Source organism: Geobacter grbiciae (assembly GCF_018531165.1).
Classification (GTDB): domain Bacteria; phylum Desulfobacterota; class Desulfuromonadia; order Geobacterales; family Geobacteraceae; genus Geobacter; species Geobacter metallireducens.
In genome coordinates, this window is the sequence record NZ_JAHDIW010000002.1 from 342,012 (window position 1) to 399,682 (window position 57,671).

Annotated in this window: 48 protein-coding genes (2 of these 48 cut by a window edge); 17 read left to right on the top strand and 31 right to left on the bottom strand. The window is 57.0% G+C overall.

Annotated features, from left to right (window positions below):
• From KJB29_RS05005 to rlmD, 10 genes are all read left to right on the top strand, one after another.
• On the top strand, positions 1–21 hold the 3' end of the coding sequence (locus KJB29_RS05005; RefSeq protein WP_343213539.1) for a bifunctional glycoside hydrolase/polysaccharide deacetylase family protein. The gene continues 2,652 nt to the left of window position 1, outside the view; 21 of the gene's 2,673 nt are visible here — the last part of the coding sequence; the start codon falls outside the window, past its left edge; its stop codon occupies positions 19–21.
• A gap of 73 nt (positions 22–94) precedes the next feature.
• Positions 95–895, top strand: a complete 801-nt coding sequence (locus tag KJB29_RS05010; RefSeq protein WP_238378900.1) for a hypothetical protein — start codon at positions 95–97, stop codon at positions 893–895.
• 83 nt (positions 896–978) lie between these two features.
• Positions 979–3,726 carry a tetratricopeptide repeat protein gene (locus KJB29_RS05015; RefSeq protein ID WP_246560383.1) on the top strand — a complete coding sequence of 916 codons (2,748 nt, stop codon included), beginning with the start codon at positions 979–981 and terminating at the stop codon, positions 3,724–3,726.
• 9 nt (positions 3,727–3,735) lie between these two features.
• Positions 3,736–5,541 carry a hypothetical protein gene (locus tag KJB29_RS05020; RefSeq protein ID WP_215733634.1) on the top strand — a complete coding sequence of 602 codons (1,806 nt, stop codon included), beginning with the start codon at positions 3,736–3,738 and terminating at the stop codon, positions 5,539–5,541.
• Positions 5,542–5,551: 10 nt separating this feature from the next.
• Positions 5,552–6,091 (top strand): penicillin-binding protein activator LpoB, encoded by a 540-nt coding sequence (locus KJB29_RS05025; RefSeq protein ID WP_215733635.1) that lies wholly within the window; start codon positions 5,552–5,554, stop codon positions 6,089–6,091.
• Between the two features lie 38 nt (positions 6,092–6,129).
• Complete coding sequence (locus KJB29_RS05030) at positions 6,130–7,485, top strand: PelD GGDEF domain-containing protein (RefSeq protein WP_246560384.1); 1,356 nt, start codon at positions 6,130–6,132, stop codon at positions 7,483–7,485.
• Complete coding sequence (locus KJB29_RS05035; protein WP_215733637.1) at positions 7,482–8,474, top strand: hypothetical protein; 993 nt, start codon at positions 7,482–7,484, stop codon at positions 8,472–8,474. The genes KJB29_RS05030 and KJB29_RS05035 overlap by 4 nt, the downstream gene beginning before the upstream one ends.
• A 5-nt stretch (positions 8,475–8,479) precedes the next feature.
• Positions 8,480–9,991 (top strand): GT4 family glycosyltransferase PelF, encoded by a 1,512-nt coding sequence (gene pelF, locus KJB29_RS05040; protein WP_215733638.1) that lies wholly within the window; start codon positions 8,480–8,482, stop codon positions 9,989–9,991.
• Positions 9,991–11,361, top strand: a complete 1,371-nt coding sequence (pelG, locus tag KJB29_RS05045; RefSeq protein ID WP_215733639.1) for an exopolysaccharide Pel transporter PelG — start codon at positions 9,991–9,993, stop codon at positions 11,359–11,361. The genes pelF and pelG overlap by 1 nt, the downstream gene beginning before the upstream one ends.
• Before the next feature lie 104 nt (positions 11,362–11,465).
• On the top strand, positions 11,466–12,947 hold the full coding sequence (gene rlmD / locus KJB29_RS05050) for a 23S rRNA (uracil(1939)-C(5))-methyltransferase RlmD (RefSeq protein WP_215733640.1): 1,482 nt from the start codon (positions 11,466–11,468) through the stop codon (positions 12,945–12,947).
• A gap of 39 nt (positions 12,948–12,986) precedes the next feature.
• On the opposite strand, the gene KJB29_RS05055 is transcribed toward rlmD, so the two are convergent.
• The 3 genes from KJB29_RS05055 to KJB29_RS05065 all read right to left on the bottom strand — a co-directional run bounded on the left by KJB29_RS05055 (position 12,987) and on the right by KJB29_RS05065 (position 14,851).
• The gene (locus tag KJB29_RS05055; protein ID WP_215733641.1) at positions 12,987–13,853 is read right to left on the bottom strand and encodes an NAD(P)-dependent oxidoreductase; all 867 of its coding nucleotides are present in this window, start codon (positions 13,851–13,853) and stop codon (positions 12,987–12,989) included.
• 111 nt (positions 13,854–13,964) lie between these two features.
• Positions 13,965–14,621 (bottom strand): endonuclease III domain-containing protein, encoded by a 657-nt coding sequence (locus KJB29_RS05060; RefSeq protein ID WP_215733642.1) that lies wholly within the window; start codon positions 14,619–14,621, stop codon positions 13,965–13,967.
• Positions 14,618–14,851: a hypothetical protein gene (locus KJB29_RS05065; protein ID WP_425514107.1), complete on the bottom strand. Its 234-nt coding sequence runs from the start codon at positions 14,849–14,851 to the stop codon at positions 14,618–14,620. The genes KJB29_RS05060 and KJB29_RS05065 overlap by 4 nt, the downstream gene beginning before the upstream one ends.
• A gap of 201 nt (positions 14,852–15,052) precedes the next feature.
• On the opposite strand from KJB29_RS05065, the gene KJB29_RS05070 reads away from it, so the two are divergent.
• Positions 15,053–15,934, top strand: coding sequence for a PHP domain-containing protein (locus tag KJB29_RS05070; RefSeq protein WP_215733718.1), 882 nt, complete (start codon positions 15,053–15,055; stop codon positions 15,932–15,934).
• A gap of 11 nt (positions 15,935–15,945) precedes the next feature.
• Positions 15,946–16,152, top strand: coding sequence for a hypothetical protein (locus tag KJB29_RS05075; protein ID WP_215733643.1), 207 nt, complete (start codon positions 15,946–15,948; stop codon positions 16,150–16,152).
• Positions 16,153–16,249: 97 nt separating this feature from the next.
• Here KJB29_RS05075 and KJB29_RS05080 read toward each other — a convergent pair whose 3' ends face one another.
• Positions 16,250–17,071: a cytidylate kinase family protein gene (locus KJB29_RS05080; protein ID WP_215733644.1), complete on the bottom strand. Its 822-nt coding sequence runs from the start codon at positions 17,069–17,071 to the stop codon at positions 16,250–16,252.
• A 127-nt stretch (positions 17,072–17,198) separates the two neighbouring features.
• Between KJB29_RS05080 and KJB29_RS05085 the strand changes: the two genes are divergently transcribed.
• Positions 17,199–17,780, top strand: coding sequence for a methyltransferase family protein (locus KJB29_RS05085; RefSeq protein WP_215733645.1), 582 nt, complete (start codon positions 17,199–17,201; stop codon positions 17,778–17,780).
• A 51-nt stretch (positions 17,781–17,831) separates the two neighbouring features.
• Here the strand turns inward: KJB29_RS05085 and KJB29_RS05090 are convergent, their stop codons facing one another.
• The 8 genes from KJB29_RS05090 to nadC all read right to left on the bottom strand — a co-directional run bounded on the left by KJB29_RS05090 (position 17,832) and on the right by nadC (position 26,302).
• Positions 17,832–18,509: an MgtC/SapB family protein gene (locus tag KJB29_RS05090; RefSeq protein WP_215733646.1), complete on the bottom strand. Its 678-nt coding sequence runs from the start codon at positions 18,507–18,509 to the stop codon at positions 17,832–17,834.
• A gap of 61 nt (positions 18,510–18,570) precedes the next feature.
• A complete protein-coding gene (locus KJB29_RS05095) occupies positions 18,571–19,446 on the bottom strand; it encodes a GTP-binding protein (RefSeq protein WP_215733647.1) in 876 nt (291 codons plus the stop codon).
• A gap of 13 nt (positions 19,447–19,459) precedes the next feature.
• Positions 19,460–20,248, bottom strand: coding sequence for a hypothetical protein (locus KJB29_RS05100; RefSeq protein WP_425514108.1), 789 nt, complete (start codon positions 20,246–20,248; stop codon positions 19,460–19,462).
• Positions 20,249–20,354: 106 nt separating this feature from the next.
• Positions 20,355–21,467 (bottom strand): SPOR domain-containing protein, encoded by a 1,113-nt coding sequence (locus tag KJB29_RS05105; protein WP_215733649.1) that lies wholly within the window; start codon positions 21,465–21,467, stop codon positions 20,355–20,357.
• Positions 21,468–21,496: 29 nt separating this feature from the next.
• Positions 21,497–23,590: an elongation factor G gene (gene fusA / locus KJB29_RS05110; protein WP_215733650.1), complete on the bottom strand. Its 2,094-nt coding sequence runs from the start codon at positions 23,588–23,590 to the stop codon at positions 21,497–21,499.
• Between the two features lie 65 nt (positions 23,591–23,655).
• Entirely contained in the window at positions 23,656–24,423 is a 768-nt protein-coding gene (locus KJB29_RS05115; protein ID WP_215733651.1) for a type III pantothenate kinase, read from the bottom strand.
• A gap of 35 nt (positions 24,424–24,458) precedes the next feature.
• Positions 24,459–25,475, bottom strand: a complete 1,017-nt coding sequence (locus KJB29_RS05120; protein WP_215733652.1) for a biotin--[acetyl-CoA-carboxylase] ligase — start codon at positions 25,473–25,475, stop codon at positions 24,459–24,461.
• The gene (gene nadC / locus KJB29_RS05125) at positions 25,472–26,302 is read right to left on the bottom strand and encodes a carboxylating nicotinate-nucleotide diphosphorylase (protein ID WP_215733653.1); all 831 of its coding nucleotides are present in this window, start codon (positions 26,300–26,302) and stop codon (positions 25,472–25,474) included. The genes KJB29_RS05120 and nadC overlap by 4 nt, the downstream gene beginning before the upstream one ends.
• A gap of 177 nt (positions 26,303–26,479) precedes the next feature.
• On the opposite strand from nadC, the gene KJB29_RS05130 reads away from it, so the two are divergent.
• From KJB29_RS05130 to KJB29_RS05140, 3 genes are all read left to right on the top strand, one after another.
• A complete protein-coding gene (locus tag KJB29_RS05130) occupies positions 26,480–27,808 on the top strand; it encodes a GGDEF domain-containing protein (RefSeq protein WP_215733654.1) in 1,329 nt (442 codons plus the stop codon).
• Positions 27,805–28,332, top strand: coding sequence for an outer membrane protein assembly factor BamD (locus KJB29_RS05135; RefSeq protein ID WP_215733655.1), 528 nt, complete (start codon positions 27,805–27,807; stop codon positions 28,330–28,332). Before KJB29_RS05130 ends, KJB29_RS05135 begins: the two co-directional genes overlap by 4 nt.
• Before the next feature lie 212 nt (positions 28,333–28,544).
• Positions 28,545–30,812, top strand: coding sequence for a GAF domain-containing protein (locus tag KJB29_RS05140; RefSeq protein WP_215733656.1), 2,268 nt, complete (start codon positions 28,545–28,547; stop codon positions 30,810–30,812).
• A gap of 50 nt (positions 30,813–30,862) precedes the next feature.
• Here the strand turns inward: KJB29_RS05140 and prsR are convergent, their stop codons facing one another.
• The 3 genes from prsR to KJB29_RS05155 are packed head-to-tail and all read right to left on the bottom strand — an operon-like array spanning position 30,863 to position 35,636.
• Positions 30,863–32,230: a PEP-CTERM-box response regulator transcription factor gene (prsR, locus tag KJB29_RS05145; protein ID WP_215733657.1), complete on the bottom strand. Its 1,368-nt coding sequence runs from the start codon at positions 32,228–32,230 to the stop codon at positions 30,863–30,865.
• 10 nt (positions 32,231–32,240) lie between these two features.
• A complete protein-coding gene (gene prsK, locus KJB29_RS05150; RefSeq protein WP_215733658.1) occupies positions 32,241–34,331 on the bottom strand; it encodes an XrtA/PEP-CTERM system histidine kinase PrsK in 2,091 nt (696 codons plus the stop codon).
• A gap of 15 nt (positions 34,332–34,346) precedes the next feature.
• Positions 34,347–35,636 (bottom strand): nucleotide sugar dehydrogenase, encoded by a 1,290-nt coding sequence (locus KJB29_RS05155; protein WP_215733659.1) that lies wholly within the window; start codon positions 35,634–35,636, stop codon positions 34,347–34,349.
• A 192-nt stretch (positions 35,637–35,828) separates the two neighbouring features.
• Between KJB29_RS05155 and KJB29_RS05160 the strand changes: the two genes are divergently transcribed.
• A complete protein-coding gene (locus KJB29_RS05160; protein WP_246560389.1) occupies positions 35,829–37,988 on the top strand; it encodes a hypothetical protein in 2,160 nt (719 codons plus the stop codon).
• Here the strand turns inward: KJB29_RS05160 and KJB29_RS05165 are convergent.
• The 16 genes from KJB29_RS05165 to KJB29_RS05240 form a co-directional block, all read right to left on the bottom strand.
• The gene (locus KJB29_RS05165; protein WP_215733660.1) at positions 37,960–40,074 is read right to left on the bottom strand and encodes a glycoside hydrolase domain-containing protein; all 2,115 of its coding nucleotides are present in this window, start codon (positions 40,072–40,074) and stop codon (positions 37,960–37,962) included. The genes KJB29_RS05160 and KJB29_RS05165 overlap by 29 nt on opposite strands.
• Positions 40,071–40,772, bottom strand: coding sequence for an Ig-like domain-containing protein (locus KJB29_RS05170; RefSeq protein WP_215733661.1), 702 nt, complete (start codon positions 40,770–40,772; stop codon positions 40,071–40,073). The genes KJB29_RS05165 and KJB29_RS05170 overlap by 4 nt, the downstream gene beginning before the upstream one ends.
• A 3-nt stretch (positions 40,773–40,775) precedes the next feature.
• On the bottom strand, positions 40,776–42,938 hold the full coding sequence (locus KJB29_RS05175; RefSeq protein ID WP_215733662.1) for a CARDB domain-containing protein: 2,163 nt from the start codon (positions 42,936–42,938) through the stop codon (positions 40,776–40,778).
• Between the two features lie 5 nt (positions 42,939–42,943).
• Positions 42,944–45,790 (bottom strand): hypothetical protein, encoded by a 2,847-nt coding sequence (locus KJB29_RS05180; RefSeq protein WP_215733663.1) that lies wholly within the window; start codon positions 45,788–45,790, stop codon positions 42,944–42,946.
• On the bottom strand, positions 45,790–47,001 hold the full coding sequence (locus tag KJB29_RS05185) for a glycosyltransferase family 4 protein (protein ID WP_215733664.1): 1,212 nt from the start codon (positions 46,999–47,001) through the stop codon (positions 45,790–45,792). The genes KJB29_RS05180 and KJB29_RS05185 overlap by 1 nt, the downstream gene beginning before the upstream one ends.
• A 2-nt stretch (positions 47,002–47,003) precedes the next feature.
• Positions 47,004–48,134 carry a glycosyltransferase gene (locus KJB29_RS05190; RefSeq protein WP_343213540.1) on the bottom strand — a complete coding sequence of 377 codons (1,131 nt, stop codon included), beginning with the start codon at positions 48,132–48,134 and terminating at the stop codon, positions 47,004–47,006.
• Positions 48,135–48,154: 20 nt separating this feature from the next.
• A complete protein-coding gene (locus tag KJB29_RS05195) occupies positions 48,155–48,778 on the bottom strand; it encodes an exosortase C-terminal domain/associated protein EpsI (protein ID WP_215733666.1) in 624 nt (207 codons plus the stop codon).
• Positions 48,775–49,632: an exosortase gene (xrt, locus tag KJB29_RS05200; RefSeq protein WP_215733667.1), complete on the bottom strand. Its 858-nt coding sequence runs from the start codon at positions 49,630–49,632 to the stop codon at positions 48,775–48,777. The genes KJB29_RS05195 and xrt overlap by 4 nt, the downstream gene beginning before the upstream one ends.
• Positions 49,633–49,924: 292 nt before the next feature.
• Positions 49,925–51,112, bottom strand: coding sequence for a glycosyltransferase (locus KJB29_RS05205; protein WP_246560392.1), 1,188 nt, complete (start codon positions 51,110–51,112; stop codon positions 49,925–49,927).
• Complete coding sequence (locus KJB29_RS05210) at positions 51,105–51,965, bottom strand: XrtA system polysaccharide deacetylase (protein ID WP_215733668.1); 861 nt, start codon at positions 51,963–51,965, stop codon at positions 51,105–51,107. Before KJB29_RS05210 ends, KJB29_RS05205 begins: the two co-directional genes overlap by 8 nt.
• Before the next feature lie 262 nt (positions 51,966–52,227).
• Positions 52,228–52,635, bottom strand: coding sequence for a PIN domain-containing protein (locus tag KJB29_RS05215; protein WP_215733669.1), 408 nt, complete (start codon positions 52,633–52,635; stop codon positions 52,228–52,230).
• On the bottom strand, positions 52,632–52,946 hold the full coding sequence (locus tag KJB29_RS05220) for a type II toxin-antitoxin system RelB/DinJ family antitoxin (RefSeq protein WP_215733670.1): 315 nt from the start codon (positions 52,944–52,946) through the stop codon (positions 52,632–52,634). The genes KJB29_RS05215 and KJB29_RS05220 overlap by 4 nt, the downstream gene beginning before the upstream one ends.
• Positions 52,947–53,243: 297 nt before the next feature.
• Positions 53,244–54,437 (bottom strand): aminotransferase class V-fold PLP-dependent enzyme, encoded by a 1,194-nt coding sequence (locus tag KJB29_RS05225; protein ID WP_215733671.1) that lies wholly within the window; start codon positions 54,435–54,437, stop codon positions 53,244–53,246.
• 109 nt (positions 54,438–54,546) lie between these two features.
• On the bottom strand, positions 54,547–56,010 hold the full coding sequence (locus tag KJB29_RS05230) for a phenylacetate--CoA ligase family protein (RefSeq protein ID WP_215733672.1): 1,464 nt from the start codon (positions 56,008–56,010) through the stop codon (positions 54,547–54,549).
• Between the two features lie 157 nt (positions 56,011–56,167).
• Positions 56,168–56,530: a GxxExxY protein gene (locus KJB29_RS05235; RefSeq protein ID WP_246560395.1), complete on the bottom strand. Its 363-nt coding sequence runs from the start codon at positions 56,528–56,530 to the stop codon at positions 56,168–56,170.
• A 165-nt stretch (positions 56,531–56,695) separates the two neighbouring features.
• Positions 56,696–57,671: the 3' portion of a glycosyltransferase family 2 protein gene (locus KJB29_RS05240; protein WP_215733674.1), read on the bottom strand. The gene runs 164 nt beyond the window's last position; 976 of the gene's 1,140 nt are visible here — the last part of the coding sequence; the start codon falls outside the window, past its right edge — the gene reads right to left on this strand; its stop codon occupies positions 56,696–56,698.

Genomic DNA, 57,671 nt, shown 5'->3' on the forward strand with positions numbered 1-57,671 from the left:
CTGGCGATCACGTGTAAATAACCCGCATCCCCTGGAGCGCGCACGTTTTTTAAAGCCGGTGACGGTACTGGGTGTCTTTTGTACCTTTGTGGCCGTGCTAGCGTTGCTTTTTCCTGAGCGCAGTCTGCTGAAGAGCCTAGATGGCAAGGAAGATGCCGCCACTATCCGCTACCGCGAGGAGATTCTGAGGGTACGCCCGAATGACGCCGGCTTGCGCATCAAGGTAGCAGAATCACTGTTCCGGTCCGGCAATTACCCAAAGACTCTGGAAACCCTCAAACAGCTCCCCGCCGGTCTTTCCACGGAGCAGAAGCGCACGGTGGCAGAGCTGCGCTACAACACCTTCCAGAACATGCTCCTCGGTGCAGGGATCGGCACCCCGCAATGGCAGAGCCTGAAACCGCGCGTGCGCTCTGCGGCCATGGAACTGACCGGCCCGAATCCATCGCTATGGCGCCTCCAGCAGCTGGCGTCCGATGCCCGTAAAGCTGGCGACCTTGATGCCTGGGGTAAATACCAGAAAGAGATCGCAGCACGGGAAGCCACTGCCGTAACGGCCGGTCAGCCGCGGCAGGATCCTTTCACCCTCGCCCTTGCCCGGCGCGACTACCGCGCGGCAGCGGCAATCTGCTTCAGCGGCATGCACAAGGCCGCCACAGTGCAACAGCGCCGGGGACTGTTCATGAAAGGCGTGCGCACCCTCCAGGCCGGCAACCTTCCCCTTGAGGCCCTCAGGGCCGGAGAACAGCACCTGGACGGCCTGTCCGGTGACAGATCCACCCTCATATTCCTGACCAGGGTGAGCCTCGCGGCCAACCAACCGCAACGGGCTCAGTACTTTGTCAGAAAGGCGCTTGGAATGGCGCCGGACCACAAACCGGCGGATCCATCATGAAGATACTGATTGTCATAACAGCAGCCATTATGTTGGCAGTCACACAGTCGAGTGCTCCCTCCCTGTGCCACGCCGACCAGGGCATGCCACCGCTAGGCCCCTCCACCCCTTTCAATGCCGAGCTGTACAGCCTTGGCTACGATGTCTTTCTGGCGAACAGCAACCCCCACGAAGCCTTCCTTCTGGCTGAACGGGCCGTAGCCATACACCCCAACGACATCGACTGGCGCCGCAGGGCTGCCCAGAGCGGCGAATGGTCGGGCAACAGTCTTGCAGCCCTCGAACACTGGATGCACCTAAACTCTGTGGGGCAGAAGGATGCAGCCGAGAACGCCCTGCGTCTGGCGAGAGCCACACGGCATAACCGTTATCTCAAGCAGTTGCTTGAACAACGGGGCCCGGGGAAAACCCGGGAGACTCTTGTCGAGTATGCTTCCGTGTGCGAGGCACTGGGACTGCCGGAGAATGCCATAGATCTGCTCGAGCGTCACCGTGGCGGTCCGTACCGCAAAGAGGTCCTGGAGCAGCTTTCCAGGCTGTACGAAGCTGTTGGCCGTCCAAAACAGGCCGTTGACGCGCTGATGGAACAGATGAACACCTTCGGCCTGACCGAAGAAGGAATCCTCAGGGCTTCCGCGCTTACTTTCGGGACCGGCGACGTCAAAGGTGCCTACGCTATTCTTGACCGCGGGAGACAGATTATCCCGGCCTCGGCCACAACCTACTGGCAAAGCTTCGACGATCTTGCCTGGTCGCTTCAGGACATGCAGGCCGTCGAGCTGGCTTCGCGGAAACTATTGGAGAGTGGCAAGGCACGGGAAGAAGACTACCAGCGCCTGATCCTGCTCGGCAGGGACAACGATCCTAAGGCCGCCTACCGACTCTCTATGGATGGCTGGCAACGCTTCAGGCGTTCCGATTTTCTCAAATCAGCCCTGGAGTTGGGCATTGCCATGAAAGACTACCGTACCACGGCCGACATGCTGACCCGGCAGGAGCGTGAAGGTAATCTGAAACCGCAGGAGCAGGATGCCTATTTCTGGAGCCTGGTCTCCCAGGTGCATCGCGGTACAGGTGCGACCGGTGAAAGCATCAGGTGCTATCGCGAAGCCCTCAGGCGTGCACCTGCCGATAGTGAACTGGCAGCCGGATATGTCTGGCTGCTGCTGGACCTCGACCGGAGGGAGGAGTTGCGGGAGCTGCTCATTGCCTGGAAAGGCCGCGAGAATACGATGCCTTCACTCTACGAACCATTCGGAGCAGCGCTTGCTTATCTCGGGGAATATCATAAGGCTCTCCCTTACTTCCAGGCCAGATACAGCCAAAAGCGCAGTGATCCCGCCTGGCTGGCGGCCTATGCCGACACCATGGAGCAGGCCGGTTGGGTGGAGGCTGCTTTCCTTGAACGACTGAATGCACTCGCGCTCAGCCGCAGAAGGATGAAGTCGGCACCGGCCGGCAACGGCGGGGAAAGAGAGACTTTGGTCAGGGATTATGCGCGAGTGGCGATGCTGCTGAAACCGGGAGACGGTGTCGACGGTCTGATGAAGGAGATTACCGCCGGTCGCCAGGACGACGTAAGCCGCGAGTTAGTGGCAGCCTGGGCGTTATCAAGCCAGCGCAACGACCTGGCCAGGCTGTGGTTCTGGCGCGAGTATGCCCGCATGACCAGGCGGCCGCGCTGGGTTGAACTGACACTTGCCCTTGAGAACAATGACCGGCCCGCCATGGCCCGTCTGCTTCAGCAAGATTTGGAGCGGCTCCCCTACCGTGATGCAATCGAGGCAGCGGTACGGAGCGGCCAGACGCCGCTGGCCGAATCCATCGCCTTTGATCGGTTCCAGGGCAATGACCGCGACTACCTACTCGACAATCAGGTTCGGGATCTGTTTGGCGGCCGAGGCGGCGGCTTGCGCTATCGGCTCTCGCTGTTGGACCGGGAGGGTGTGGGCTTCCTGGAGCAGATGCTCTCGGTAACGACCGCCTTGACGCCTAGGTTTTCACTGAAGGTTGAGGCGGGCAACAGCGACATCCGCCACCGGGACATGGATGTGGTCGGCATCTACCCTGCCGGCATCCGGACGGCACGCGTGGGCGCCCTCATGCGTCACCCGGGGGGGAGCGCCGAACTCTACGCCGGTGTGCGCGATGCCCTTTACACCCATCCCCAGGCCGGCTTTTTGGGGGACTGGAAACTGACCGGCAGAGCAACACTGGAAATGGCCCTGCTGAGCGGCGCAGAAAGCGATGGGAGCCTTGGCCTCAAGATTGGCGGGATGAAAGACGAAATCCGCCTGGGACTGCAGCAAGGCCTTACACCTCGCGACACGCTGCTGCTGCGCCTCAGCGGAAGCATCCTGCGTGACCAGCAGTGGCGCCGGCTGGGTGACGGCGGTTCCTTCGAGGCAGAACTGACCCACCGCATCATCTTTACCGGCCCCGATACCACGCTGCGCCTCTTCAGCGGCTACCACAGCTTCAATCGCGGCCCCGATCCCGTCGGCCGAACCCTCCTGCTGATACCGACGCAACAGAGAGCGACCAGCGGTTCGGCCTATTTTGTGCCGGAATCATTCGCCCAGGCCGGGGTGGGAATCCTGTTCGGAGAGGAAGGTCGAGACAACTATACCCGCGACTGGCGCACGTTCGGGGCTCTCGATGTCAGCTGGAACAGCAACAGCGGCACCGGGTTTTACTACAAAGTAGGCGTGGTGGGGCCGTTGTTGGGACTGGATAAGCTGGAAGGGGCCTTTTCCCAGGAAAAAGGCTCATTTGGAACAAGCGATATCAACAGCCGCCTTGACCTGAACTACCGTTACTATTTCAGATAGGATCAACATATGGCAAACCAGTATTCCGACAACAGAAGCGAAGCCGACGGCCACTTGAAAATAGTGGCGCGCCTTGCCCTGGCCTTCGTGCTGGCATTCGCCGCCGGATGCAGCAGTGGGACCAAGGACGGTTCCTCGCCCGCCAACAACGGCAACCAGCCCGGTGGCAGCACCCCGGTCCAGCCTTTTACGGGTCCGGATCCCAACCTGGGCGTGAAGGTGCGAGACAAGGCGGCCAAGGCCGATTCCTACGCCATCACCTACGGCCCCCTCACCAAGGCGGATATCGATACGCTCAAGACCTATCCCCTGGTCATCGTCCATCCGTACAACGGCAACCTCACCAGGGACCATATCATGTGGATCAAGCAAGGGGTTAACCCCAATGACCCCAGCGACAACCCGGTGGTACTCTGCTACGTGTCCATCGGCGAGGACACCCGCACCTTCCAGCTCACCGACGCCCAGATGCGGGCTGATTCTCGTTTCACGGGCGACGGAAGCGGTCCGTCGATCGATCCGCGGGGCCCCGGCGTCCGATCACTGGTCGGCCTCGACCCGAAGGGGACACCGACCAACGGTGGATTCGCATCGTACTATGTCAACGACAACGCCCTGCGCTGTGCCGGGGACCCGAAGAACGTACCCGACCAGAACGGCAACTTCCTGACCCGCTTCGTCAATGCCGGAGACCCGCTCTGGTACAGCACCGTCAGCGATATGCGGATGGATGTGAACAGCCACACCCCTCCCGGCCTGCGCGAGCTTCTGACTGAAGACTACGGCCGCGGGCTGGGTTGCGACGGTGTCTTCCTGGACACCATCGATACGGCCGCGCCCAACAAATACACCGCCTGCTCGGACACCAATCATTCCAGCTCGGAGTGGACTGCAAAGGGATTCTCGGATTTCATTCGAAGACTAAGGGCTGATTTCCCCAACAAAATCATCCTCCAAAACCGTGGCCTCTTCTTCTTCGATCCACGAGAGCCCCATTACCAGGTTTCGGCGCGCGGGGTCATCGATATAGGTTTCTTTGAGAGCTATTATCTCGACAACGATTCACAGACGTCCGTTTCTCGCTATTTCCCGGACAACAAGTACAATTCGATGCCCAAGATCATGGCCGAGGCCAACCGGCCGGACGGCTTCAAGATGCTCTCCCTGGGTTATGCCAACGGATTCGGGGGAGCGAAACCGGGCATGGATGTGCAGACTCTGCTGGGGAATTCAACCACGGGATATGACATTCTGATGCAGGATATTCTGGAGGCCCATTCGGTCGGTTTCAGGCATTACATCACCAATGCCCCCGTCGATCTGGTGAACTCGTTCGTCAAGGACAATGAGAACATGAACGACACAACGGCACCGGCCTGGTCCAGCGTGTTCAATGTCCACTATAACGATTACCCCACCAGTGCGCCCGATGTGCGTCCCGGAATCGGGAAAATCGACCTGAGCGGCGACACCGTCACCCTATCCTGGGACGTGGCCCTGGACATGAACCGCGTCAACTATGCGCTCTACTACCAGACCGTCCCCTTCAACTTCACGCTGCCCCAACCTCTTGCCAATGCCACCAAGGCGGTCCTCACACCTTCGGTCGGATCAGGTTACGATCTGGTCTGGCAAACCCCTGATCCCGGGCTGGCGTTACAGAACGTTTACCCCTACCAGAGTTCCGTAACACTTCCCGGCCTGCAGGGCGGAACCACCTACTATCTTCTCTTGCGGGCCTTCGACAGCAAGGGGAATGAAGAAGTAAACCAAGTCGTATGGACGTGCTCGAACACAACCTGTTCAAAATTGTAAAGGAGGCATTATGAAGAAGATATTCGTGGTTTTGCTGGTCGGCCTGCTGCTGTCCGGCTGTGTGACCCTGAGACAGGGGGGCGGCACCGTTTCCTTCAATGACAGCTGGGCCCTTCTGCCGTTCATCAACAACACCGAAACGCCCTACGCCGCCGAGCGGGCCGAAGCTGTCACTGCCGCGTTGCTCCACACCCACGGGGTGCAAAAGCTTGAGCGCACAGTGACGGAAACAGCCAAGGGTGACGACCACCTCGGGCTTGACCGGGGCGAACTGAAGCAGAAAGCGGCCCTGGAAGCGGCCAAGCAGAAAAAAGTCCGCTACGCCATTGCCGGCACGGTCAATGAGTGGCGTTACAAGGTTGGCCTCGACGGCGAGCCGGTGGCCGGCTTCACCCTGCAGGTGATTGAACTGCCCGAGGAGAAGGTGGTCTGGAGTGGCGTGGCCGGGAAAAGCGGCTGGAGCCGTGATGCGGTCAGTGCCGTTGCCCAGCAGGTTCTCGACAGCCTTATTGGAGATCTTGAAAAGGCGGCTGCAACCAACACCAAGTAGTGACGAGTAATAACATGGCATTCAACAAAGACAGCACCATGATACTTGACAGGTGGCTGGAGACCTTTGCCATCACCGCCATCGCGGTAACGGGAGGGTTTCTCCTCAACAGCAGCGACCCATTATTCGTGCATGCCCGATTCCCATGGGTCTGGTTCGGGCCACTGCTGATTGCCCTGCGCTATGGCATCGCCCCGGGACTCGTCTCGACAGGGGGAATCTGTCTGGCGCTCCTGGTCATGCCCCGCTTCGGTCTTCCGATTGGTGAGTTTCCCACCAACTACGTGCTGGGTGGCCTGCTCATGGTTTTGATAACAGGACAGTTCAGCGATATCTGGAGCAAGCGCCTGAGACACGCCAACCAGCTGAGCAACCATACGAGTGAGCGCTTCGAGCAACTGTCCCGAGCCTACTTCATGGTCCGTCTGTCCCATGACAGACTGGAACAGAACCTGATCAGCCGGCCAGTCACGCTGCGGGATGCCATGATTAACCTTCGCAATCTGCTGGCAAAACATGACGGGAGGATGGACAGTGAAACCAGCGCAGCCCTCCTCTCGATCCTCATGCATTACTGCAGCCTGGAAAGCGCCGCCATCTATCCGGCAAACGATGACGGCGAACTACTGGATGTTCCCATTGCCAAGTGCGGCAAGGGCGCACCGCTGAATAGAGACGACCTGCTGCTCCGCTCGGCCATCGAGTCAGGCTATTCCGCCTACCAGGCCATAAACCGGCATATCGTTGAGGGGCGGCCTTCAGCGCCGTCAGCACTCTCGTCGGCGGTCTGGAGTGTGGACGTATCACACGGCGAATCGAATGAGCAGACGTCCTATCTGGTTGTCGCACCAATGCGCACCAGTTCGGGCAAACTGCTCGGTTTGCTGCTGGTCACGGAAATGCCTTTCCTCAACCTGCACCGCGAAACACTGCAGATAATGGGTGTTCTGTTGGCCTATTCCTCCGATCAGGCAGAATCCGTCGAGCGGGCCAGAGATATACTGGGTCTCTTTCCGGACTGCCCCCCCAATTTTGCCGCTGAGCTGATCAAGACCGTTCGTCTTAAGCGTGACCTTCATGTAAGCAGCGCCCTGGTGATGGTACAAGTCATGGCCGACTCCCGTCTGGACGAGATATGCAAAACCATGGAGCGACAGCAACGGGGCCTGGATCACTCGTGGCTGAGAACAACGGACTGGGGGGCACAGTTCGTTACCCTGATGCCTTTTTCAGGGCCGGCCTCCATTGAAGGGTATAAGTCGCGCATTCATGAAATACTGCAGCGCCAGGTTGGCAGAAGTACCGGGCAGGAAGGCATCACCATGCACTCCACGAGTGTGACAACCGATGATCCCCTTGTTCAACTGGTTGCCCTGCTGGAGGAGAAGCAATGATTCGGCTCATACTGTTGCTAGCGGGGTTTCTTTGCGAGTATACAGCCCTTCAGGCACTTTTCAGCCAGCAGCAGGTATGGATCCGCCTGATTCTGTTTATTGTTTCTCACCTGATCGCCGCAGTATCCCTTGCGTTACTGCTCCGGTTGTCCCTTCCTCGTCAAGCTGACACGAAAAAATGGGGCAGTCTGGCATTATTCTTCAGCTTCGCCTTTTTCATCCCTGTTCTCGGTTGCATAGGGATGCTGGGTGCACTTGTCTATTTCCGCTTCTTTCTCCGCTTCGATGACCGGCCCGAATTTTTCAGCGTTCCGATGACCCCGTTCATGCAGGAATCAGGGGGACCGGCTCCAGGGATGGGGGAAGGAGGCGCGTGGTCGCGACTGCGGTCAGAATCCCTGTCCCGCCCCATGCGCCTGAAGGCCCTGCTGGCCGCCGGATCCAGCAACAGTCGTGATGCCAGCCGATTGCTGCACTTTGCCACCAGCGATAATGATGACGAAATTCGCCTCCTGGCCTTCAACCTGGCAGACCAGCGCGAGAAGGTCATCAGTAAGACCATATCTCAGTCGCTGGCCGAGTTGAAAAATGCCACGGACCGTGACGAACGGCTCCTGCATTGCCGCAAGCTGGCATTTTCGTACTGGGAGCTCATCTTCAACGATCTTGCCCAGAAAGACTTGGCAGAATTCTATGTCCTGCAGTCAATCTCTTATGCCACCCAAGCCCTGGATATGGACGCCACTGACCCCAACCTGTTGCTACTGCTGGGACGCATGCACCTGTGGAGGGGGGATCTGGAGTCCGCCGAAAAGGCGATTAACGACGCCATGAACAATGGCGCGCACCGTGACCGAGTGGTTCCGTATCTGGCTGAACTGGCTTTCCTCCGCAGGGATTTCGTCACCATGAATAGCTGCTTCGAACTGAATCCTCTGCTTCGCCACAAGCCCGGGATAGGGCCAGTGGCGCAATTCTGGATGGGTTAACCACTATGGATCGTTTCCCGAAATCAGATGACGTGGATATCATGCTGCTTCTGGAGGGGACCTTCCCCTACGTCAGCGGCGGGGTATCCAGCTGGGTCAACCAGATCATACTGGCGTTTCCGGAATACCGGTTCGGCGCGCTATTTATCGGCAGCAGCCGCAGTGATTACGGCGAATTTAAGTATGATCTTCCGCCAAACCTGGTCCACCTGGAGTGTCATTACCTCCATGACGAATTGGCTATGCCCGCCATCCGCCCCATGGCGGGCAACTCCGGCGCATTCGAAACCGTGCGGCGCATCCATGAGTTGTTTCTGCGTCCTGACGAAGGTACGCTTGACCGTGCTCTGAAAACGCCGGACTTCTACCTTGACTCCAACAACGGTGCGAACTTCGAACAGTTCCTCTACTCGAAAAAATCCTGGGAGCTGATCTGTGATCTCTACCAGGAACGCTGCACTGATCCTTCCTTCGTCGATTATTTCTGGACAGTCCGTAACATGCATACTCCCATCTGGCTGCTGGCCGCCATCGCAAAGCGACTCATACCGGCGCGGGTGTATCATACGGTGTCAACCGGCTATGCCGGTTTCCTGGGCGCACTTCTTCACCACAACAGCGGGCGGCCGCTGATCCTGAGCGAACATGGCATCTACACCAAGGAGCGGCGCATCGATATCTTCAGCAGCGACTGGATCCAGGACAACCGCAATGCCCTGCAGAAAGACCCCACGGAAGTAAGCTATTACCGCGACCTCTGGATACGGTTTTTCGAAACCATCGGCCGTTTCTGCTATGGGGCGGCAAGCAATATCGTGTCACTCTACGAAGGGGCCAGGGAACGCGAAATAGGTGACGGAGCCCCCCGTGGGCGCACCATGGTGGTACCCAACGGAATCAATATCGCCCGGTTCGCGAAGCTGCGGGAGCGACGCCCTGACAACCCTCCACCGGTACTGGCCCTGGTGGGGCGGGTGGTGCCTATCAAAGACATCAAAACTTTTATCCGTGCCCTACGGCTGGCTGCCAACAGCCTGCCGGGGGTTCAGGGATGGATCATCGGCCCCGAAGACGAAAACCCTGAGTATGCCGCCGAGTGCCGTGATCTTGCGGAAAGTCTCCACATCGCCTCGAATCTCAGCTTCATGGGATTCAGGAATCCAATGGAGATTTTCCCGGATACCGGCGTCATGATCCTCAGCTCGGTCAGCGAAGGGGTACCCTTGGTCATTCTGGAGGCGTTTGCCGCCGGCATACCGGTCGTGGCAACCGATGTCGGCGCCTGCCGCCAGCTGATCATGGGCCACGGCCAGGAGGACGAGGCCATCGGCGCGGCTGGAGGGGTGGTATCCATCAACAACCCCCATGACCTTGCAGGGGAGGCCCTGCGGCTCCTGAAGGATCCCGACCACTGGAAACGCGCCAGCAATGCGGCCATTTCTAGGGTCGAACGTTACTATACCGAGCAACAGATGTTCGACAGCTACCGGCAATTGTACCAGCGAGGAATAGACTGATGGCGGGCATCGGCTTCGAACTGCGCAAACTGCTCAAACGCGACACCTTTTTTTCACTGCTGCAGACCTATGGCTATGCCGGGATTATCAGCTCCGGCCCCTGGGTGCTCTCCATCTTCGCAGTGATGTTGATTGGCTTCATTTCGCTGCCGGTCGTCATCCCGCCAGTTCTGGTATCGCAGTTCCAGACATCCATCACGTACCTGATCGCCCTTTCCCTGATCTATACGGGCTTGTTCCAACTGGCCTTCACCCGCTATTCGGCCGACAGAATCTTTGAAAAGGAACACTTCAGACTGCTTCCCAATCTGAACGGCCTGCTCCTCTTGGTGACCACTGTCGGAGGTCTGGTTTCCTTCCCCCTGGCCATCGTGCTGTTCCCCCAGACATCGCTGATCTACCGCCTTCTCTTCGCAACCACCTTTGTTACGGTCTCCTGCGTCTGGATGGCCGCCATTCTTCTTTCAGGCCTGAAAGCATACAAGACAATACTGTATAATTTCGCCCTCGGCTATGGTACCGCGCTGTTCCTTGCTTTTTTCCTGCGGACCTGGAAGCTGGAAGGACTGTTGCTGGCATTCCTAACCGGCCAGTTTGTGCTCCTCAAAGGAATGCTGTTTGTAATTTTCCGCAACTACCCGTCACGCACCTTCGTGGAGTTCGATTTTCTGCGCAAGCGGCGAGTGCATTATTCCCTGATGCTTACCGGCTTCTTCTACAACCTGGCGATTTGGGCCGATAAATTTGTTTTCTGGTTTCACCCCTATACCGGCAGCAACGTGATCGGCCCCCTGCACGCTTCGGAAATATATGATTTTCCGATATTCCTCGCCTATCTTTCAATTCTGCCCGGCATGGCCGTGTTCCTGGTGCGGATGGAAACCGATTTCGTCGAGTATTATGATCGGTTCTATGATTCGGTTCGCGAAGGGGGGTCACTGACCAACATACAGACTATGAAGAATGAAATGGTACACACGGCACGGGAAGGGATCTACGACATCATCAAGGTCCAGTCCATCGCCACCATCATCATATTCCTCTTTGGCCCCGCCATGCTCTCCTTGGCGGGAATCTCGCTGGTCTACGTGCCGTTGCTTAACATCGACGTGGTTTCTGCCGGTCTGCAGGTGGTTCTGCTGGGGCTCATCAACATCTATTTCTATCTTGACCGGCGAGGACGCGCCCTGCTCCTGACAGTACTGTTCGCCACCCTGAATTTCATTCTGTCAATCATATCCATCAACCTCGGCCCGTACTTTTACGGCTATGGTTTTGCCGGTTCACTGTGCATTACGATCTTGTGCGGCATGTTACTGCTGGATCGGGATCTGGACACGCTGGAGTACAAGACCTTCATGCTGCAATAGCTTTTCCGGCAGGCCTGAGCGTTGGCCTGCGGCTTGATATCAAGACTGCCCATAGGTTTAATAAGTTCCTTGACAGGGAAGTGCGACTCATTGTTAATAGGGAAATGACTACGAGATATAGGAAACAAGACGGTAAAAGAAACCATCGGACCGCCACCGGCCAAGTGGTAACACTCACCATCACCGGTTTTGACGATGAAGGATTCGGAACGGCATCCCACGAAGGGAAAAAAGTCCTCGTGACCGGTGCCCTCCCCGGTGAAACGGTCAGCATCAGGGTAACCCACAACGGACCACGGACCATGTTCGGGGAGGCAATCACCATACTCTCCCCCTCCCCCGACCGCATGCCGTCTCCTTCATGCACCACCTCCTCATGCAGCAACTGTCCCCTCATATCCATGAACTATGGGGCGCAGCTTACCCTGAAACGCAACCTCGTCGAAAAGGAGATCCGCTCCTTCGCCTCGCTGCGCGCCGTCCCCATAAACGATGTCATTTCCTCTCCCCGCCCCCTACAGTACCGAAACTCCGCAAAGCTTGTTGTGGCGGGCACCTTCAGATCTCCGATCATCGGCATCTATCGGCGCAACAGCCACAACGTGGTCGACATCAGTGTCTGCCCCCTTCACCATCCACTCATCAATCGGGTGGTGGCTGCCGTGAAGGAAGGAATACGAAAGGGGAAGGTGCCAGTTTACAATCCCCGCACCGACACCGGCATCCTCCGCTACCTTGTGGTGAGGGTTTCCGAGCACACTGGCCGGGCCATGGCCGTCTTCGTCACTGCCCAGAGAAGTTACAATGAGATTCACCACCTCGCCAAGTTCGTAAAGCAGGCGGTCCCCGAACTGGATGTGGCGGTTCAGAACGTGAACACCTCCGAAGGGAATGTCATCCTCGCCCCCCATGACCACTTCCTGACCAAAGACCATGCCATCATTGAAGAGCTTGCCGGGGTCCGTTTTTCCATCTCGCCTCGCTCGTTTTTCCAGGTGAACAGCGGTGGCGCCCGCATCATCTACGAAAAGGTCCGGGAATGGAGCGCCTTGGCCGGCAAGGAGAAGGTCGTTGATCTCTATTGCGGCATCGGGGGGATTTCACTCTTCCTGGCCCCCGGCGCACGGGAGGTTCACGGCATCGAGTACGTGGATGCGGCGGTAGCCGATGCGGAACGAAACGCGCGCCTCAACGGGATTCGCAACTGCTCCTTCGAGGCGGGTGATGCGGCAGAGCTCCTGGAAGAGTTGGTGGAAGAAGGAACTGAACCCGACGTGATCATCTTTAACCCGCCACGCAAGGGGTGCGACCGCCGGGTGCTTGAGGCTGCTGTTGACTCAGGCCCCGGCCGGATGATCTATGTCTCCTGCTCCCCCGCCACCCTGGCCCGCGACCTCGACATCCTCGCGGGGCTCGGCTATCAGACACGGGAGGTCCAACCCGTGGACATGTTCCCCCAAACTCCTCACATTGAAAATGTGGCCCTTCTCGTTGATGCCCGTCACGCGCGGGATGACCATGAAAAAACAACGTCCCCCTCAGGTCGGCAACCTTTCACGCGCAAAAGAAGAGGGGCATCCGCCTGAACGGGTGCCCCTCTCTCTACCTGACGTCGTGCCTGGCAACTATTTTCTCAGGACCTTGACCACTGAGGAAAAGTCCTCTTCGCCGCGGCCATCCTTGACCCCCTGCTCATACGTCTTGCACGCCACCATGGCGGCCGGCAGATCCAGGCCCAATTTCTGAGACTTTTCGAGCACCAGTTCCAGCTGTTCGTGAACGTACTTGAGGGCCAGGTTACGGGTAAAATCTCCCCGGGCAATGACGCGCCCCTTGGAGTGGAACAGGGGGGAGGCAACGCCACCGGAATCGAGCACTTCGAGAATCTTGTCAACGTTGAACCCCATCTTCTCGCCGAAGACAATGGCTTCAGCCAGAGTCTCCATCAACTCGGCCTGAACCAGGTTAACGACGAATTTCATCCGGGTAGCGTCACCGATGGATCCGACATGGATGATGTTGAGTCCGAAGAACGAGAAGAGTTCACGGCACCGACCGAGGAGCGACGGATCCCCGCCGGCGAGAATGGTGATGAGCCCGTTGGCTGCGTGCTCCTTGGTTCCCCAGACCGGTGCATCAAGGAACATGACCCGGTGCTTTGCGGCCTCTTCGGCCATTTCCTTCGTGCTCTCAAGGGAATGGGTTCCCATGTCAACGAGGATCGTGCCGGGATCGATCCCCGCGAAAATGCCGTCTTCCCCGTAAATGTCAGGTTTCAGCCGCTCCTTCTCGGGACGGATGTAGATGACAATATCTTGCCCCTTGGCAGCCTCCCGCGGCGTTCCGGCTCCGAGGGCTCCCTGCTTGACAAGCTCTGCAACGACTTCGGGATCCGAGTCGTAAACCGTAAGAGTGTAGCTTCCCTTGAGAAGATTGATGGCCATGTGCCGGCCGACGGTACCCAGACCCAAGAAACCGACATTTTTCAACATTGCATGCCTCCTGAATTTACAGTAAGTAATCACAGCTCCGAACGGTGTTAATAGTACAATGTGTTTGCCTCTTGTACAATAGAAGAGTTTAAAAAAATAACACTGTTTGCTTTATCGCGATTTTGTCACGCCTACTCTGTTACAGAAAGGAACAAGAACGCAGGTGGAGCAACGGGGCGAAACAGGTGTACACTGGTTCTGACCGAAAGTGACGAGGTAATCGTTGATTACGGGCCAGTACTTCTTAGGAAGTTTGGCGCGAAGCGCAAACTCCGTCTCCGCCGGCGTCTTCGTGCTGGTGTATCCCCACCGGTTACAAATGCGGTGGACATGGGTATCGACACAAATGGCCGGTTTGCCAAAACCAAGAGTCAGAACCAGGTTCGCAGTCTTGCGCCCTACCCCCTTGAAAGTCAGCAGTTCATCGAGATCGCCGGGGACCTGTCCGCTGTATTTATCCACGAGGGTACTGCAGATATCGAGAATCTGGGCTGCCTTGTTTCGATAAAATCCCACGGGGTAAATGGCCTGTTCGATCTCGTCCGTGGAGAGGGAAAGCATCTTCCCCGGGGTATCGGCCAGGCCAAAGAGTCGTTCCGATGCCGGACCGGTGGTCCTGTCCTGGGTACGGAGTGAAAGGATGCAGGAGACTAGCACCTTGAAGGGATTTCCTTCCCGCTGCGAGACGATGGTAACTGCGGGAGATGGCCACGATTTCACAGCCTCCGCCAGGAGAGCCATGGCCTCATGGATATCGCTGTCTTTCACGACAGGCCCCGGTTCCTGAAAATGCGCATAAAGAGGACCCCCATGACGGAGAGGCTGATACCCACGCAGAAGAAGAGATAACCGAGACTCCGCCCTTCGCCCCATCCGAGGACATCACTGCCGTGCATGAAAACGATCAGATAGAGTCCGATGAAGGTAAGTATGCCGCCGAATATATAGAGCGCCATTGCTGCGATTCCCAGGGCGAGCCCTTGATTTTTTGCCATCATGAAATCCTCTCCAGTGGTGTTCAGCGGATGTTACCGTTGAAAAATGCTCCTGAAGCATCCGCTGTGGTAGAAAATACTACCGAAAGCGCCAAGTCATGGCAACCGCTATCTCCCTGTTGAAGTCGAAATAGTATGCTTCCGCTTGCAATCGACGGGGGGGCATGGTTTATTCTCTGATAACCCCATCACAGAGAAGAACTAATAATGACAACAATCGATCTCCATGTTCACTCGAACTATTCCGATGGCATCCACCCCCCGGCACACTTGGTCAAGATGGCGGCGGAGCGAGGCCTGGTCGCCATCGCCATCGCTGACCACGACACGGTGGATGGCATCGACGAAGCGCTGGTCGCCGGCGCACGCCTGGGCGTGGAGGTGATTCCCGCGGTTGAACTTTCGGTCGAACACGGCCGTTATCGCGATATGCACATCCTGGGGTATCACCTTGATCACCGCGATCCCCGTCTCGTGCACATGCTTGCAGAATTCAGGACAAACCGTGATATCAGGGGACGGGCCATCGTCGACAAGATAAACCGACGGCTCACTGATGGGCGGAAATCGCCCCTCTCCTACGATGAAGTGCTCAATCTGGCGGGGGGCGCAGTCGGCAGGCCCCACATCGGCAGGATGCTCATTGAACGCGGCTACGCCAGGAATATGGAGGACGCATTCCGCAGGTATCTCATCCCATGTAATGTCCCAAAGCTCTATATTCCGGCCGGGGACGCCATCACGGAAATCAGGAGGGCCGGAGGCGTGGCGGTTCTGGCTCACCCGATGACCGTCAGCGACGACCGGCAGGTGCTCCGCGGAATCGTATCCGAGCTTGTCGCACTAGGTCTTGACGGCATTGAAGTGTTCAACAACATGTGCTACAAGGACGACATGCTTTCCCTGGAATTTTTGTGCAGAGAATCCGGCCTTCTCATGACCGGCGGCTCAGACTTTCACGGATTTGAGGATGATGTGGAAATTGGTAGTGGCCGAGGCGGGCTCGCGGTTTCACATCGGCTTGCGGAAGCAGTAAAAAATCTGGCGGAATCACGGAGGATCACTCCACCGGGAAGCCGTACCTGAAAGAATCCGATATGGCCGACGCGCGGGAAACCCTGGAAATGATGCGAGAGGTGGCACGGACAAGAATTTCCATGCTGCGTGACGGTATAACCTTCTACGACAATGAGCGGCGCAGCTACTATCTCCGGCAGTACGAAGAAAAACTGACGCAGATTGAACACCTGATCCGCCGCATCAGCATCAGGCTCGTCGAGCCGCCAACCGAAGAAACTCCCTGACAATCTCTCCCCATAAAAAAGGACCCGGCATGCACCTGCGAGGGTCCTTTTACGTATCTCCGATTCTCGGCCAACACTACTGAAGCATCACCAGATATCACTCCTTGTAAGGCTTGTAGCTTACAACCTGCAGGTCATCCTCTATGCTCGTGACCCCCTTCACTCCCGCAACAATGCGAAGCACGTCTTCCCTCTCGCTATCGGAATAAACGTGGCCAGAGAGACGGACTACGTCCTTTTGTGCGCTGATCTTGAAGTGAAGATTCTCGATGGTGCTTGAACGAAAGAGTTCAGTCTCAATTTTTTTGCAGAGGATGATCTCGTCGACGATCTCACGTGTCTTCTCTTCGCCGTTTTTCAGTCGAGGGTCCTTGGCAGCGGCAACAATGCTTTCGACAATCGCCCCCTGAGACATGCGCGAGGTATTGAATACGAGGTCATACCCCAAGGTATCGTTCCAGTCGCGGTTAAAGTAAAAATGTATGAAACCACCCCGTTGATGATCACTCTTGCGGATGAGCACCCGGGCCAACTCCGGGTCAATCCATTCCCGCTCCGAAAGGCTTTCCACCCGATCCTCGAAGGGTGCCACAAAACGAAGCCGGAGGATATTTTCGACATCAGCAAGAAGATCCTGGGAACCCCTCCCGTAGAGAATCACATTCCCCTTGCGGGCACAGTCGAGCATGATAATCTCGATGGTGTTCAGATGGGCTGCCTGGAGCCTGTCCTCGGCGGTGATATACACTGGCGGTTTTTCATCAACCCGATTGAGTATCTCCCGGTCAAGGCCATACTGGGGGGCAAGCTCTGCAATCTTTGCACCGTCAACAAGTGTATATTTCAGCCGTTTCGCCACCTCGCGAGCGATCTGGTAGGCGCCGGTTCCCATCTCTCTTGAAATAGTGATAATTGCCATAGTACCCCCGGTAGTGCAAAAAAGTGCTCGATATTACCATGTCACGGGGTGCGTATACAAGAGGGTAATTTGATGGTACCATGCGCATCAATGACGCTGTTTCACGGAGTTTTCACCAAGGAGCCATATGGCTGATTTCATTGCCCGTTTATTCGTTTTCGCCCTGATGCACTCGATCCTTGCACTTCCCGGACTCCAAAGGCGCATGGGGGATATATTCCCGCGACTTGGGCGCTTCTACCGGCTCGCATACAACCTGGTCGCCCTCGTGACGTTCGCCTGGGCACTGTCTGCATGGCACTTTTCACCGGTTGTCTATATTGTGCCAGGCGCGGGGAGCCTCATTTTTTACCTTATTCAGCTTGTTTTCATTGTTCTTCTTGCCCGGTGCGCGGCCCAGACCGGCATTGACGACTTGATCGGGCTGAGACAGTTGCGCGGCACTCCCGGCAGCAAGCAGTTGGTGACCACCGGATGCTACGCAAGGGTACGACATCCGCTCTACACGCTGTCGGTCGTCTTTCTGGCTCTCAACCCGGTAATGACCCTCAAATGGTTGCTGCTAACCGTTTTCTCGGCGGCATATTTCGTAATTGGGGCACGAATGGAGGAGCGAAGGCTGATTGCCGAATACGGAGAAACGTATCGGAACTATCAGAAAAATGTACCGATGTTCATTCCGGCAAAAAAGGAGATGCCACGGTTATAAGGTGAGTGAGAGCGGGCATGAACAAACCCGCCAAGCAGGGGTAGATGCAAATCAATCGAGACGCACTTTCCTCACGCCATCAACGGAGACGAGGGATTCCACGATACCACCTTTGGCACCGCGCGTACTGAACTTCACATCAAATTCAAAGTACATGCGTGCGGAATCAATATCTTTTTCCACATTAACATCCAGAATCTCCAGTCCCCCAGTCTTCAGGACCTGTTCAATCCGGTCTGATAATCCCTTTATATCATCACTCCAGACCTTGACGGAGTAGTAGGAATCACGCTTCAAAACGCTTTCGACCCTCTTCAGGAAGAGAAGGGTTATCAGTGAAATTGCCGTAACGGCCAGCGAAATGGTGTAGAGGCCCGCCCCGCACGAAAGGCCAATGGCGGCAGCAATCCAGAGGCATGCCGCCGTGGTGAGACCGCGGATGGACGATCCCTCGCGGAGAATGGCGCCTGCCCCCAAAAATCCTATACCGGTCACGACCTGGGCGGCAACCCGACCAGGATCGACGCCAATTGGGCCGACACCGGAAAAATTACCGTAGAGCCGATAAAATTCGATGGAAGCGACCACAAAAAGGCACGCCCCCAAGGACACCAGAAGATGCGTCCTGAAACCGGCCGGACGCCCGTGAATCTCCCGTTCCAGGCCGATGAGCCCTCCGAGGAGCGATGCCAGGAGAAGACGGCCAATCATGTAGAGGTTGAATTCCATCACTTCATCTGTCCGAGGAAGGTACCGAACACAGCGGGGAATGTAGAAAATAGTTCGAGTTTCATGCGACCACGGATGCGTCAGGGGTTAGCATTATTGTGAGGACAAATCCCCTTTGGGTCCCACGGCAACCAACCGTGAGAGGCACCTGCAAAATACCGTCCGCCGTTACCGTTACCGCCCCCCCCATGGCAAGGGTCGGCACAGCCGCACCCGGGAGAGTATCGACTCTCTCCGCTAAATCAGAGGGAACGGCAGCGATCCCTTCGCCCCTCTCCACCGGCGCATGCTTATCCTCTGATCCCACTCCTGCCAACCCCTTCGAAGAGTCAGCTGTCACACTCCCCACCGACTCCTGGTCCCGGAGCGCGGTCATGACTCCTTTCACCACCGAGGAAAGAACCTGAAGGATACCCTCGCCTGTCCTGGATGCAGATCTAATCACGGGGAGTCCCGCAGAATCGACCAGTTGCGCCATCTCTTCGATGGCAAGGGCATCGGGCAGGTCGCTCTTGTTGCACTGTACCACACAGGGAAGCTTCTCCAAATCCTGACCATAGCTTCTCAGGCACTCCCTCAGGTTTTCCATGCTCTCCCGGGTAACCGCGGCTGATTCCGGCGATGCGTCGGCAACGAATACTATGCCGTCGGCCCCTTTGAGAACGGTCTTCCAGGTGGAGCGATTGGCCACCTCTCCTTGAACCGTGTAGAGATGGAAGCGGACCCGGTAATCGTTAACCTCTCCCAGTTCGGGGGGCATGAAATCAAAGAAGAGCAACCGGTCCGACTGCCCCCCCATTGTTTTCATGGGGCCGCGGCATTCCGGCTTCAATTTCCGGTGGATAAACTGAAGTGTCGTGGCCTTGCCGGCTAGGGGAGATCCGAAGTAAACGATCTTAGCGTTGATCTCACGCTTCGTTCTGTTAAACAGGGCCATTGCGGCCGTCCTCCTATTTGTCCTTTTTCTTGCTGAGAAGCAGCTTCCGCGCCTGGGTCGAGAGCACCGACGAGATGCTCTTGCTCTTGGCCAGATGGGCCAAGTCTTTCTCGTTCAGGGTTGCCAGGAAGCGCAAGGCCGACGGAAGCGGCGTTTTGTTGTTCTCCACAAGCGCCTTGCGTATCTGGTAGTTCTTGACCCATTCCTTGTTGGCGCAGATGACACGGAGAATTTCGTCATTCTGGATCGACGACTTGCAGATTGTCAGCACTTCCTGCTCGGTAATCCGGGGGTTCTTGATGACGGTTCCCGACACGAGCTTGTTGGAATCACGGATAAGGATCATCCGCCACTCCTTGTCGCCTGTCTGGGCAATCTTGATTTTGTCGGACACCCCCATGACCTGGGCCAACTGGTACTTTCCGCGGAACGCCTCGCTCTCTTCGTCGACTTCCCCCTCGCCATTGTCAGGAAACTCCTGGGCAGCCTCTTCTTCGGTGGTGTGGGAGATCGACACGGTGCGATGAGGCACTTCAATGCCCCGTTCGGCAAGAAACAGCCTGGTTTCTTCGGGACAGTGGGGGTGTGAGGCTATCAGCGATGCAATTTCCCGGTTCCGGAGATAGAGACGGGCTATGCCGTCAAGTATCCTTGGATGAAGGGATGGAGTTGAAACGGCCTCGCGGAGCTCGCCTTCCGGCAACTCCGCGAGACACTTGCGTGCTCCGCCACTGACCTCGCCGTCCGGGTCGTGGGCCAGAACAAAGAGAACTGTGGTCAGATCCGGGGGAGAGAGTTCCACCTCTCCCCCGATCACCTTCAGCTTTTCGCCGCGCGATGCGCCGCCGGCAAGGAAAGCGGCAGCCCGTGGAGATATTTTCAGCGTTACTTTCAGGGACTCTGCTCCACTACTTTACATTTGCAATCACTGCCGCGGAAAGTCCCCTTTTCTTCAGACGCGACACGTCCTTGAGCGCTTCTGCCCGGCTACCGTACTTGCCTGCGGTCAGGAGAAGGACCGGCACGGAAACGTTCGCTTTCCTGAAGGTAAGTTTATAACCGAGTGCTTCCAGACGCTGCTGCTCTTGCGTTGCTCGCGCTTTCACAAAGTAGGATCCGGCATAGACGCGGTATTTGCCTCCCTCGTTGAGGATAAACCCTTCAACCGTGGCATCACGAAGCTTCTGGAGTTCCTTGCGAGCCGTTTCCTGATCGGCGAACTCGCCGAACAACAGCCGGATCATCGGCTCCTTCTTTCTGTTCCCCTCTTTCACAACCGGCGTAAGCCCTGCCTCCCGAACCTTGGCATTGTCCTTTTCCATGGCCGACGGCACGACATATTCACCGATCCGCAGAGTATACTCACCTGCCACCGGCGCAGCGGAAGCCTTGACCGAGGACGCCTTGGCTCCACTTTTCCCGGCTACTGCCTTCTTTGCCACTTTCCTTGCAGCGGCAGCCTTCGGTTTAACAGGAGCGGCATGTTTCGCCTCCTTGGATGATGCGGCAGCCTTTTGTTTGTCATCCGGCTTGGCCTGAAGAGCCTTCTGTTTTGCTTCCACAGGGGCCTTTACCGGTTTCGGTTGTTCCTTCTTTGCCACAGGGGCTTTGGCAGGTTCAGCGGGCTTCGGCTGCTCTTTCTTTGTCGGGGGAACAGCCGATTTAACCGGTGCCGGAGGCTCGGCCTTCGCCTTTTCCGGCGCCTTCTGCTCTTGGGCCACCTTCGCGGGCTCCGGCTGACCCGCGGCAGGAGGAGAGACTGCCGCGGGTTTAGCCGGCTCGACGGGAGCGACTCCAGCGGGCTGCTCCGCAGGCCTCGGCGGAATCGGCTGTTTGACCTGGCTCGGCTGAACCGGTGCCGGAGCCTGGACTTCCTGGCGAGGCTTTATGATATCAGTGAAATAGAAAAGATAGCCGAATACCGCCACAAGAAGCAGCAGCACCAACAGGAGGAGGCGGGTATTGCTCCCCCCACCCTTTGATGATGTATCTCCGGGTTCCTGGTCAAATTCGATGTTCATCTGATGCGTTCCTCCTGTTAGTGCCGTGGTCAGTGGTTATTCTTCTCATTGGCCTTGGCCGATTCGGCGATGATCTTCTGGGCCAAATGACTTGGCACCTCTTCGTAGTGGGAAAATTCCATGGTGAAAAGCCCCCGGTCGCTGGTCATGGATTTCAGGTCGTTGGCATAGGAAAGCACCTCGGCCATGGGAACCACTGATCGGATAATCTGGGAATTGGCCTTGGGTTCGACGCCGACCACCTTGCCGCGTCGGGAGTTGAGGTCTCCGATCACGTCCCCCATGGTCTCCTCGGGAACCGTGATCTTCATGTTCATCATCGGCTCAAGGAGAACCACCTTGGCCGTCTCCATGGCCTTTTTGAACGCCAGGGAACCGGCAACCTTGAAGGCCATTTCGGATGAATCCACGGTGTGGAACGATCCGTCATAGACGGCGGCCTTGAAATCCACCAAGGGATAACCGGCCAGGAAACCGTCTTGGGAAGCCTCGAAGATCCCCTTCTCAACCGCCGGGATGTACTGGCGCGGGATCACACCGCCGACGATCTTGTCCTCAAACTGAAATCCCTCGCCACGCTGCATGGGAGCGAACTCAACCCAGCAGTCGCCGTACTGTCCTCTTCCCCCCGACTGCTTCTTGTATTTTCCCTGGGCCTTGACAGTGGCTTTGAAGGTTTCCAGGTACGGCACCTTCTGGGTCTTCATCTCCACATCGACATTGAACTTGCGCTTCAGCTTCTCGATGGTGACCTCAAGGTGCACCTGCCCCATGCCCGAGAGGATCAGTTCGTGGGTCTTCTCGTCACGCCGGACCTGAATCGTCTGATCCTCTTCCATGAGCTTCTGGAGAGCACCGTGAATCTTGTCTTCATCGTTTTTCGTCTTGGGCTGGATAGCGTAGGAAATGACCGGTTGGAGCGGCTTGGCCGGCTCGAAGATGATCGGCTTGTCCTTGTCGCAGAGGGCATCGCCGGTAAGGGTTTCCTTAAGCTTGGCCACGGCCACGATGTCGCCGGCAACGGCCTGTTTGATAGACTTCTGCTTCTTCCCCTCCAGCTCGTAGATCTGGCCGATCCGCTCCTCGCAGTCGCGGACCGGGTTATAGATGGTCGAGTCGGAGTTCAGGGTACCCGAGTAGACCCGGAAGATGGATATTTTGCCGGTGTAGGGATCCGACGTGGTCTTGAAGACGAGGGCAGAGAAGGGTTCCGTTTCATCGGGCTTTCGTTCCTCCATCTCGCCGCTTTTGGGATTGGTACCGACCACCGCACCCCGGTCGAGGGGAGAGGGGAGGCAGTGGCAGATGTAATCAAGGAGGTGATGAACGCCGATGTTCATGGTGGCGGAACCGCAAAAAACCGGCGTAAATGTATAGCGGAGCGTCCCGATCCGCAGGCCGTCCAGAATCTCTTCCCGGGAAAGTTCGCCGGTTTCCAGGTATTTCTCGGTCAGGGCATCGTAGGCCTCTGCAACGGTTTCCACGAGGATATCGCGGAGTCGCTGGGCCTCGTCCCGCTCCCCGGCGGGAATCTCCTCCTCCGTGAATGTGCCGGAACCATCCTTGGCGTAGCGGTATGCCTTCATGTCGATGAGATCAATGATCCCCTCGAAGGTTTCAGCTGCGCCCAGGGGCATCTGGACCGCCACACCACGGGCTTTGAGAGACTTCTCCATGTCATCGATGGCCCTGAGGAAGTTGGCGTATTCGCGGTCCATCTTGTTGACGAAGGCGATGCGGGGCAGCTCGAACTCGTTGGCCCACTCCCAGACCTCCTCGGTCTGGACCTTTACCCCGGAGATGGCCGAAAGGATAACGATGCATCCGCCCAAGGCACGCATGCAGGCGCGGGTGTCTGAGATAAAGTTTCCGTAACCGGGGGTATCGACGATGTGAAGCGAGTAGTCATTCCATTCACAGTGGTCGAGGGAGGATGAGATTGTGATCTTCCGCTTGATCTCCTCGGGCTCGAAATCCATGGTGGACGTGCCGTCGTCGACCCGGCCGAGACGGTCAATCATCCCCGTGGTGAAGAGTATGGCTTCGGTGAGAGAGGTCTTGCCTGCGCCGCCGTGGGCGACAATTCCGAGGTTTCTCAGCTTTGCGGTATCATACTTGCCCATACATCCTCCCGTGATGATAAGGTATAGGTCTATCGACCTTTTGACTTCCGCGCTATCTCGTCATCTCACTCCCTGTTTCGTTCGTACAGTATCCGCAGTCCCTCCAGCGTGAGGTACTCCTCCACCGCCTCGATGGTTTTTGACTCGGGGGCGATCAACCCGGCAAGCCCCCCCGTGGCGATGATCCGTGGAGTGTCCTTGCTCTCTGCTTTCATCCTGGCCACGATCTCGTCCACAAGCCCCACATACCCATAGAAGATGCCGGCCTGCATGGAATTGACCGTATTGCGGGCAATGACTGCCGGCGGCTTCACGATATCGACGCGGGGAAGCTTGCTCGCCCTCTGGAACAGGGCCTCCATGGATATGACAAGCCCGGGGGCGATGGCGCCGCCGCAGTATTCTCCCTTGCGGTTCACGTAATCGAAGGTGGTGGCGGTGCCAAAATCGACGATGATCAGAGACGTGTTGTACTTCTCGTAGCCTGCCACCGCATTGACAATCCGGTCCGCCCCCACCTCCTTGGGATTGTCGTACTGGATCGGCATGCCGGTCCTGATCCCCGGCCCAACCACAAGGGGACTGTAGCCGAAGTAGCTCCGGGAAAGCCGTTCCAGAACCCCGGACAGGGTCGGCACCACCGAGGAAATAATAATGGACTTCACATCCTTGAAATCAATGCCGGCGCCACGGAAAAGCTCACGGATCAGGATGCCGTACTCGTCGGACGTTTTGGCCTTGTCGGTGGATATGCGCCAGTCACGCACAAGCCTCTGACCATCATAGATGCCGAGAACGATATTCGTGTTACCCACGTCTATGACGAGAAGCATGGGTTTACCTCCAGAACAGAAAGCACCGCGACACCTCACCCTTCAATTGTCACATCCCCTGCCAAAACCCGCTCAAGGGTACCCTGAGCGGTTCTCAGCAACAGAGCGCCGATCTCGTCAATCCCCTCGACAGTCCCCGTCATATCCCCCTGATTGCCGCTTACCCGGACCCTTCTTCCCATGACGGCGCTCCGGTCAAGCCATGCCTGGCGGAGCGGAGCGTACCCCTCTGAGCGGTACTGTGAGTAATGCGCATCAAGGGACTCGAGAAGCGCCCGGGTAAATGAGAGTCTGGACACCTCATGCCCCGCCTCAATGGCAAGGGAGCTTGCGGGATGGCGCAGATCGGCCGGAAACTGATCACGCTGCATATTGATATTCACCCCGATGCCGAGGACAAGGAAATCTATCCGTTCGGTTTCGGCGCTCATCTCATTGAGCATGCCGGCAACCTTTAAGCCGTTCACGAGCACATCGTTGGGCCATTTGATGACAGGTGCAAGCCCGGCAGAACGCTCAATGGCCTCTGCCACCGCAACTGCCGACAGGAAGGTGAGCTGGGGCGCGTGAAGCGGCATTATGGGCGGGCGAAGAACAATGGAACAATAGAGATTGACCCCGGCGGGCGACTCCCACTGCCTCCCGAGCCGCCCCCTGCCACGATTCTGGGTGTCGGCGATGACCACGGTTCCTTCGACGGCACCATCTTCGGCAAGACGATAGGCAAGGGTGTTAGTTGAGTCAGTTTCGCCGACAAAAACAAGAGATGTGCCGATCCTGGCAACGTTAAGTCCGATTGACAGTTCTGCGGGGGTGAGGATATCGGGAGTTGATACGAGACGATACCCCCGGGAGGGGACTGCCTCGATGCGGTAGCCGAGCCCATTAAGGGTCTTGATATGCTTCCAGACAGCCGTGCGTGATACATCCAGAGACCGGCTCAATTCCTCGCCAGAAACAACGCCCCCGTCACGACTCCTGAAGATTTCCAGAATCTTCCGGTCGATCTCCTTGCTGCCGGTTGCGTCGGGGCGTGGCAACTCTCCGCTCACTCAGCCTCCAGAAGCATCGAGATGTCCATGGCTCGGGCAGAATGGGTAAGCGCCCCCACGGAAATGATGTCAACACCTGTCTCGGCAATTCCTCTGACTGTTTCGAGGTTTACCCCCCCCGAGGCTTCCACCAGGGCACGGCCGCCAATGAGGACCACCGCCTCGGCCATGGTCGGCAGATCCATATTGTCGAGCATGATGATGTCGGCACCGGCCTCGAGTGATTCGGTCACCTCCGCGATGGTTTCGGTCTCCACCTCAATTTTAAGGGTGTGGGGGATGTATGACCGTGCACGACTTACGGCACGGCTGATGCCGCCCGCGGCGGCGATGTGGTTCTCCTTGATGAGGACACCGTCATAGAGGCCGGTGCGGTGGTTGATTCCCCCGCCAACCCGAACGGCGTATTTCTCCAGGACCCGGAGTCCCGGAGTTGTCTTCCGCGTATCAACGATGCGAGCCCGCGTTCCCGCCACGGCCTCCACATACCTGGCCGTAAGGGTCGCGGTGCCGCACATGCGCTGAAGCAGGTTGAGAGCCACCCGCTCACCCTGGAGGAGGAGAGCGGAGTCGCCGGCAAGCTCGGCAATCAGATCGCCGGCAGCAAGCCGTGCTCCGTCCCCATGCCGCGCCTCGAAACGGACCGACGCGTCAAGGAACGTGAAGACCCGAGCCGCCACGTCAATGCCAGCCAGAATCAGGGGTTCCTTGGCGATGAGTCGGGCGCGGGCCGGACAGCTCCCGGGAACCACCGCCAGAGTCGTGATATCCCCCGTATGGATATCCTCCATGAGGGCGTTTTCGATGATCTTGTCTATGCCGGTCATGGGCTCTCCGCATCAGAAAAATTAAGCCTCTATATAGCACAGGAGACGGGAAGCCGCAACCGCAAAGAGGGCGCGGCTCGGGCTTCCCGCCCGTGGATTTCCAGAGTCGTGTTGTGTCGTATTGTTGACTTGACCCAGTCACTGAACTACAATGGAGCGTTTTCGAGGAAAAACTGAATGAGCGATTCAACAAAACCCCTTCGAACCCGCACCCGCTTCACCCTTATTCAGAAACTCATCGTCAGCTACGTCGCGATGCTCTTTCTGACCACGACGGCCCTCGCCTTTTCGGTCATGGGGCTTTATTCCCTCAATCGTACCGCAAAGGAAATAGCCAAAACCGATCTTTTTATAATCGATTCCGCGAATCGTCTCCGGGAATCAATGCTGGCCCAGGAACGTATCGCGGGGAAATATGCAATCCTCAAGAGCGACGAATTCAAACTTCTCTACAGTCAGCGCCAGTCTGAATTTCTGGCAATTCTCGGCGAGATTGGCCAACGGGACAACAACAGTCTCTTCCGCTCCCTGGTTGCCAGCTACGATGCTTACCGGAAGGAAATTGAACGCGCCTTCGCCGCCAGCAACACTGAGCCCTTACCCGCCCAAAAGGAGGCCGACGCCGTCGTAAGCCTGATCGAAGATCTTTCCTCCTCCCGACAAAAGCTCCTTGGGAAAAAGCTGGCGGAAGCCGACCGGCGCGAGGCCGACACGGTAAAACTAACCCTCTTCCTGGCATTTTCAGGCTTTATCCTTGCTGTTACCGTAGCGGCACTCAACATACACTCCATCTCCACCTCCATAAGAAAACTCAAAAAAGGAATGCACCGGATAGCAGAAGGTGATTTCGATTACGATCCCCAAATCCCCATCGGTGACGAAATCGGTGCACTGGCAGAGGATTTCTCACGCATGGGGAAAAAATTGAAGGAACTGGAGCAGATCAGCCTCGACGCAAGTCCGCTGACCCGGCTCCCCGGCAACATTGCCATCGAGCGAGTGCTGAACAAACTTCTCCAATCCGGTGAACCCTTTGCGGTCTGCTATGCCGATCTCGACAATTTCAAAGCTTACAATGACCGTTACGGTTACATCAAAGCTAGCGAAGTAATTAAATTGACTGCGGAACTGATCCACGATACAGTTCGGGAACTTGCCGGTGGCAACGCTTTCGTCGGCCATGTGGGAGGTGATGATTTCGTAATGGTCGTGGCGGCCGAGCGGGGAGGCTCCCTCTGTGAAGCGGTCATCAAAAGGTTTGACGACTTCATCCTGAACCATTATTCGGCAGAAGATCTGGCTCGTGGTGCCATTGAAGGTGTTGACCGCTACGGCGTTTCCCGCACCTTCCCCATCATGAGCATCTCCGTGGCCGTCGTTATAAGTCAACAGGGCGAGTTCACCTCGGCGATGCAGATAGCCAAGACAGCAGCCGACATCAAGGATCTGCTGAAAAAATCTCCTGGCAGCAACTACCTGATCAACCGACGCAGGAATCCCCGATGACTTCACGCACGATCATCATAATTATGGTTACGGCTTGCCTCTCCGGTTGCGCCACCGTCCAGAAGTCTCTGGAAGGGCAGCGTCTGCGCACCACACAACAAGACAAGCTCGAGCAAGCGGTGAAACTCATTGAAAGAGGAAACTCGGAAAGGGCCGAAGCGCTCCTTGAGGAGGTCGTGGCGGCACAGGGAGTACGGGGAGTCACCGACGAAGCCCTTTTTCGCCTTGCTCTCCTGTCCATGCCATCGGATTTGGATCGGGAAGATTTAGCCAATGCACTAAAATATCTCGAACGACTTCAGAATGAGTATCCGGTCAGCCCTTGGGCAACCCAGTCGTCTTCACTTACCGACTTACTCGCCATCCTGCCGCGTCATCTCCAATCAGCAACGGAACTCCGTCGGCAGATAAAGAGCCTTAGGGACCTGAACCTCTCTCTGACTCGCGAAAACAAGGAAATGAGACTCAATATCGAGAAGATAAAAAACCTGGACCTGCAACTGGAGAAGAAAGCCAAACCCTAGTACTTGTTAAATTCACCGACACAATTACTGGTCAAAATTCAAAAAACTTTACAGAAAAGTTTCCACCCCCCCCGGCAACAATAGAACCCTTTGAAAAAACAATGAAATATTAACACTAAATTCTGGCACTCTTGTTGCGTACTATTACGTGACCCCCTTCTTCTTTCAGCACCGTTGAAAAAAGATACCCCATTGCGGGAATAGGCGTTCACATGAGCTCCGTACCAGACGACCTCCGGCTGTTCGAAAAGAAGTTCTCCATACTGCATGAAATATCGAATGCCTTGGTTGCCACGGACAATCTGAGTGCAATCGCCAACCTCATGCTCGACCTGGCCATCAACTACACAAGGGCCGAGAAGGGGTCTCTCATGCTCGTCAACGAGCGGGATGAACTCTACATCCTTGCGGGACGCGGCATAGATCTCAACCTTGTAAGAACCTACCGGGCAAAGATCGGCGAAGGAATTGCCGGAGTTGTGGCAAAGAACCGCACTCCCGTGCTTGTGGAAGATCTGGCCAACGAGCCGCGGTTCAAGGGGATAACCCGCGACCGCTACCGGACCAACTCCTTCGCATCATGCCCCATCATAAGCAAGAACCGGCTCCTTGGTGTCCTCAACATAAACGACAAGGCTGACGGAGCCCCCTTCAACGAAGACGAGTTCTCCCTCATCAAAATCATTGCCAATCAGGCAGCCATTGCCATGGAGAATGCCATTCTCGTCGGCCAACTCCGTTTCAAGGCCGCGGAACAGGAAGGGATCAACCGCAAGCTCATCGAAAGCGACGTGGTAAAAACCGAATTCATCACCCGGGTATCCCACGAATTGCGTACCCCCCTCAACTCCATCAAGGGTTCCGTCTACTACCTGAGGCAGTCCGAACGCCTCTCGCGGCGCGAACAGGAAGAGTTTTACGACATCATTTCCGGCGAGACGGACAAACTAATCGGCATCGTGGAAAACCAGCTCGACTTCCTCCGCTTTGAAGACGAGACGATGCTCATAAACAAGACCCTGGTAAGCCTCAGGGAAGTACTGAATGAAGTGTGCGGCTCAAAGAACATCAAAACCCTCTTTGCCCGCAAAGACATAAGCATTGACGTGGAGATAGGAGATGGACTTTCAGATGTAGTCGGCGATAGAATCAGGATAGTTCAGTTTTTCCTCAATATTCTCGAAGGGTTGAGCTTCTTTCTGGAGCGGGGCGACGTGGTTCTCATTTCCGCCCGGGAGAACGATGACATTCACGTATCCATAGGACTTCCGCGCAGACTGCCCGATAGCATCACCCCTTACCTTTTCAGTTCGAATCATCTGTTTCAAACCGATTCCCCCGACGAAAAACTCAAACTCTACCTGGCCCGCAAGGTAGTGGACATTCATCGCTGGGATCTGGTCGCGGAGAACACCGCCACGGGTCTCCTGGTTTCGCTTATCATACCAAAGAGCGCCCGACAGAAGGTAGACGCCGTCGTCAATACAACCCTCGATATGTTCTTGGAGTTCATTGCCGAGGTACTCGATGTGAATATGTGCTCGGTGATGCTCTGCGATGAGATGACGGGCGATCTCATGATCAAGGGCGCGAGAGGTCTTGACGATCACATGATCAAGCAGACCCGCGTACGGATGGGAGACCGGATCGCCGGGTGGGTCGCCCTTGAGGGTAAGCCGCTCTTTATCGAGGATATCGAGCAGGATCCCCGTTTTGGGAGAAAGAGCGTTCCCCAGTACAACAGCAAATCGCTCATTTCACTCCCCCTCAAGGTGGGCGGCAAGGTCATCGGTGTCCTGAACCTCAACAACAAGCGCTCAGCCAGTCCTTTCACCGAGCAGGACTTCGATCTGGCCCAGGCGATGTGCGAACGGGTTGCCTACTTCATGGGCCGGGTCCACGGGGGGGATCACCAGGGGGACGAATTTCGGCAATTGATGACCTCGTTCGACAGCCTTATCACTGCCGAAAAGAAATACCACAAGAAGGATCCCCGCCTCCCCGACATTGCCATGGGAATCGCTGCTCAAATTGGAATCGGGGAAGAGGAGCGCCGGACGATACTCTTTGCGTCGGTTCTCTACGACCTGGGGCTTGTGCTCCTCGAAGAGAGCATCCTGAACAAGAAGGGGAAACTCCTCCCCTCGGAAGAAAACACCCTCAAAATTCACCCTTACACAACGGTGGGGCTCCTGGATTCATTCGAATTCTCCGAAGAGATCAAGCGGGGGATTCTCCACCACCATGAACGGTATGACGGGACCGGTTATCCCGACGGACTGAAGGGAGACGAAATTCCGCTCATCTCGCGGATCCTGTCGGTTGTGGACGCCTTTTGCGCCATGACGTCGGAAAGGCCGTACCGTCCCCGAATGGCCGCAGCCGATGCCCTTGCGGAAGTTCACAAGCATGCGGGGACGCTCTATGACCCGAAGGTGGTGAAGGCGTTGGATTTCGTCGTTGGCGAGAGGGTGGAATAGCCCGTAGCAAGACAGACCAGCGGACGGCTGTTCCGCCTGCCAGTCACCAATCATGCATTAATGCCGTGCTTCCTCATGAGATCATAGAGTGTTGGCCTGCTGATTCCCAACTCTTCCGCAGCCTTGGCAATATTCCCCTTGCTATTGGTAATAGCCCCCCTGATCATCTCCCGCTCAACCTGTTCCCTGGCTTCACGCAGGGTTGTCACCTCGCCGATGCCTGCTTTTCGTGCCGAGGGTCGCTCGGTGAAGCCCAGGTCGTCGGGCTCGATTACTGCCCCCGATGCCATGAGCACAGCCCGCTGAACCTTGTTTTCCAATTCGCGCACGTTCCCTGGCCAACCATAACTTTCGATGTATTCACGGGATGTTTCACTAAAACCTTTTATCTTCTTCTTGAACTCATTGACGCACCGCTTCAGGAAGAAATTGGCTAACAGCATAACATCGTCGCCGCGGTTCCTGAGGGGAGGAAGCGTGACGGTTACCACCCCGATCCGGTAATAGAGGTCTTCCCGAAACCTCCCCTCTTCCATGGCTCGAACGATATCGACATTGGTGGCCGCTATGATGCGGGAGTCAATGTCGATATCCTCCCTTCCCCCAACCCGTTGAATGGCTTTTTCCTGCAGGAACCGAAGGAGCTTGACCTGGAGGTTGAGGGGAAGCTCGCCGATCTCGTCCAGGAAGAGTGTCCCCTTGTGGGCATACTCCACCTTCCCCTGAACCCGGGCCATCGCTCCTGTGAACGCGCCTTTCTCATGCCCGAACAGCTCGGACTCAAGAAGATTTTCAGGGATAGCGCCGCAGTTGATGGGGATGAACGGGCCGTCCTTGCGCAGACTCTGAGCGTGGATGGCGCGAGCCACAAGCTCCTTGCCGGTGCCACTCTCGCCATGGATAAGAACAGAGATGTCAGAGGTGGCAACCTTCCTGATCGTCGAGAACACCTGCTGCATTTCGGCACACTGGCCGATTATCCCTTTTACATCCGGGCCGCTCCCCCCAAGGGCGCTCTGAAGGCGACGGTTCTCATCCTCAAGGGTCTGCAGGTGAAAAGCCCGCTTGATTATAACCTTGAGCTCATTCAGGTCGATGGGCTTCTGGTAAAAGTCATAGGCCCCCATCTGCACCGCCTTCACAGCGTTTTCCTTCCCCTCGTTACCGGTAATGACGATCACCTTTGCGTCGGGGGCGATGCGAAGCATCTCACCGAGGCAGCGAAACCCCTCTTCTGAACTGTCCTCATGGGGAGGGAGCCCCAGGTCGAGCGTAACGACCTGGGGGCGGTGCTTGCGGAAGAGTTCCAGTGCCTCAGAGCCATCGGCGGCCAGATGAAGGGAATACTCCTTCCCAATCCCCCATCGAAGCTGACGGCGGATATCCTCATTGTCATCAACTATGAGCAGCTTTTCCATCAATCGCACCTCAGATAAATTCAGGTTCGGCTATCCCGATCCGCCCCTGATCACCGCAGTTAAACCATACGGTGAAAACCGTACCAACCCCAACGGCACTTTCCACGTCTATTCGTCCGCCGTGGGCCTCGATGATCTGCCGGCATTGATAGAGACCAATGCCGAGACCCTTTTTCTTGGTGGTCTTGAACGGCGAGAAGAGTTGCGTCCGAAGGAACTCTTCCGGTATCCCACAGCCGGAATCACTGACCCGGATGAATGGGGCGCTTCCGGCGCCGACCTCGACCATCACGGGCCCCTTGCCGTCCGTTGCCTCAAGGGCGTTCACCAGGAGATTCATCACCACCTTCTGGATCTCCTCTCGATCCACCTCCGCGGAAGTATCACTACCGGTGACTGAAATCACCCCGTGTCCCGGCACCATGGCCGCCGTGTCGACGGAGAGACGGTGGAGGTCAACCCGCTCAAGCTCCAGCGACCGTTTCTCCGGCAGGTTCTTGAGACGTGAGATCAACACCTTCATGCGGTTGACGGTGTTCGAAAGGGTGTCGAGCAAGTCATCCTGAAACTCGGGGTCGGCAATATGCTCCCGACCGTTGTCCACTGTCAGCGACAGCGTGTAGACCAGATTCTTGAGGTCGTGAATAATGAAGGCCGAAACCCGGCCCATGACTTCCAGTTCCCTCGAACGGGCCAGTTGTTCGGAAAGACGGTAGTTCATAAGCGCCGATGCCGCCTGACGGGCAAGGGTCTTCATCAGGTCGTAGTCCTCGTAAAGGTACTGTTCATTCTTGTTAACGGGCCTTCCGAGGACCAGAACGGCCTCCAACCTGTCGGGGCCGAAAAGCGGCACCAGGAACTGAATGCCATTGGCGGTGAAATAGGTTTCCTGCTCGGGAAGGCAAACGGGCGCGTCCTCCCGCAGATTGATAACCCATGACCGGTCGATCATGGGAGTCAGGACCGGATCATCCGGCCTCAGGACGGCGGCAGTGCCCGGAAGTTCGTGGCCGGCTGCCCAGTTGAACTCGTTGCTATCGGCATTGCGAACAAACAACCCACCGCACCCCATGGCAAATATCGCACAGTAGCCAGAAAGAATGGCCGCCATCAGTTCCTCCCCCTGCCGTGCCGAAGCCAGGCGATCGGTGAACTGGAGCCACTGGGTGCGATAGTCGTACTTGCTCTGGTAGAAGTTCTTGTGGATAAAGACCTTGACCTTGCGCTTTGCGCTCTCTGAAAGGAGCACCACCAGGAGGCAGATGCCGACGACAAACGCCACCCCCAGAACAAGGGTTTTTTGTTGTCCCTCGCCGAAGTACCGGAGTCCCTCCCCCATAATCCCCAGGGCTACCAGGTAGAGACCCACCGCAAAGAGGACCACTGACTTGTAAGCCATGCTTTTGGAGACGGCGATCCTGACCCCGCTGCCGCGAACCAGCAGAGAATAGAGCATCATCCCCAAGGCAAGGATGAATACCAGGGACCGTAGCGGCATCAGGTTCATGTTGATGGTCCGGTAGAGGAGCCCCTGGCTGTAATAAAATATGAGCACGGCCAGGAAGCTTCCCGCACCGATGAAATCGAACTTGATCTTCCACCGCGACGAAAGCGAAGCGTTGCTGAACGTGGCCTCCAGATTGATAAGCGAGATCACGACGTAGGCCAGGAGCCCGCAGTAGAAGACATATCCGGCGTTTGAGAGAAAAAGTATCCGTTCGGAATCGAAGTCGGGCGAGTAGAAAAACATTGAGCGCGGGAGTGCGAGGACAGCGGCGGGAAATATCAGGCTTGCCGTCAGGAAAACCCTCTGGGCGACCGTGACGAACCGAACAGCCACGGTGCGGGCATGGGTGAGGCTGAAGGCGAGCCACGCCGCCGGCACAACCCCTTCGGCAATAAGGCTGTAACGCTTCCAATCGAGAGGATCACCGAAGTACCCTGCCACTGCGGCCAGATCGCAGAATTCAACGGACGCCGAGACCGCAATGGCCACCACGGACATATAAGCGGCGATGGTGCGCCCGCTCCGCCAGAGCGTACACGAAACGTAGACTGCGGCCAGGAGCAGAGCTATCGATGAAAGGACGATCTGAATCATTCGTTACCCGTAACGCTACAGCCTCCAGAGCCTGATGCCGGCGGCCCGGACCGCGGCGGGATCGTAGACACCCTTCACATCCACGAGCACCGGCCCGTCCCCCATCAGCCCCCGGACCCCTTCCACGGACAGTTCCCGGTAGTCGCGGTGCGCAACCGCGGCAACCACCGCGGCCGCCGGTCTCAGCTCCCCGAAGGGGACGAGCCGGACGCCATACTCGTGGGAAGCCTCTCCCGCATCGGCCAAGGGGTCGTGCACCTGGACCTCGATGCCGTAATCCTCCAACTCGCGGATGATGTCGATCACCTTGGAGTTGCGGAGATCGGGGCAGTCCTCCTTGAAGGTGAGCCCCAGCACCGTCACCGTGCAGCCACGTACGCAGTGCCCCGCATGGATCATCCCCTTCACCGCCTGCTGGGCAATATATTTCCCCATGCCGTCGTTGATCCGGCGGCCCGCCAGAATGACCTGGGGGATATAGCCGATCTTCTCCGCCTTGTGGGTCAGATAGTAGGGGTCGACGCCGATGCAGTGTCCCCCGACGAGCCCCGGCCGGAACTTCAAGAAGTTCCACTTGGTTCCGGCCGCCTCCAGCACATCATTGGTGTCGATGCCGAGACGATCAAAGATAATTGCCAACTCGTTCATGAGGGCGATATTCAGATCCCGCTGGGTATTCTCGATGACCTTTGCAGCCTCGGCCACCTTGATGCTCGCCGCCCGGTGGACCCCGGCCGTCACCACCGACTCATAGACCCGGGCGACGGTCTCCAGGGTCGCCGCATTCTGCCCCGCCACCACTTTCTTGATCTTTGTGAAGGTGTGTTCCTTGTCGCCGGGGTTGATCCGCTCGGGGCTATAGCCAACCGTGAAGTCACTGCCGCTCTTCAGGCCCGACACCCGCTCCAGCACCGGCACACACTCATCCTCGGTGACGCCGGGATAAACCGTTGACTCGTACACAACGATATCGCCTTTTTTCAGAGCCTTGCCAACCGTTTCCGATGCCTTCAGCATCAGGGTGAGATCGGGCTGGTTGGCCTCGTCAACCGGCGTCGGCACGGCGACGATATGAAAATCCGCCTGCTTCAGCTCGTCGATGGAATCGGTAAAAAGGATATCAGCAGCCTTCAGATCCTCCGTTTCCACTTCCCCTGTCCTGTCATGTCCTTCCCTGAGCTCTCTGATGCGCACCGGGTTAATGTCAAAACCGACTGTTTTTCTGACCTTGCCAAAAGCCACCGCCACCGGAAGCCCCACATAGCCGAGCCCCACGACGGAAACCGTACGATTGAGAGAATTCATGCATACTCCTGATCCAATTAATTAACACTGACAACGTTGTCAGCTGTCACGCTACAATGAACCTATTTTTACCAGACAACACCGGTCGTGTAAAGAATTTCGACACAAAAACTGAAGCCACATTGTAAGCTGTTCCGACAGGCAGAATCTGGTATACTCTTCGAGTTCCGCCATTCAATGAGGTATTCCACCATGCTCGGTACCTATGCCGTCAGAATACTCCTCGCAGCAACCATCTTCGTTTTCAGCATCACAGCCGAAACCCTGGCTGGGGAAAAACTGGAGCCGTATGCTGCAACTCCGGACCGGGTTCTCGTCATCTACAACGCCGACTGGAAAAACCGGAGTGAAGGGAGCGGCGCGGAACAGGACTCGCGGGAAGTAGCCGAGTACTACGCGGCCATGCACGCCGATCCGAAATCCGGCAAGAAACCCTATCTCCTCGGCCTGAGCTGCCGTCACCCGGGCAAGAAACATCTGAATGACTGGGCCATCCGGGAAGAGAGCACCGATAACCGCAACGGCATCGCGTTCAGGGGCAAGGGCCCGGTCCCGGGCCGTGGTGAACTGGTCCGTGATTCACGCAAGGTGGAACTCCACATTTCTGAGCCGGACGCCGACTGGAAGTCTCTCCGCATTTCCTGCCGGTCCGAGGTTACCGGAGAGGAAAAAGTCGTTCCCCCCATCTCAACGGCCTTGCAGATTAGAGGCATTCCGGCCAAACCGGGCGACGATGCCGTCTACCCTCCCCTGGCCGAAGGTAAGGGACGAAGCATCCGGCTCGACGCATCCCGGTTCTTTCCCGGCACCATCACCATGATGCTTACCCTGAAAAACCGTGCAGGAACGGTGATTCGCGACCTCAAGCTCCGCTACTGGGACATCCGCGACTTTGTCTTCTCCGCCACGGGACCCGATGGGATACCCGACGACAAGATACTCGAAGAAGATGTCCTGACACCGGTGCGAAAATTCCTCGAAGCCCCCCGGAATGCCCTTCCCGACGGCACACGCCTCAAGGATCACATTCTCTACATCGTCGTGGTGCATGGCGTCCCCTATGCGGGGAACGGCGTCTCTGGCATCGACCACGGCGTCACCACAAGCTGGGGCGAGCACGGCTCCCTTGCCTCTGTCGAGCAGCGGCTGCAGACCATCTACTACCCCTGGCCCAAACTGCACCCTCCGGTCATCTCCATCTACAGTTCCCGGGGAAAAGACTCCGACAAGGGGGTGATCAACCACCTCATCACCACCGCCATGCGGCATCCCCTCTTTGGAATCCGCTGGAACCCCTACATGCACCCCGACACTTACTCCTTCATCCGTACCGGGGCGCCGCCCGCCACCTTCATCAACCTCCCTCCCTTCGAGCGGGAGCGTCGGGAAAAGAAAGGTGCCTTCTTCGCCTACGCCGTTTCCCGCCTGGATGGCAAGACCCCCGAAGAGGCCAAACGGCTGGTCGATTACGCCATCTATGCTTCGAAGTACCTGCGCCCCGAAATGGATGCCGAAGAGCGGGGCGACACCCTGAAACGCTTCTTGACGCCGAAGCTTTCTTCACTCCTCGAATCGGTGGTCGTGGAGAAATCATCGGGGGGAAAAGAGCTCGCCGCCCTCGGTTTCCCGATCCGCGAGTCGGAACGTGGCCAGGGGGTCCCCTTCATGGTCCGTCCCGCAAGCGATGCCTCATCTGAGAAATCCGACACGAGAGACTGGCGGCGATCCGGGTTTTACCCGGGGGGTATCGAGCGTTTCGTGAAGAGTTCCAACGGGTTGAACCATAAAAACGCCGAGGCCTGGCAACTCATCTCCCAGGGAGTCACCGTCACCGCTGCCGGCGCACCGGCCGGAAGCGGCGGTCCCCACATTACCAACACAACCTTCTGGGATAACCGGATTTTGCTGAAATACCTCCTGCGTGGCAGAGACCTTGGGGAATGCTTTCTTCGTTCCACCTGTCACGTGAACTGGTCCACGTCGCTGATCGGCGATCCCCTCTTCCACCCCGACCTGAACCATACCATCGTGGACGATACCCCGCCGCGGGCGTACAAGGGACTCGCTATCCAGTGGGCAGTCAGAGACGGCAAAGCCACCGCCATGGTCGGCACTGAACTGGACTTCGATCCAAGCGCACCGGAAGTAGCCCTCATGAACGTCACCGTCACGGCAGCCGATACTCAGCCGTCCACAACCCGAACGGCTCTTTATTCGCGGAGGCCAACCATTGTCGTCACCGGCTTGAAACCGGGCAGATCCTATCACTTCACCGCGGAACTGACCGACCCTTACGGAAATGGGTCCGTCCTGCGCGAAGTCGTCAGCGCAGCTCCCGGATCAGGGCAATAATCCTGCCGCGAACCTCATCAAAGCTTCCAGGTGGCCATGCGCCGTAACTCCCTTCCGCTGCCGACGGTCCGGCGCCAAGGCTTGCCCTGATGCGCTCCAGTTTCCCCTCGACCAGGGAGCCTCGCCCGTCGCCCCGGGACTTTGCCTGGGCAATGAACTCGCGGAGTGTCTGTATATAGCGGTAGTCGTTAATGCCGTCCCGGATCGTTTCCCAGACCGGAGTAGGGATCGGACCGGCAGCGCCCGGATAGGCCACCATAACCTCGGGACCGTCCAGCACAGAAAAGGGGTTGCCATTGCTTCCCTGGCTCATCTGGTAGGTCCATGGCACGACACCGTTCACACCCCAGCGCCACGCGCCGAAGCCGAAGACATAACGGGTATAGCTCAGATTCTGCCCCGTCAGTGCCCCGTTAGGATAGATCCACCATTCATGCGCTGTTTTCCTGAGTCTGTCGGCCTCGGCATCATCGTCTGGATCACCGGTACAGATTACATCCATTTTCGGCCAGGGGCGGGTAATCAGGGTCCTGAAACCCATCTCGCGAACGATTCCATGGAGCGTTTCGCCGACGTTGGTGCGCACCCGGTCCCGTCGATCCGGCTCATCCACCACCTGGATCAACACCTGTTCCTTCGCAATTCCCTTTTCGCGGCACAATCGTTCCAACTCGGAGAGAAGAGCCCGTAGACGCCGGACAGCCACCACTTCGTCATACAACAGAATGCTCCCGGGATGTTGCGGCTTGGCGGTATTGAGCAAATGCCCGAGATACCAGACAAAGGGGCCGGAGAATCCCTGACTGTGATATGACTCAAGGGCAGCCTTCAGGCCTTCGAGCACGGGTTTCCCCTTGTCGTCAGTGCGATAGAAGAAGTGGGAATGGGGATAGGCGACGTTCATGCCATGGGCACGGAAATCCCGATAGATTTCTTCTCCCCGCTTAACGAGGATTCGCTTCTCCTCAGCGCTCCAACCGGGATTATCCAATTCGTAAAAGGCGTAATCCATCATCATGCCGTAGCGGATGTCCGGTTGCGGCAGCGTGAACGGCAGGACTTCGACCGTCATTGGCAGTTCGGCAACCGTCCCTGCATGGTTGCGAACCATCAAGGCCCCACGGTAAATGCCAGAAACCGCACCTACAGGAATGGCAACCGAGATCCAGAAACTCCGCGTCTCATCATGACCGACCGTCACCGCGCCCTGTTCGATCAGCCGAGGTGCCCGGCGCACATGCAGCACAGTCTGCTCCGCATCCTCCCGAACCACTTCGTTCAAGTCCCTGACAGCGCCACTGAGAACCGCCCCAGACAGTATCGAGCCACTGACGCTTCGCAGGGGCGACACTTCAAGAGACACGACACCGAGATTCCGTTTCCCCCGCAGAGAAACCGCAACAGCCTGGGTCTCACCCCGTGCCAAGCAGATGCTCACCCCATTATCCACCGAACCCTTGCCAGGCACACTGTTACTGAAGACCCGTTCTTGGGGGCTATGGGCAAAGAGAATCCCGTCATCGGTATCGACCCGAGCCGAGACCGAACGGATCGAATGGCTACCAGCCGGTGGTTGGTCCGCAATATATCGGAACGGTTTGTACTCATACCCCTTTGCCACAAACCTCCGTCCAAGCTGGTTGCGTCGGAACTCGTGGAGGAGTTCGGCCACGACATGGCCGTCACGTTCTATCACGCGTATATGAACTGAATAAATGCCGTCTGGAATGGAATAGGGACGTTCAGGATCAAGGAGGTCTGCCTGGTGGGGGATGTCGAAGCCGAAACTTCCCGTTGGGCCATCAAGCCGGTAGATAGTGTCCCGTCCGAGTGGCACCCCGTCCCGGCGCAACTCCCCCTGCACTGTCAGCCGGTCATAGGGAATGCCTCCCGCATCGACCTTGAATCCGACAATCAGGGACGAGCGCATCTGTGGCTGCCGGAGGGTAATTACACGGTCACGGAGCTGGTAGGAGACAATATGCACTCCCGTTCGGGAACAACCCGAGACACCGGAAAGGAGGAGCACCAGAATCGCACAGAGTGTACCGACTGCACAGAAACCAGCGCCCACATTTCTCTTCACTTGCTCCTCCGCAGCCCCGTTCCGGCCTTGCGGTTTATCAACACACTGTCAGAGCCGGTCAAACCTTCACCATTTTCGGCAACGACACGTATTGAGTGGAGCCCTGGGGCCATCAGGCAGGTATTCACAGTCGTCTCGAAGGGAGGCTTTGTAATCTTTTGCACCAAAGTCCCGTCCACCAGAACTGAAACCGCCACTACGCCACCCTGGTTCCCTTTCCCCTTCGGGGCGGTGAGTTCCACCTTTACAGGAAATGCCCCATCAACGGATGTACGGTCGGCAGGAGCAATGATACGGACCACCGGTTTGCCATTGTCGATGGTAAAGTGCACCCGCTTCTCTGTGGCAGGCTTCGAGCCACCCGTATAGCAGTACAGGACCACCGAGGCAGGACCGTCAGGGAAGAGCCGTGTATCGAGCTTGTATCCCTTTCCTCCCCACACGTAGGGCGGAGGGCCATATTCCCTCCAGGCGTAACGATCCTTCGCCCCCGGCTCCTGAATGTAAAATTCCACTGAATCCACAACGGAAGGGTTACTGACCCGTGCCTCAATGGAAATCTTCCCGTTCACCGTCGCTCCCTCCCGTGGCGAGAGAAATTCGATGGCCGGCGGTTTGTCAGAGCCATATCCCACATTTGTCAAGACAAGGGTTGCCAGAAACGTCGTTACTGCTAACGGCGCGGAGAACGTCGCCATAGTTCATATCCCCCTGCAACTCTGATACGCGTCGAGGTCAACCGGCACTGCTACGACCGACGGTTCCCGCTTTCCGAGTGCCCGGGTCAGATTGGCGGGAGGATGAACCTGCACGTACACCGTATGTGCCCCCTTGAGCTGCGCAATATCCCACTTCACCGAGACATTTCGGTGCTCAAGGGGGAAAAGCCGCGATATCGTCTCTCGACCGATTTCCCTCCCCCCTTTGGCTGGGTTGCCGTCATACATCGTCACCACGACCTGTTCTCCTGTCCCGTGATCGTCCAGAAAAAGGCCGTAATCTGCAGAGTTGCTGAAGTTCCGGACTGTCGCGACAACAGCAAGTGCCTCTGGATGGTCCTTGACCCTCTCGAAACGGATAAAGGATTCCGAGGGGATACGAACGTCAGGGGGACTCAGCACCTTGACATTCCGCGAGAACACATTGTTGGCCTTGTCCGATTCCGCTACCCGATTATCCGGGTCCACAACGGCGTATACCTGCACGCCGGGATTAACGGCCCTGCCCGCGATTTTCCGTGTGGCCTTCCAATGCACACGGGCCAGGCCAGTCCCTCCAACAGGGATACGCGATATCGTGTCCCTGCCAATCTCAACCCCGCCCTGCGCAGGATTGCCGAGGAAAACAGCCACCGGCACGCCATGGGCCTCTGCGGCTCCATGGTTGGTCACCCCCACGCTCACCGTAACTTCTTCTCCTTCGAAGGGCGTGTCGGTAGAAAGCTTGATAGGTAAATCGTCACGCCAGGCGTAGGTAACCTTGACTGTCCGCCCTGTCTTTGATTCATCGGAAAAAATAATCCGGTTGTCGCCCGGCCGCAGCGCCGGCAGGCACCGAGGGTTGTAGGCCAGCACCGATGTACTTTCCAGGTAATAGGCACCGACATCGCGGGGGGATTTCCCGGCGCGCATCTTCAGTCGCATCAGATAGGAATATTTCCAGGGAACGTCCGTGGTCACCTGCTGGGTCTGGGCGGTTACTGCCGAAGCCTTGACGGTCCCCGATCCATCGGCGTGCCAGAGGGGAACCCACCGCTTGCCGTTGTCCGTTGAGATATCCATTTCCACCGAATCTCCGGTCCCCTTGCGGAAAAACGACCCGGACAGTGTCGTCTCCGGTATGAAATAGGGGGTCTTGACCCGGTACACCAACACAGCCTCCTGCTTTGCATTTTGGGGGTGAATATAGCCGACTGCAGCATCCCGCCAGTCGACATTTGTGGAACTGACGAGCCCGCTCCGGCTTTGGGAGCGATCCTTGAAATCACGGTGAAACGTGAACAGGCCGTTCCCGTAGAAAGGCGGCTCCCATGCGGGTTCTTTCCCCCCCTCTTGGCCCCGGTTGAGACACCACTTCCCCCGACTATGCCAATCAAGGGTCAGCACGTCCCCCTTTGCCATGGTGAACTCATTGGAATAGACCGGCGATCGACCGTGCCCGTTCGGATGCATGGTCATGTAATAGTATTTCTTGCCGGCCTTGCGCGACGAACCACGCCGCAGCATCGTCCAGAGTTCCACGCTATCGTTGAGCTCATCGAGGCTCGCAATGGTCCGATTGTCCTTGAGGAGAAAATAGGTTCGGGTGTCGGCGTCAATGTAATGCCAGCCATTGTCGTAGTACACTTCGGTCGCGGCATGGTTGCCGATATTGACATGACGTGCCGTAAGCCCGGCTGTCCACCAGAGAGACTCCAACACCGCCGCATAGGTTCCGCAGTACCCGTAGCCGTACACATTCAGGTGTTCAAGCCCGTCCAGGCTCGTCCCCCATCTGCCGTGGTAGCAGGAGTCCATGACGAACCTCCAGAGGGCCAAGGCCTTTTCTTCAGCGGTCATGCCGGGGATCACCACGCCGGCAACGACTGACGCAAGACTTGAACAGTCAACCGAACCGCTGGAGCGGAGGTGGGGGGTAAGAGATTCCCCCCCGTTAACTTCGATACGGACTGATGTGTTTTCAAGGGGAGCGTCGGATGGCGTATGTATGGAGAATGAATGCTGCTGCGCGGTAATGATTTCTGTGTGACTCCGATCACCACCAACCAGGGTCAGGTCGGGCAGGACCGGCTTGCCTAAACACGACGCTCCACCCATGGTGACCCAAAAAGCCACCATGGCTGTCAACCGTATACTCCGACGCATGACTTTCATCTCCCCTTGACCGCCACGACACTGAATTCAAACTGAGATGGTCGTCCCGTCAACGCTCCCTCGAACGTGAGGGTTCCCTGGGCACTGGCCGTGGCTGTGGTAACAATCTTGCCGTCCTGCCGCACCTGATACTCCCGGCCGGGCTTCAGATTGCATAGCAGCTGCCAAACCTTGCCAGTTCCGGCAAGCGAGTAGCTCCCCTTGGTCAGGAAATCGGCTCCCTTGGCAAAAAGAACAGCCCGGTTACCGATGAGCGCCCCATAAAGCGAATCGTCTCGAGACTCGATCAGCACGGCGTCATGTCCCCCACTTCCCTTAAGGGATGGGTGAAGGACATGGAGAAAATTATCTAATTTGGCGTGTTTTTTCGGGCTTACCTCGACCCTCCAGAGGCCGTACTGGTTGCCGTCGCCGTAGCTGTAGCCAAAGCCGTAACCCCATGGATAATCAATGCGCCCGGCATCGTTATCCCGGTCAACGCCTTCAACCCCCATATGCCTGAACTCCTGGATGACCCGCGCGCCGGTGGGGATATCAGCACCGGGGGCCGACTTGATCGCCCTGACGCAATTCAGGAGCTTTGCCGGGCTCTGCCCCGGTCTGGTCCTTCCGTCACAGAAGTATGCAACCCGGTCGCTGAACGAGTGGCCAGAGGCGTGGGCCGCCTGAGGCCAGACCGAGTAGCGGTCGAACACCTCACGGTTTGGGTCAGGCGGTTGATTGGTAATGATAACCGTCGGATGCTCCGGCAATCCCGTAGTCGACGCAACCTCGATGTCAATGGGCCCGTTATCCGTTGATCTGAGCGGCTTTCTGAGGGTCGTGGTCATGGAACCGCCCAATCTTTTAACCACTCGGTTATCTTTTTTCGGCAGCAGTGTCGTGCTTGTCAGTTGTGACCGCTCCTGGCGGACCGAAACCGTAGTCGTGTTTTCCGAGAGGTGAATCCCGCCGGCGTCGGTACCCACGACCACCCTCGCAGAGCCGTCAAACTCGGGGCGCGCCCTGAGCTGAAGGAGCCACAGCTTCTTGAAATCGGGCTTTACCGCATCGACCCGGTCGAACACCACGAAATAATCGTCATCCCCTCCCGGTGAACGGAGATAGACGAATTCGCGCTGCACCAAGGAAACCTTCGCCCTGTTCTTTCCCGTGGTCACTGCAGTGGAGTTGTAGGCACGGGTGGCATCGGCGGCTGTGTAGACATAGCGGTCACTCCGCTCGAACCGGACCAGCCCGCCGATATCGCGGTAATTGCCGTTGGCAGTCCCGTTGTAGGTCCGTCCCCACTTGTCATCCCAATAGGGGGTAATGCGCTGGCCGCCGTCGTTGGCCCAGCCGCCGAAATCTTCATTCGGATCATAGATCAGAAGGTTGTTGGTCGAAATGGTGCGGGTGAAAAAATTGGCCGCCTGAGGCCACCCCGGATTCTTGTCCCGCAGGGGTCCCCCCTCATACCAGCACATGTAATTCCCCGAACGTGCCAACGCCAGTTCCTCTCCCTTGGCGATCATGAACGCCAGGCTGTCGTGGTGCATGTGGCCGTGATAGTAAAAGGGCTCGGCCTTGAAGAGGGCATAGGTAGCGTTGGGGTCGTTCCAGGCGCTCCGCATGGCCACCCACCCGATGCCGGCTTTCTTGCCGAAGCGGTCCCGGTCAATCTCTCCTGCCTGCTCATCCCACCCAAGAGCTTCTGCCAGGGGCAATCCAACTTCCTTGGGATCAAGCGGGGGAATCGTTTCATCGAGAAGCACAAACGAGACGGGGTTTTCAGCCTGATAGGGAATTCCTCCAAAGGCCTCCTTAACCAGCCACATATAGAGGCTTGCCGTCTTTTCATCACCCTTGCGGCGGAATTCCGCAGCGGTGATTGCCATATTTGTCGCCATTCCTTTCCCAACAGAACCATAGTCCGTGGTGGTGGAAGTCCAGTTGTCATGGAAGGTGGCAAAGTAACGGGAGGTCTTGCCGGTCTTGGCCCGCTCGATGGAAAAGGGGAGCAAGGCCTGGATAAGATGGTTGGGAAGCCGCGTAAAGACTTCCTGATCTAGAAAGAATGACGACCTTGTTGCCGTCGACAGGGCGAGAAACGGATAGAATGTCCCACCCAACTGGAAAATATAGTAGGTTCCATCGGCAAAGCCGCCATCCTCGCCGGCAACTTGCTCCATGGCCAGGTTGTCCCGTAATGTCTCTCGAATGGCCGTTACGAGGAGTTTTTCCGCATAGGCGTCATCTATACCGTCACCATAGAACGACAGGGCAGCCACGATCCCCTCGGGTCGCGGAGACGCCCGATAGCCGTGGGTCTTTTCATTATGGACTCTGATTTCCTTTCCGATCCTCTTCTTGCAGAAATCCACAAACGCCCGCTTTTCCTGCTGAGTAAGCGCCCCATGGGCCCAGTCGTACAGAACCGCAAGATCATCGGGCGCTGCCTTGCCTCCACCGTTTATGGCGTCCATCAGAGCCTTGGCAGCCATCCTGCCGTAGTCGTTTCGGGACATCTTCGCCCCGTGCTCGGGCCCGATCCCCATGGCGTAGAAGAGCGCCGCCTGCTTGCCTCCCATTCTTTGGTGCATCAACTTCCAAGGACCTGCCTTGGATGTCAGCGCCTCCGACTTCAGTGCCGGAATCCTCTCCGGCGTCAAATAAATGCGGGGATGTCCTTTCCGGATGGCGGTGACAACCTTTTTCGCCTCCTCATCCGCCCAGGCGCGGGGCACCCCCTCTGACTCCGAGGATGCGGTTTCGCGGCACGCAAACAGAACAACGGTGAGCGACACCGTCAGCAGTAGCGTGAGGAACGATCTCGCGGCAATGGACTTAGGCACGATTTTCATCATGCACCTCCTACGGCGGCCTGGTAGGTCCGCTCCTGCTCCTCGCACAGCATGCCCCAATCGTAGGTAAGGGCGCATTCCCGCGCATTCCGCTCAAGCGCTTCACGCAAATCCCTGTCCACGAGAACGGACATGACCCCGTCCGCAAACGCATCGGGGGTGTCGGCAACAAGTATATTCCTGCCATGCTCCACCGCAAGCCCTTCGCATCCCACCGACGTTGAAACAATGGCCTTACCCATCCCCATGGCATCCAGGATCTTGAGCCGCGTGCCGCTGCCGATCCGGATCGGCACCACCACCACCCGCGCCTCGTCAACATGCGTGCGGATGTCATCGACGAAGCCGGTCACCTTCACCCGCAAATCGCCGGCAGCAGCATCGGCAATCTCCCTCGGGGGGGCCGTCCCCACAAAGATGAATTCGGCGTCGGGCTTCCGCTGCCGGATCAGGGGACAAATCTCGCGCCAGAAATAGAGGACTGCGTCACGGTTGGTGTGGACATCCATGTGCCCCAGCCAGAGCACGGAGTTTTCCACAGGTGGCCGTCCCATGGGCTTGAAGAACTCGGTATTCGTCCCGTTGGGCACCACGGAGATCGGAATAGTTATCCCCATGCCCAAGAGAACATCACGGTCCAGCTCTGAAACGGCGATGCACCGGTCGAAGCGGTTCACCATCTCCTTCTCGAACCGGCAGAGCCTCTGCCACTGGAGTTTCAAGAAAGCCCGCTTCAGCGGACTCGGGTCCGATTCAGCCCAGCGCTGGAGCCTGACCGATTCCACATTGTGATTGACCAGGATTTTGGGGAGATGGGAGAACTCATTCAGGTAAACCGACAGGGGAAGCAAGTCCACATGGACAAGGTCAATCTTGTTGTTGGCAATGATCTCCCTGATCTTGGCCCGCATCGCCGGGGAGTCGTATTTGGACGCCACAAAAGGGAGGTCTGACAGGAGGTTGCAGCCGAGGGAAATTGCCAGTTTGGCACGTGACTGATCGACCGGAATCGGAAACGTATGCACTTCCTTGCAGAAACTCCTCAGGTGCTCGATGTGTTCCGGCTTCAGCTCATGTTCCGGTTGCTGGATGAACGTCACCAGGGTCACGTCATGGCGCCTCGCCGCATCCCGCAGAGTATGGTAGGTGCGCAAACTGTGACCGTTGATGAGGGGATACGGGCTCTTGGTGGAGAGAAACAGGACGTTCATCCTTAACGGCCTCCTGTCCGGACCATCTCCCGGTAGAGTTCAATGTACCGCTGCGCCATGGTTTCGGCAGAATAATGCTCTTTCACTCGTTCATATCCTTTCAGCGCCCTGCTGAGGGTCTTGTCCGCCTCACCGTGGCTGCGGATGATGGCTTCGGCAAGGGCCTGCGCGTCGCCAGGGGGGACAACCAGGCCGGTGGCGCCATCCTGAATAACCGTAGGAATTGCTCCCACATTGGTGGCGATGGCCGGGACTCTTGCCGCCTGTGCCTCCAGAAGGGCCATGGGAAGCCCTTCACTGAGAGAGGGAAGGACAAAGAGATCAAAGCGGGGCAATATCAGCGGAACGTCATCACGCTTCCCGGCAAAGACAACCGCTTCCGCAGTCCCCTGCTGCCGGGCCATCTGCTCAAGGCGGGTTCTCTCAGGACCGTCTCCCACCAGGACACAGACGGCATTAGGTATCGTATTGCGGACGCTTTTCAGCGCCTGCAGCAGATGGCGGTGCCCCTTTTCCTCCGTGAGCGCCCCAACCGTACCGATCACATAGGCATCACCGGCTACCCCCAGCACACTTCCGGCATCAGCCTTGGCCGGCAGGTTTTCGAAGCGGCCGAAATCGACCCCATTGTCTACGACCGTCAACCCCCCCCTACCGATTCCCAATGCCGCAAGCTGATCGGCAATTTTCGGAGATACGGCAACCACTCGATCTGCCCTCCTCACCAGCATGGCATCGAGAAGGGCATAGAGAAACAGCTTGAAACCGGCCCGACGGCCGTGATTGGTGACAATCCAGCGGGCGCCTGACTGCGCTGCAGCCTGCCGGGCGTAGTAATTGCTCTTGTAGTTGTGGGAATGGATGATCTGCATCCCGTCCTTCCGGATCTCCTCCGTCAGGATGTCAATGACGCCCGCGTCGAGCCGTCCGCCGCACGGGACAACAAGGGTTGGCATCCCGGCCCCACGGGCCGCATCCGCCAGTTCCGTATTCGGATTTCGGCTGTTTTTCAAAGCGGCCACGGTCACATTCATGCCGAGACGGCGAGACTGGGACGCCAGTTCAAGCAGCACCCTTTCGGCGCCGAAAAGGCCCGACGTACTTATGACGTGCAGAATATGGAGAGGCTCCACGGTCACCAGGCTAGGTAGGTTCAGAAAAAGGAGGTGAGAGCCGGAGCCAGGGAGTTCATGTAGCGCGTCACCACATCCCGCGTCGCATCCACACTCCCCCGCACCGGGACATGCAGCTGCACCTGGGCGCCGCTCGGACGCTTGAACTGCATCTGCTGTTGGAGCATCTCCCACCTGAAAGTCGAATACTTACCGGTCATCCGGTCGCCGGAGAGATAGAAATAGTAGATGACCCGTACCGGCTCGGAATGTCCCAGCACCAGCCTGTTGAGGTCAATCTGCTCTTGCTTGCCACCCGCGAGCGTCACCGTAATCGGGACAATCCGCTCATCAAGAACCTTCATGCCGACGCCGGTATTGCACGACTCGGGGTTGTGGAACCCGATCTTGTTGTCGGGATAGTAGACCAGAGAGAGATACACATGCTCACCCTGGGGGCTCGAATAATCGCGGCTCAGGATGTACTCGGTCTCCAGGATGTCCTTCACCCGGTCCTCAACGGTGTAGGGGGTTCCCCGCCATTCTCCCAAGGTGAAAGGGAAATCTTCGAGCTTGACCGTAACCGGCTTGTTGGCCAGGTGGTTGTCGAGGAAAACAAATCCCGACGTGGCTAGAAGCAGTAACAATATTATGATCGCTCTCATTCAGGACGCTCCAGCACTCGCATGACGCCGAACAGCACGGCCATACTGATAAAGAAAACCGCCAGCCCCGATGTGGTGTGAAACCAGTGCTCCGGCGACGCCCATTCTCCCCCCAGCTTGTCGGCCACGAAGATCAGGGTGCAGACCCTCAGCACGTTGGTGGCAATAGCCACCGGAACAGCAAGGATAAAGATAAGAAACTTCCTCGCAAAACTGCCTCGTAGGAGGTAGGCAAACAGTGCCCCCATGGCCATGAGCGCAATGAGGGAACGGATGCCGCTGCAGGGGTCTCCCACCGAGAGAGTCGCGTTGGTCAGGTGAATCACCGCCCCTTCACGGACAATGGGCATTCCGGAGCGCTCCATGATTGCCGTGCCCATGTTGGCAACCATCATCTTCAGGGGAAAGGAAACCGCGGAGATCACCCGCATCGGCAGCGGAAACATGAAGGCGAGGAACCCCAGGGGAAAAGCAAGCCGCCTGGTTATCACTGGGCCGTAGAGATAGAGGCAGAGGCCGATGGCCAGGGCCATGATCGAGAAACCGGAGGTGAAGAAGGTATGGGTCCAGACGCTTGCCACGTGGGTCAGCAGCGCAGCAATGATCAAACCCAAACCAAGTCGTGAACTCGACTGGGGCAGTTCTGCCAGTTCCTTCCGCTTCATCCAGACCAGATAACCGCAGATGAAGGGGATCAGGTAGCCGTGGGAATAGTGGGAATCGGGATTATCATAACGCTCCACGAGCCACAGGAACGTATCGTGGTAGGCATAGATGAAAAGCCCCAGGCACACAAGCCCCAGGACCATTCCTTTTCTGTCGGGCAATAAACTATTTTTTACAGCGATTTCCATTGAATTACCTCTCATACCCAAAAGCTTTCACCACGAAATCACGAAATTGGGAAAGCACGAAAGAAAACCCTCAAATCTTTAGACTTTTACTTGCTTTATGCCTTTTTTCGTGCTTTCAACCTTTCGTGCTTTCGTGAGAAGGTTTTTAAATCCAAAGACTTTCACCACGAAAACACGAAATTAGGAAAGCACGAAAGAAAACCCTCAAATCTTTAGACTTTTACTTGTTTTATGCCTTTTTTCGTGCTTTCAACCTTTCGTGCTTTCGTGCTTTCGTGAGAAGGCTTTTGATTCAAATCCTTCCCGAGCTCAATTTACAATATAGTTCCTCGTGCGCTTCAACCATGGCCCGCACCGAGAATCGTTCCTCCGCCACGCGCCGGGCTGCTATACCCATGGCCTGGGCGCGAGTCGGGTCATCCAGCAGCGCCCCGACAGCCTCCGCAAGGGAGGCCGAATCGGCAGGAGGCACCACGAGCCCGGTCACACCGTCCTGGACCAGTTCAGGGTTCCCCCCCACCCGTGTCGCCACGACTGGCTTGCCGGCAGCCATGGACTCCATGATGACATTGGAAAGCCCTTCGCTCGTGGAACAGAGCACCGAAACATCTAAGTGCGCCAGGATCGCCGGTACATCGCCCCGCTTTCCCAGAAAATGGATCCGCTCCGAGAGACCGAGATCCCGTGCCTGCCGTTCACAGTCGGCCCGAAGCGCGCCGTCTCCCACCAGGATGAAGTGAACAGCGCTTTGTTTCCTCGCAACTCGATCCGCCGCCTCGATGAAGTAACGGTGTCCCTTGATCTCGAAATTCATATTTGCCACCATCCCCACCAAGGGACCAACAGCCGGCAGACCTAGATCAGGCCGGGACGGCAGTGGAGACGTGGCACCTTCCAAAGTTCCTTCCTCCAGGGCATTGTAGATGACCTCGATCTTCCCGGCGGGAAATCCCTCCCTGGTGACGGTTTCATCTTTCACTGCCTGGCAGACGGCCACAAGACCATCGCAGGATTGGGAAGATATCCGAAAAATCCGGTCATACACCGGCTTGCGCTTGAACCCCAAGTCCCGCCTCGATGTCATCCATACTGGCACACCGGCAAGCAGTCGTGCCAGCCATCCCATCACCTCAGCCTTCTCGAAGAAGGTCTGGATAATATCGACCCGTTCTTCCCGCGCCAGGCGGGCAATACGGAGCACCTGCCCAACTCCTGAGGGCGAGTAGAACTTGCCCGTCGGAAAATGGAACACCTGCGCTGAACCAAGTTTCCCGCTCATAAGAGGAACCGCCCCCCGTGGCGCAAGCTGAACAACCAGGGGTCTGAAACGGGACGGGTCGAGGGACGACGCCAGGATGCCGAGCTGTTTCTCCGCCCCCCCCTGCATCGGCGAACCGCACGGGGACAGGAAGGTGTCGATGATGTACATGACCGTAATCGGACGATCACAAGATTTCTGCTGACCGGATGCATCACCCATGGAGTTTCTGCTGCGCCTCCGCAACCTTGCTGCCAACCCTTGTCACAAGCTCCCCCATCGCCCCGAACCTGAAGTCACCCAGAAGGCGGTCCAGGCGTCTGCCTGTCTTGCACAGGTTCACGTAGTGCCTGAACCGGTAATCGTGCCGGATCGGGACTCGCGGCTGTTCAGGGTCAAGCTCCCAGGGATGAAGATAGAACACCAGCGCCCTCCCCTCGTCATTGATCCGTTGCGCCAGATAGCGGAAGAACGGATAGGGGAAGAGGCGGAAATACCCCCCGCCAGCGGCGGGAATGTTCTTGCCGCCGAACCTTATCGTAGACAGGGGCACCTCCACCAGCCCGTTGTTGAAGCGGAACGGAGAGAGCGAAGAGCCGCTGAAGCCGTACCGGTCATGGAACGAGGTGGGGAACACGCTGGAGTCGTAGGTGAACCCCTCGTCAACCAGCACGTCGAGTGCCCAGGGCGTCTCCGGATTAATGGAAAACGAAGGCGCCCGATACCCCCGGACCACCGTTCCCGTGAGCCCCTCAAGAATCTCCTTCGAGCGCCGAAGATCCCGGCGGAACTCCTCAGGGGTCTGGGCGTAGACCAGTTCATGCCCATAGCCGTGGCTGGCGATCTCGTGCCCCGCAGCGGCAATCTCCCTCACGAGATCGGGGCACCGCTCCGCCACCCATCCGAGAATAAAGAATGTTGCCCGGGTCTGATGGCGCCGCAACAGATCCAATATTTTGCGGGTATTGTTCACCACCCGAAGGTCACACGTATCCCAACTCTCGGCGGCAATGGCCCCCTTCAGGTTCTCCACCTGGAACCAGTCTTCTATGTCGAAACTAAGAGCGTTTAGCATTCAAATTCTTTGACCACGAAAACACGAAATTGGGAAAGCACGAAAATAAACCCAAGTCCTTTAATTTTTTGTGTTTTTGCCTTTTTTCGTGCTTTCAACCTTTCGTGCTTTCGTGAGAATGTTTTTAAATTCAAAGACTTTCACCACGAAATCACGAAATTGAGAAAACACGAAAATAAAACCCCAAGACCTTTAGTCTTTTTGTGTTTCATGCCGTTTTTCGTGCTTCAACCTTTCGTGTTTCCGTGAGAGTATTTTTGTTTCAGCGGATAAACTGAACAGTTATCGCCAAGCTCCCTTGTGAGATGAGGGGGTCGAATTCATGGTGATCCGATGTCAGCAGGATAGCCTCCTCCCGAGCAGCAAGAGAAACCGCAAATGTATCCGCCAACGAGATACGTCCCCCTGCCTTGATCCTTCCAGCATATTTCCAGAAATTGACATCCATATCTTCACGGATGATCACATCACCGGCAATCAACGAATCCAGTAGTTCATCCGCATGAACCTGACCCTTCGCACGGAGGCAGTCGTAGTACACTTCACAGACATTCACCGCATGCATCATGACCGTCGAATCCTGAGACCGTAGGACCTGATCGATTACCTCAGCTCCTTCCTCATCCCGCAAATATGCAATAAGAGCGCATGCATCCATCACGTAGTTCATAAGCGCAATCTGCTCTCTTCATGGTCGATCTCCTCCTGCTTACGGCGGGAAAACTCCTCGCTCAGGGGCATCTCGCGATACTGTCCCCGTAAAGATACGACAGCCTGTCGTCGCCCTGGGACAGCGGGCGATACGGAGGCTTGTTCATCCTCCAGTTGCACGGGAAACGGAAGCCCTTTCCGATTGCGAACCGCACTCAGAAAAATCTTTATGGCCTCGGATGTGGAAAGCCCCAGCCGGCGCAACACAGCCTCGGACTCCTGCTTGAGCTGGCTGTCGATACGTAGACAAATGGTGGAGTTTTTCGGCATGCTCACACCTCCTCTTTCATTTGCCATAAATTGTAATGCAAATGCATGACAACTACAACGAATCGAATCTGACCACGAAAGCACGAAATTGAGAAAGCACGAAAATATACCCTAAACCTCTAGAGGGAGAGGGAGAGGGCCAGGGTGAGGGGTAAGTGGTTATCCCTTCATTCTCCTGCGCCCCCTCATCCGGCCTTCGGCCACCTTCTCCTTAGGGGAGAAGGGCTTGACTAATCAGCTAAGTTTTATGCCTTTTTTCGTGCTTTCAACCTTTCGTGCTTTCGTGAGAATGTCCTTTCAGATTTCAATAAACTCCGCAATCTTCCCGAGAAGCTCCGCCGCAAGCTCGATCTCTTCAGCCGTATTGTAGATATAGAAGGACATCCGCGCCGTCGGTCCGATGCCGAGCCGGTCATGGAGAGGCTGGGCACAGTGGAAGCCCGAGCGGATCATGATGTTCTCCCTCAGATTCAGCACTTTTGCCACGCCGTGGCACCCCATTCCCTTGACATTGAAGGTGATGACGGAGAGCCGGTCCGTCGGATCGAGACTACCGTATAGCTCCACATTGTCGATGGCCTTCATCCTCTCAAGGGCCAGTGCCATCAGGGCCTTGTCGTGGGCCAGCACATTGTCCATGCCGATGTCATTCAGGTAATCGATGGCGGCGGCCAGGGCAATAGCCCCCTCGATGTTTGGCGTGCCGGCCTCATAGCAGGTGGGGGGTTCCTCGGGAACATAACTTCCCAGATGGGCCTCCTTGATGGTGCTTCCCCCCATGAGATAGGGCTCCATCCGCTCGTAGAGTTCTTCCCGCACGTAGAGGACGCCGATACCCGAGGGCGCAAGCATCTTGTGCCCGCTGAAAACCAGGAAATCGCACCCCATCGCCTTGACGTCGATCTCCATGTGCGGCGCCGACTGGGCCGCGTCCACCAGCACAAACGCCCCGTTTTTCCGCGCCTCGGCAATCACCGCCTCCACAGGGTTGATCAGTCCGAGCACGTTGGAAACATGGGTCACCGCGACCAGGAGCGTTGGTTTCTGTAACTTTTCCTTCAGGTCCTCCACATCTATCCGCCCATGGGCGTCGATGTCCACATAGTCCACCTCCCTGGAACGTCCCCACGGGAGGAGGTTCGAGTGATGCTCAGTAACGGTGGACAGGATCTGCCCCTCCCCCTTAAGGCAGGTGCTCACCAGGTTTATCGCCTCGGTCGTGTTCCTGACAAAGACAATTTCCCGCTCGTCGGCATTGATAAAACGGGCAACGGTCCGGCGTGCCTCCTCATAGAGTTCCGACGATTCCTGGGACAGGGTATGGACCCCGCGATGGATGTTGGCGCAGTGGTTCGCGTAGTAATTGGAAAGCGTATCGATCACCTGGCGAGGCTTCTGGGTGGTTGCGGCGCTGTCGAAATAGACAATCGGCTTCCCATTGATGCGCCTCTCAAAGATGGGGAAATCTCCCCTGATTTTCTGGATGTCCATCAAAAATCTCCTCCTCTTTCCCCTCACCCCCGCCCCTCTCCCTAGGGCGAGGGGAAACTCAAACCCTCTCCCCAGGGGAGAGGGTGGCCGAAGGCCGGGTGAGGTTAACTTACAGCCTGTCGTGCCCTTTTGCCTTGATGAATCTGAACTTCCCGCCATCCTCGGCCTTGATGGTCTTTACCGCGTAGGCCTTGACATTCGCCTCCAGGTCGAAGAATTCCCGGAAATCCCTGGCAATCCCCTCCCGGTCAATCTCCTCACCTTCGACCGGAACACACAGCAGCTCGTACCGGCCGGACGATTTCTCCGTCAACTGGAAGTTGTCGATCTCTTTCCGGGCATGGAAAAAGTCGAACACCTCGTCACTGGTAAAAAACGTCCCCTGGGAGTTGACCAGGGTGTCCTGCACCCTCCCCTCCACCTCAAGGCGGATCCCTCTCCTGCCGCAGCCGTGGTCATCCTCGAAGTACCGCCCCACGTCCCCGATCTCGTACCTGATCCAGGGCATGGCCCTGTTTTCCAGATCGGTCACGTAGAACTTGCCCAGTTCCCCCGGCGTCGCGGCCCGGTCACCGTGACGGACCTCCACATGGTAGAGATCCATGAAGAGATGAACCCCTTCGTGCTTGGGACAATCAGCGGCCATGAATCCCAACTCGCTGCAACCGTAGGTGTCGTACACCTCGCACCCGAATGCCGTGGCGATGGTCTGTTTCATGTAGGGGGTCAACGATCCGCCGAACGGCTTGATGACACCGACGCGGGGAGCGGGAATCCCCTTGTCAAGAATGTACTTGGCAAAGGTGTACAAATAGAGAGGAAGCCCCTCCAGCAGGTGTGGCTGATAGCTCCGGATAGAATCCAGATAGGAAACGATGTCGCTTTGCGGGATATTGGTCCCCTCCGGACCGAAGGAAGGAAGCGTCACCCGCTTGTACAGGTCATGCCGCATGCTGTAGAGCCCCTCGTACACATGCCTCCCCGCACCACCGAAATCCCCCCCCTTAACCAGCGAAACCAGCTTCTTCGTAGAGAGTTTCTCCCCCTTGGGCCCGTCATTGATCCCGCAGATGGTGGTGCACATGTGGGGAGGAATCTCCATCCACTTCATCCCCATCCTATGATTGCCGGCAAGCCGGTGGGCTCTGATCCCCGCAGCCCAGTTGAGGGTGGATTTGCGGAAATCGTGGATCCCCATAATCTTGCGCGTCGTGCCTGAACTGGCAACGTACTTCCAACGGTTGCGGTCCATCCCCTCGGCAGTGATCCCCTCGGGAAAGTTGGCCATGATGTCGTCCTTCGTGGTCGGCGGAATCCGCTCGATGTCCCCGAGGGATTTGATATCTTCGGGATGCAGCCCGATCGACTCGAACCGCTGCCGGTAAAAGGGGACATTCTCGTAGGCATGGCGGACAATGGCTTGAAGCTTGGTCAGCTGCATCTGGCGTAGTTGCTCAAGACCCAGCCGCTCCGATTTCATCATCGCCTTGTACTCGTCCCATATTTTGAGATCGGTGAACCGCGACGCGGCCGGCATGACGAGCCTGTTCATGATCAACGGGTATACCTGCATGTTTTTGCTCCCATAGAAACTCTTAAAGGCTTTTGACCACGAAAGCACGAAAGTTAGAAAACACGAAATTTAACCCCCAAAAGCTAAGAAGTTCAGTGAGCTTTGTGCCTATTTTCGTGCTTTCAACCTTTCGTGCTTTCGTGAGAAGTTTTTGCGTTTACAAGACCACCCGCTTTACTTCGAGAGTGGACTTTGAAAAGTTCATCAGCAGACCTAATTTAAGTCCCGTAGCCTTGAGATACGATCTCAACTGTGCAAAATGGGCATCGTTCAGATCCTTAACAGCCTTGAGTTCAACCACAACCTGGGAATCGACCAGAAGGTCAAGCCGGTGCGTACCGACAACATTACCGAGGTATTCGATGAGAATCTGTTTCTGAGCTTCGGAAGGGATTTCCCTCCTTCCCAGTTCCAGCTTGAAAGCCTCTTCATACACGCTTTCCAGAAACCCAGGGCCAAGGGTTTTGTGCACCTCAATCCCCGCCCCGATAATCTCCCTGCTGAGATCCTCGAATTCCATTATCATCCTTCCAAATCCAAAAAAACTTTGTCACGAAAGCACGAAAGTTGGAAAACACGAAATAAAACCCTTAAATCTTAGGTTTTTGTTTTATGCCTCTTTTCGTGCTTTCAACCTTTCGTGCTTTCGTGATTAGTTCTTTTTTGCCTTTTTCGTGCTTTCACGTTACTTGCGCACCGTCTCCCACGTAACCATCTTCTGCCCCGCAAGGGTCTTGAAGAACGCAATCAGCGACGCCGTATTCACGATGCAGAAATAGAGCGGCACCGCGGCGGGCTTGAACTTCTTCCCAGTCCGATCGGCCAAAAGACCAACCAACGCCAGAAAATAGAACGCCCCCTGGAGCGCGAAGGTGATGACGTAGAACTGCCGGTCAAGCAGAAACGCATTGGCGACCAGCAGCCCGATCAGAAAGAACGGGATCAGCCAGCGGAGCACCTTATGGGAGATGAGCTGAAAGGAAACAAAGGGGAAGCGGAAGGGATTGAGAAGCCCTCGGGCAAAGAGGATTCCCCGCATGGCCCGGGTGATGACCCGAATCCGCATCCGGAACTCCTCGTGGGACTTTTCGGTGGTTTCCTCGTAGGCCACCGCCTCCTGCTCGAAAACCACCCGATACCCGCGCTGGATCACCATGAGGGGTTCCACCAGATCGCTGATGATGTCGCCGGGAAGCGGCACGTAGGCCGTCTTGCGCACCGAGTAAATGCAGCCGCAGCACCCCGAGATGGTCCTGATCCGGGTCTGCATGCTCTTGATGAAGTTCTCGTACTTCCAGAAGAGGATCGAGCCGGTCCCCACCGGCGCGCCCGTGGGGTTCACGTATTCGTAGCGGCCGCTCACGGCCCCCACTTCCGGGTCGTTGTAGTTGCGGACCAGCTTGCGAATGGCGTCTTTCTCGTAGACCGTCGTGGCATCGGAGAAGATGATGACATCGCCAGTGGCAGCCTTCACCGCCTCGTTCTGGGTAGCCGTCTTCCCTACCCTACCCTCGACCCGCTTCAGGACCACCCCCTGGTCGCGGAACTCGCGCACGATCTCGTCGGTGCGGTCGGTCGAGCCATCCGACGCCACCATCACCTCCAACTGCTCCCGGGGATAATCGAGGGCCAGCACTTCTGTCAGTTTCTTGCGGATGTTC

Coding starts and splice junctions, on each gene's coding strand:
- KJB29_RS05220 (WP_215733670.1), bottom strand. CDS start 52,946: ATGCCGAAAAACTCCACCATTTGTCTACGTATCGACAGCCAGCTCAAG.
- KJB29_RS05095 (WP_215733647.1), bottom strand. CDS start 19,446: ATGGCCCTGTTTAACAGAACGAAGCGTGAGATCAACGCTAAGATCGTT.
- KJB29_RS05160 (WP_246560389.1), top strand. CDS start 35,829: ATGCTCGGTACCTATGCCGTCAGAATACTCCTCGCAGCAACCATCTTC.
- KJB29_RS05030 (WP_246560384.1), top strand. CDS start 6,130: ATGATACTTGACAGGTGGCTGGAGACCTTTGCCATCACCGCCATCGCG.
- pelF (WP_215733638.1), top strand. CDS start 8,480: ATGGATCGTTTCCCGAAATCAGATGACGTGGATATCATGCTGCTTCTG.
- fusA (WP_215733650.1), bottom strand. CDS start 23,590: ATGGGCAAGTATGATACCGCAAAGCTGAGAAACCTCGGAATTGTCGCC.
- KJB29_RS05075 (WP_215733643.1), top strand. CDS start 15,946: ATGGCCGACGCGCGGGAAACCCTGGAAATGATGCGAGAGGTGGCACGG.
- KJB29_RS05135 (WP_215733655.1), top strand. CDS start 27,805: ATGACTTCACGCACGATCATCATAATTATGGTTACGGCTTGCCTCTCC.
- rlmD (WP_215733640.1), top strand. CDS start 11,466: ATGACTACGAGATATAGGAAACAAGACGGTAAAAGAAACCATCGGACC.
- KJB29_RS05180 (WP_215733663.1), bottom strand. CDS start 45,790: ATGAAAATCGTGCCTAAGTCCATTGCCGCGAGATCGTTCCTCACGCTA.
- KJB29_RS05225 (WP_215733671.1), bottom strand. CDS start 54,437: ATGGACATCCAGAAAATCAGGGGAGATTTCCCCATCTTTGAGAGGCGC.
- KJB29_RS05140 (WP_215733656.1), top strand. CDS start 28,545: ATGAGCTCCGTACCAGACGACCTCCGGCTGTTCGAAAAGAAGTTCTCC.
- KJB29_RS05025 (WP_215733635.1), top strand. CDS start 5,552: ATGAAGAAGATATTCGTGGTTTTGCTGGTCGGCCTGCTGCTGTCCGGC.
- prsK (WP_215733658.1), bottom strand. CDS start 34,331: ATGATTCAGATCGTCCTTTCATCGATAGCTCTGCTCCTGGCCGCAGTC.
- KJB29_RS05015 (WP_246560383.1), top strand. CDS start 979: ATGCCACCGCTAGGCCCCTCCACCCCTTTCAATGCCGAGCTGTACAGC.
- KJB29_RS05065 (WP_425514107.1), bottom strand. CDS start 14,851: ATGATGGCAAAAAATCAAGGGCTCGCCCTGGGAATCGCAGCAATGGCG.
- KJB29_RS05205 (WP_246560392.1), bottom strand. CDS start 51,112: ATGGGTGATGCATCCGGTCAGCAGAAATCTTGTGATCGTCCGATTACG.
- KJB29_RS05085 (WP_215733645.1), top strand. CDS start 17,199: ATGGCTGATTTCATTGCCCGTTTATTCGTTTTCGCCCTGATGCACTCG.
- pelG (WP_215733639.1), top strand. CDS start 9,991: ATGGCGGGCATCGGCTTCGAACTGCGCAAACTGCTCAAACGCGACACC.
- KJB29_RS05195 (WP_215733666.1), bottom strand. CDS start 48,778: ATGAGAGCGATCATAATATTGTTACTGCTTCTAGCCACGTCGGGATTT.
- prsR (WP_215733657.1), bottom strand. CDS start 32,230: ATGGAAAAGCTGCTCATAGTTGATGACAATGAGGATATCCGCCGTCAG.
- KJB29_RS05090 (WP_215733646.1), bottom strand. CDS start 18,509: ATGGAATTCAACCTCTACATGATTGGCCGTCTTCTCCTGGCATCGCTC.
- KJB29_RS05175 (WP_215733662.1), bottom strand. CDS start 42,938: ATGCGTCGGAGTATACGGTTGACAGCCATGGTGGCTTTTTGGGTCACC.
- KJB29_RS05130 (WP_215733654.1), top strand. CDS start 26,480: ATGAGCGATTCAACAAAACCCCTTCGAACCCGCACCCGCTTCACCCTT.
- KJB29_RS05155 (WP_215733659.1), bottom strand. CDS start 35,636: ATGAATTCTCTCAATCGTACGGTTTCCGTCGTGGGGCTCGGCTATGTG.
- KJB29_RS05105 (WP_215733649.1), bottom strand. CDS start 21,467: ATGAACATCGAATTTGACCAGGAACCCGGAGATACATCATCAAAGGGT.
- KJB29_RS05080 (WP_215733644.1), bottom strand. CDS start 17,071: ATGGCAATTATCACTATTTCAAGAGAGATGGGAACCGGCGCCTACCAG.
- nadC (WP_215733653.1), bottom strand. CDS start 26,302: ATGACCGGCATAGACAAGATCATCGAAAACGCCCTCATGGAGGATATC.
- KJB29_RS05235 (WP_246560395.1), bottom strand. CDS start 56,530: ATGGAATTCGAGGATCTCAGCAGGGAGATTATCGGGGCGGGGATTGAG.
- KJB29_RS05055 (WP_215733641.1), bottom strand. CDS start 13,853: ATGTTGAAAAATGTCGGTTTCTTGGGTCTGGGTACCGTCGGCCGGCAC.
- KJB29_RS05210 (WP_215733668.1), bottom strand. CDS start 51,965: ATGCTAAACGCTCTTAGTTTCGACATAGAAGACTGGTTCCAGGTGGAG.
- KJB29_RS05230 (WP_215733672.1), bottom strand. CDS start 56,010: ATGCAGGTATACCCGTTGATCATGAACAGGCTCGTCATGCCGGCCGCG.
- KJB29_RS05020 (WP_215733634.1), top strand. CDS start 3,736: ATGGCAAACCAGTATTCCGACAACAGAAGCGAAGCCGACGGCCACTTG.
- KJB29_RS05035 (WP_215733637.1), top strand. CDS start 7,482: ATGATTCGGCTCATACTGTTGCTAGCGGGGTTTCTTTGCGAGTATACA.
- xrt (WP_215733667.1), bottom strand. CDS start 49,632: ATGGAAATCGCTGTAAAAAATAGTTTATTGCCCGACAGAAAAGGAATG.
- KJB29_RS05170 (WP_215733661.1), bottom strand. CDS start 40,772: ATGGCGACGTTCTCCGCGCCGTTAGCAGTAACGACGTTTCTGGCAACC.
- KJB29_RS05115 (WP_215733651.1), bottom strand. CDS start 24,423: ATGCTTCTCGTCATAGACGTGGGTAACACGAATATCGTTCTCGGCATC.
- KJB29_RS05215 (WP_215733669.1), bottom strand. CDS start 52,635: ATGAACTACGTGATGGATGCATGCGCTCTTATTGCATATTTGCGGGAT.
- KJB29_RS05185 (WP_215733664.1), bottom strand. CDS start 47,001: ATGAACGTCCTGTTTCTCTCCACCAAGAGCCCGTATCCCCTCATCAAC.